Source organism: Peribacillus suis (genome assembly GCF_059384845.1).
Window position 1 is genome coordinate 576,715 of record NZ_CM182019.1, and the last position, 57,671, is coordinate 634,385.

Here is a 57,671-nt window from a genome sequence, read left to right on the forward strand (position 1 = left end):
ATCTTCTTATTCGACGGAATGGGCCTTTCCGAGGAATTTTTGTCGATTTGGAATAGCCTCCGTTGGGTGATCAGTACGATTGTATTATTCATTGTGTTCACCATGTTGTATTGGCTGGCCCCGAACAAGCGGTTGAAATGTTTGACGGTCCTTCCAGGTTCCATTTTCACCACGGCTGGCTGGGCACTCGTTTCGTTGCTGTTTTCTTACTATGTAGAAAACTTCGGTAACTATACAGCTACATATGGCAGCCTTGGAGGCATCATCGTCCTGATGATCTGGTTTTACTTATCCGGGCTCATCATCATCGTCGGCGGAGAAATCAATGCTTTCCTCAGTAAAAAGGATCCAGGTTGTGATTGAACGTCCTTGAACCATTTAGGCGGCGAATCCGACGTTCATCTGGATATTTCGACTTTGGACGGGATAATCCGACGGTGAGCATGAATAATTCGACATTCAGAAGAATAATCCGACATTCAACCACATACGGCAATAGTTACCGGACTAGCTCAATGACCTTCGACACACACTAATGATGAACACATCTTGTAAGTGGGGAGGGTTCATTCATGAGTAAGAAAGGGAAGCATAAAGGCAAAAAAGGGAACCACAAAACGTCAGGTTCCGCTAATGGAAAGAATGGCTATCACTAACTAGTTACAGGATACAAATCGAGTAGGAGGAGGCGCCTAGCCTCCGACCTCTCACACCACCGTACGTACCGTTCGGTATACGGCGGTTCAGTTTAAGTCTGACGTAGTTTTGTATATCGTTCATATAAACTTTCTAACCCTTGATTGTGCCAATAAGCATTGTCGAGGGTTTTATGTAGAATAGGACTTTGGGTAATTCGCCAGTAACCCTTTCTACTATTCCCCCATTCATATGCTTTTCTAGAAGGTACACCAAGCCCTTTGAGTTTTCGTACTCTCGTCTTTGGGAGTTTCCACTGTTTCCAGAGGCACATTCTGAGCCTTCTTCGAATCCATGAATCTAATTTTCGCAATATACTTGGAGTATCAATGAGAGAAAAATAACCTACCCATCCTCTAAGGTACTGTTTTAACCTACCTATTTTGAGTTCCATGGGTATCGGGGATTTCCTCGAGGTCATTTCTCTGATTCGGTTCTTCACTCTCTTCACCGTTTGTTGTGCCAATCGAACCTTCGGGTTCTTCTTTGACCTTGTGTAACTAAAACCGAGAAATGTTCGATTCCAAGGACGATCTACCTTTGATTTCTCATAATTAACCTTTAGTTTTAGTTTACGTTCTATGAAGGAGGAAAGGTTACTCATGGCTCGATTTGCCGCTTTTCTTGTCTTTACGAAGACATTACAGTCATCCGCATACCTCACAAATCGAAGATTTCGCTTCTCCAGTTCTTTATCTAACTCATCTAACATGATATTAGATAATAGAGGACTTAAGGGTCCCCCTTGCGGAGTTCCCTCATTACTCTTATGGAATAGTCCGCCAATCATAATCCCTGATTGTAAGAATTTACGAATCAGTTTTAGAACTCGTTTATCTTCAATTTTCAGCTCAAGCTTTCCCATGAGTTTATCATGATTCACTTTATCGAAAAATTTCTCTAAGTCCATATCTACTACCCATGTATACCCTTCGGCTATATACGATTTCGCCTTTCGAACAGCCTGGTGGCCCTGTTTATTAGGGCGAAATCCGTAGCTATTCTCTGAAAAGGTGGAATCGTATATCTTGTTCAATATCTGGGCAATCGCTTGTTGAATGAAACGGTCAAGAACGGTCGGGATTCCCAATAACCGAACTCCGCCGTTTGGTTTCGGGATTTCGATACGACGGACGGGTTGCGGTTGATAAGTACCCTCTAGTAAGGATGTTTTCATGTTATGCCACGCTGTTACGAGGTGCGGTCTCAGGTTTTGAACCGGCATTCCATCGACTCCATGGCTTCCCTTATTTCTCTCTACACGCTTTAATGCCTGTATTAAGTTGTCCCTTTCTAGTACCTGTTCCATTAACATCATTGATATCCTTTCTACGTGGATAAATGGTCTATTTGTGCCTTTATCTGCTCCGCCCTTTTGAAGTTCCCCGTGTATTCACCACTTCTTCCTTCAAATAAGTTCCGTTTGGAATTGTTTGCTTCTTTGCAAGATAACGAACGCCTAGTATTTATCCTCCTTAATCTGTTCGGTCCTTCCTTATCTTCTCGAGTAGATAAGTACTATGACCTCTGCTGACTTCTGATGATTCAGCTGTCCATCACTGGACAGGTTGCCAAGTTTACTTGGTTGTCACCAGACCTCCCCGGGTAAGAGTGCAATCTTTCCCTCCACCTATCTGCTTCATTTACTCTGTACCACCTTCGGCAGTATGGACTTTGTTTTGTGCAGCAAACTCATCCAATGATACCTAGCCTTATATGAAGTTCGTGTTCCTCAGACCGGAGGTTTGCCGCTTGCTTCCTTCAGATTCCACGTCACCGTGGACACCCTTGCATTAAGCTAACCATTACTACTGCCTTCATGGTTCGGGACTCACACCCTATAGATTGCACCCATGCCGGGCACACTACAAAAAAAAAGGAAGCCTTCGTCGGGCTTCCTTTTTTTTAGTTCCTTAGTAACCGTAAGCTGTTTAGGATGACGAGAATCGTACTTCCTTCATGACCGATGACGCCAAATGGTAGGTCAAGGAATTGCAGGAAGTTGGATAAAATCAGAATCATGATGACCGAAATCGAGAAAATCACGTTCTGTTTGATGATTCGATTCATTTTCTTCGATAACTTAACGGCTTCGGCAATACGCGGAAGGTCATTCTTCATTAGTACGACATCCGCCGTCTCCAAGGCAACGTCAGTTCCTTCACCCATGGCAATCCCGACAGAAGCGGTTGCCAGTGCAGGTGCGTCATTGATTCCATCTCCGACCATCGCAACTGTTCCGTATTGTTCTTTAAGTTTTTTCACTTCATTTACTTTCGTTTCAGGCAGGCATTCCGCAATGTAATCATCGATATGGCTTTCGGAGGCAATCGCTTTTGCCGTATTGTGACTATCGCCAGTCAGCATGATGGTATGGATGCCTTCTTCTTTCAAGGCTTCGATTGCTTTAATCGTTTCTTCACGGACCACGTCTTTCAATGTAAGGATGCCGGCAATCCCTTTATCATCTCGTGCATACACAACGGTCTTTCCTTGTTCAGCCAGTGTCAGCGCAATACCATTCTGGAATCGTTCAGCTTCATTACGGCCGACGAAATCGGCTTTTCCGACTTGCCAAAGGACCCCGTTGAAATAGGCTTGCACGCCGTTACCAGAGATATCTTCCATGTCCTCGGGTTTGATGATTTCTCTTTCAATCTTCGTTTTAGCATAGCGGACAATGGAAGTCGCCAATGGATGGTTCGAATAATTTTCAACCGATGCAATATGGAATAGGAAATCTTCTTCGTTCAAATCATCGCGGATGATGACATCCGTCACTTCAGGTTTTCCTTTAGTCAAGGTACCCGTTTTATCCAAGGCAATGGCCTTCAGGTTACCTAAGTTCTCCAGGTGAACGCCACCTTTAAACAAGATGCCATGACGTGCGCCATTCGAAATGGCGGAAAGTGTGGCCGGCATGATGGAGGCGACAAGGGCACAAGGTGATGCGACAACAAGTAAGATCATGGCCCGGTAAAAGGTTTCGGTCCAGCTCCACCCAAGGGCAAAATGCGGAACGAACATCATCAAGGCTACGATGGTTAAGACGATTTTTACATATTTCCCTTCAAATTGTTCGATGAATAGTTGAGAAGGGGACTTTTCGCTTTGGGCCGATTGAACAAGCGTGATGATTTTTTGAAAGAGCGTTTCGCTTGTTGGCTTCGTAATCTCCACGTTGATCGTTCCACGCAGGTTCACGGTTCCGGCGAATACCTCATCGTCGATGGATTTACTGACAGGAATGGATTCACCTGTGATGGCCGCTTCATCTAGATTCGTACGCCCATCCGTGATTTTTCCGTCTGATGGCACTCTTTCACCCGGTTTTACCAAAATGGTATCACCAACCGTCAAGTCAGAAATGGCCACGATTTCTTCATATCCATTCGTGATGCGAAGCGCTTCTTCCGGCTGCAGGTCCATGAGGGCCGAGATTTCCTTATGGCTTTTATTCATGGTGTAGGTTTCAAGCGCCCCGCTTAAGGCGAAGATGAAGATGAGAATCGCGCCTTCTGTCCAGTAGCCAATGATGGCGGAACCGATGGCTGCAAAGATCATCAACATTTCCACGTTCAGTTCTTTATCCGCGATGGTATCTTCAATGCCTTCCTTTGCTTTTGCATATCCACCGATCACAAAGGAGGCCAAATAGATGAGGATGGATGGTGTTTCCATTCCGTTCTTAGATAACAGCCAACCTACCAGGATCAATACACCGCTTAGTAGGGCGGCAATCAGTTCAAGATGTGGCTTTGTTTTCTCGAGCCAAGAGGTGTTGCATTCAGTTGGCTGGGTCAATTGTTTAGTGTCTGTTGTCATTACGTTCCTCCTGTAATCTTCTCTCTATTGTTCGTAACTGATATTAATTATCATTTATAGGATATCTAATTGAGAAAGATAATCAGCGTCATCTTTCGGGTCGATATTTAGGGTCAATCAATGAATTGATGATGAAATCAACGTTTTTAAGCGTTTTTTATCATCTATTTCGTATGGTAGTATTATCTTAACACATATATTAGGAAAAAATAAAGAAGAATGATTCTAATCTAGGAAAAAATATAAATAAACAGTAAAGCTAATTTTAGGATATGTAAAGAGAATGAACCTGAATAATATAAGAGGGAATCAAGATACTACAAAACAATTAGATACTGGTGGCAGACTGTTTTTCTTTGAAAAACATCAGCGCAAAGAAGATGAGCACTAGCATGATGCTGATTAGATAGAAAAAGCTTCCGCCTGGTAAGTGTTCGATGGCCAATCCACCGAAGTAAGGACCGGCGATGCTGCCCACGCTATAAAAAATGCTGCATAATAAATTTCCGGCTGGCATAAGATGGCGAGGCAGGATGTCAGCCATATAGCTGATGCCAAGAGAGAACGTCGATCCCACCATCATTCCTCCCAATAAAAAACAGATGAAGAGGCCACTGACCAAGGGAGTAAGTAACCCAGCCGCGGTAAAGATAAGGGACCCGGAAAAAATAATGATCAGCAAGATGTTCCTCCGACCGAAGCGATCACTCAGCATACCCAATGGAATCTGTGTGAGCAATGTACCAGCCGAAAAAGCAGGAATGATAATCGCTACGGCGGTCAGACTAATGCCGGAACGCAACGCAAAGACGGGAAAGTTGCTATTAAGAGATGCTTCAAGCACGCCAAAGGTGAATGGCAGTAAGAAGGCAACCCAGGCAATCCGGCTCACTTTCCAAAATCGCTTGAGCGTATCGAGGAAAGAAGTGCTCTCGGTATCATCGTGTTCGGGAATTTCGTTCTTAATCAGGAAAACGGTCAACCACGTAAGCAGGCTAAGAATGGAAGTGATGATGAAGGGCAAGGCTTGATTCACATCAAGCAACTTCGTCATAAGCGGTCCAATCATGAAGCCAAGGCTGAAAAATAATCCGTATATCGCGATATTCCTGCCCCTTTTCGCCAGGGGCGAAATGGCCGTGATCCATGTCTGCGTTGCAAAGTGTAACGTATGATCGCCGATTCCAATGAAAAATCGCAATATAAACCAAAACCAGAACGATTTCCAAAGCGGAAATAAGGCAAGCGAGAGAATGACCGTCAATCCACCAAACAAAATCAATGGTTTATAACCGAATCTACGGAGAGGCGCTTCCATAAAAGGTGAAATTAAAAGGATTCCAATATAGAGGGAAGCGGCATGCAGTCCATTTAAAGAGGAGCTGAGTCCATCATTTTCGAAAATGACGGCGATGATCGGAAGAAGCATACCTTGTGAGAAACCGGATATGCCGACCATGAAGATTAATACAGGAATAAGCAGTTTTTGATTCATATTTTTCGTCTCCTATTTTATGTATACTAGTTGATGTTACATGGAAAGAAGAGGATTAAGCAATAGAAAATCGGGTAAATATGGACATGAAGAGGATTTAGAAAAAATTTATCTTTTTCATTTAAATAAAGAAATGTATGATTACTTTTGTTACATAATAAAATGGACATGAGAAGTGAGGGGAAGTTTCTTGGATAAAATATTTTTGGGGCTCGTCGTATTAGGGGTGCCTCTATCGTTCATTGGGTCTTTTCTCCATTGGCCTAGCGTCGTGATGTTCATCGTCTATTGCTTAACGATCATCGCGCTTGCAGGATTCATGGGCCGGGCGACAGAAAGCCTGGCGATTGTGATGGGACCGAGGATTGGCGGTTTACTGAACGCAACCTTTGGTAACGCCGTCGAGTTGATCATTTCGATCTTCTCATTAAAGGCTGGGTTGATTGGCGTCGTATTAGCCTCTTTGACAGGATCGGTTTTAGGAAATTTATTGCTGGTCGCTGGACTATCTTTCTTTATCGGTGGGACGAAATACAAGCGTCAGAAATTCAATGTATTTGATGCGAGGCATAACGCAGGATTATTGATTTTTGCCGTCGTTGTCGCTTTTGTTATTCCTGAAGTGTTCTCTCAGAATATGAACGAAACAAGCACGATGTCGTTAAGTGTTGGAATTTCCGTTATTTTAATTTTATTATACTTAGCTGCCCTATTCTTTAAATTAGTGACACACCGCGGTGTATACCAACCGGCGGAAAAAAGAGAAGGGGAAGAACCGCATGAAGAAGAAGTTCCGGAATGGAGCAAGAAAAAGGCAATCATGGTTCTTGCCTTGGCCACCGTTGCAGTTGCTTTCGTATCGGAAAAACTGGTTCATACCTTCAGTGAAGTCGGGGAAACCTTCGGATGGACTGAATTATTCATCGGGGTCATTATCGTGGCCATCGTAGGAAATGCGGCTGAGCATGCATCCGCCGTCATCATGGCCTACAAAAACAAAATGGATGTTGCCGTCGAGATAGCCGTCGGCTCGACCTTGCAGGTAGCGATGTTCGTCGCACCGGTTCTTGTGTTGATCTCGTTAATGTTCTCAACGAATATGCCACTTGTCTTCACACTGCCAGAGTTGATTTCAATGGTGACCGCTGTTCTCTTGATGATCATGATATCGAATGATGGAGAGACGAACTGGTTTGAAGGGCTTACCCTATTGGCCGCTTATTTCATCATGGGAATTGGTTTTTATCTATTATAAACGTGGAAGGTCTTCCGTATCGGGAGGCCTTTTATTCATAAAAAGGCATACAAAAATGACTCTGCTGTGATTGAGACGTAGCAGAGTCATTTTTATAAAGGTATAGTACAATCCATAGATTCATCCAAAATCTTTCATCATGCTTCTGTTAAAGTAAAAAGATACTTCTGTTAAAGTTGTGAAATATTCTAGAGTGTTACACCGTCCTTTCGCATAGTGAATTTAAGTAGTGGCGAATACGTTTTCTGTCATCCTTTTAAAGGGCATCGTAGATTGAATCGATAAGCATACCTCCTGAATGGTATTAGGTATGAACGTTTTCGCCTCCTTTTTATAAGGTAGGTTAAGTATACTCCATCTTTAAAGAAAAGTAAATATTCAGAACTTTACAAATATGTTACAAAATAGACTTCCACCCAACATGTATAGAATGTTGAATAGAAACAAAATCTATAAACAAAAGATGGAACCCTTTAAAGGAGACGACAGCATGAGACGACTTATTCTTATCACATTGATTACAGTAGTGACTTTCATTCAGACGAATGCAGGTGTGGGAGCGGAAGACAAACAAACTCGGAACAAGGTGAATATCCCGCCTTCCGTTTTAAATGTCGCCAAGGAAAATACGTATCCGAACCCGACTCAAGATCTACCAATGCTTCAGGCAAGCAAATTTGCCCAACAATTGATTGATTCATCGGATATAAAAATTGAAAATCCAGAACTCATTCATATGCTGAATGAATCAGCGATTGCGAAAGCGCCACTTGCCTTTGGGTATAGAGCGACGATTTACCTTGGCCATTGGGCATTGAATTATGAATCATTGGAGACATCCCCTAATTGGGAGTATCAAAAGATCAACATGAACTACTATGATAATCGCGGCGGCGAGGTTCCATACCGGATCCGCTATGTCCAAGAAAGTCAAAAGGAAGTGACCGGGGGCTTGACCGCGAAAATTCCAAAGGCTGAAGATGTCCAGAAAATGATGCTGCTAAAAGCAACGGAAAAGACGAATTTGCCACTCGCTTTTAAAACCATCATCGGAGCCGGGACAAAAAAGGATGAAGTATACAATATTGCTTCCAACCGGATTGGTTATTTATCCAGCTATGCATCTGCCGTCAATGAAAAAGGGAAGGTCACCTATGGGGAAGTGTATCTGAACTTGAGGGGGAATAAGCGCACGATTGTGATTAAAAACATCACCTCGCAAGGCATCGGTGCATGGATACCCGTTCAGGACCACGTATCCTTCAGCTTTACGGTTACACAACAGCCAAGATAAAAAAAACTCGCCGTTGGCGAGTTTCTTTTATATAAGGGACTTTCTCGTTTTGAAGTCTTCTTTTGGATAGTAGGCATTTTTGACAAGGACGTTAGGTCCAAGGCATTTGACCGCCGGGCAGTGGCAATTCAATTCATTGGCCAGTTTTGAATTCATCCATGTTTCATACGATTCAGTCAGTGGCTGATCTTGGATGTTCCCCAATGTTGGAGCATCGCCGAAGTCGGTCACGATGACCTCCCCGGTGAAGATGTTGACGTTCAGGCGGGATCGTCCATCCGGGTCATTGCGAACTGTCACTTTTTTTGAGCTATAAAGGCGCTTTAAAAGTTCAAGGTCTTCTGGATGGGCATTACAAGGATAGAATGGTAGCGTTCCGAACAGCATCCAGACATTTTCGTCCCGGATATCAAGCAGATGATGAATGGCTTCGCGCATTTTTTCCAATGATAATGTTTCAAGGGCCGAAGCAAAATCACTAGGGTACATCGGATGGATTTCGTGGCGCTGACAGCCCATTTCCTCGACAATCTGTTTATGGATATGCGCAAGATGGGGCAGTGTGCTTTTATTCAGCATCGTTTCAGCCGAAACCAACACACCGGCCTTTGTAAGGGCACGGGAATTTTCAATCATTTTATCGAATAATTTCTTCCGCTGTTCACGGGTAGGTTTACGATCCATCATGGCAAAGCCGACATCAATGAATTCATCAATCGTTCCCCAGTTATGTGAAATGTGAAGGACATCCAAATACGGGATGATTTCTTCATATCTTTCCAAGTCAAGCGTCAAGTTGGAATTCATTTGGGTGCGAACGCCGCGGCTACGCGCATATTTCAATAGAGGCAAGACATAATTCTTCACTTGTTTTCTTGAAAGCATCGGTTCGCCGCCTGTTATGCTTAGCGAGCGGAGCGATGGGATTTCGTCAAGGCGCTGAATCAATAATTCCAAAGGAAGAGCATCGGGATCTTTCGGTTGCAGTGTGTAACCGACTGCACAATGTTCACAACGCATGTTGCAAAGGGTTGTGGTTGTGAATTCCACATTGGTAAGAGTGAGCTTTCCATATTGATCGACGTCCATATATGCTTCCCAAGGATCATACTTGGGTGTAATTGGTGTTAAGAGATCTTGCTTCAGTATAGACATGTTTAAAACTCCTTACGTAATAATGCACTAACCCATTATGAACAATGGGAACAAAAATTGTCAAATGGCTAACCCCGTACAATAGCTTACCATTGCACTTTGGAGCATTTTTCGTTACGATGGAAGGAAGAACAGAAGGAGAGTGCCTCATGGGAAAATCCATTACAGATAAAAACGACCAATTATCCTATCTTAAGGAACGCCTAACGATGTTCGTGGAGGTTCTGGACCATATCGAACCCGAGAGTACAGACCTGGAAGACATCGACCGTCTAATCGGCATGCTAGATGATCTTGAAGATAAAGTGCAACAATTCAAAACTCGTTCAGAAGAATAATACCTGTAGGATACTATGATTTTTTAAATATGAATATGCTCAAAAGGGATGACGGGATAAATCGTCGTCCCTTTTTATATGCCAATTTTTATGAAGGAAAATGAATTACTTGTTTTCGAAAGATTATGGAAGATGTATAATAAAACGGGTGTCAAGTCATGACTACTTTTGTCGTGATATATCTAGGGGATTAAGAGGGGGAAGAGAAATTTGGATATTCAGAAATTCCAAGAAAGCATGTACAGTCTTATCGTTGAAACTTCAACGAATCTTCCAAAGGATGTTCGTCGTGCGGTCAAGAGCGCGAAACAACGTGAAAATGCAGGTACGCGTTCAGCATTGAGCCTAGCGACCATCACGAACAATATTACAATGGCTGACGACAATGTATCTCCGATTTGCCAGGATACAGGTCTACCGACTTTTAAAATAAAAACTCCTGTTGGTGTGAACCAACTTGAAATAAAAGAAGCAATCCGCAATGCCCTTATTTTAGCGACAAAGGCCGGCAAGCTTCGTCCAAATGCTGTCGACTCTTTGACAGGCAAAAACAGCGGGGACAACCTTGGGGAAGGTCTACCTGTCATGAAATTCGATCAATGGGAAGAAGATTATATTGATGTGCGCCTGATCTTGAAAGGTGGCGGCTGCGAAAATAAAAATATCCAATATAGCCTACCAATGGAGCTTGAAGGATTAGGGAAAGCGGGCCGTGATTTGGACGGGATCCGTAAATGCATCCTTCATTCTGTCTATCAAGCACAAGGTCAAGGCTGCAGTGCCGGGTTCATCGGTGTCGGTATCGGGGGAGACCGTTCATCCGGATATGACTTGGCTAAAGCACAACTTTTCCGTAGCAATGAAGATGTGAACCCGAATGAAGATCTTCGTAAGCTAGAAGAGTATATTATGGAAAAAGCCAATGAACTTGGAATCGGAACAATGGGCTTCGGCGGCGAAACGACATTGCTTGGCTGTAAAATCGGCGTCATGCATCGCATTCCTGCAAGCTTCTTCGTATCTGTTGCATACAACTGTTGGGCTTTCCGCCGCTTAGGTGTGAAAGTGAACCCGGAAACAGGTGCAATCAACGAATGGTTGTATCAAGAAGGCGAGAAGATCGACTTTGCTCGTGAAGCTGAAAAAGCAGCACGTGAAGAAGTGGCCGTCTCTATCGAAACAGACGTGGAAGCACCACGTGAAATCACACTTCAAGCACCAATCACGGAAGAGCAGATCCGTGAGCTTCAAGTCGGTGACGTCGTCCACATTAACGGCAGAATGTACACAGGCCGTGACGCCATCCATAAGCACTTGTCTGAAAACCCTTCACCAATTGATCTTGATGGCCAGATCATCTACCATTGCGGACCGGTTATGCTGAAGGATGAAGAAGGCAAATGGCACGTGAAAGCAGCTGGCCCGACAACAAGTATCCGTGAAGAACCGTACCAAGGCGATATCATGAAACGTTTCGGTATCCGCGCGGTCATCGGGAAGGGCGGCATGGGACCAAAAACGTTGGAAGCCCTGAGTGAACATGGCGGCGTTTACCTTAACGCAATCGGCGGAGCGGCTCAATACTACGCAGACTGCATTAAATCGGTCGAAGGCGTGAACTTCACTGAATTCGGCATTCCTGAAGCCATGTGGCACCTGAACGTCGAAGGCTTCACCGCCGTCGTGACGATGGATTCACACGGAAACAGCCTACACAAAGATGTTCAACAATCATCATTGGACAAACTGTCTCAATTCAAAGAACCCGTATTCAAGTAACAGAAAAAAGACGCTCGCCGATTTGGCTGAGCGTCTTTTTAGTTACTCTTCCTTTTTGGGATTAGCATCAGACTTGAACTCTGGTTCTAGTTCAGTTGCAGACTCCAGCTCCGGTTCCGTTATAGAAGCAGATTCTTGAAAAGACTCAGATTCCGTTTCAGGTTCAAGAAAGGGATCGATTCGTGAAATGTCACTCGAATCAAACCCGCTTCTCACAAAATAGACGAACACTCCTGCACCAAGCGCGAGACAACCGATAAACCCCATCGTAATCAACCATTCCAGCATGACATACGCCCCCCTTTTCTTATGTATATGAAAAAAAGGGCGATTATTACCTGAAAGGAGTACAAACTAACGGAATTTACGGAACATATATTAGAAGAGAAAGGAGGGGATTTTATGCAGAACAATTACTTCCTATACTTCATCGCCTTGTTGACAGGTTTTGCGTTCATTCTTCTTCCTGTGGCAGGCACGATTTTCTCCGGTCTAGGAACATTTCTAGTCGTTATCGGAATCGTCATCGTCCTTGTTTTTGCCATCGCCATCATTTGGCAGGCAGCACAGGCATTATTTAAAGGATAAAAGACTTCGGGGGGCTGTCCCAATTTGGGACAGGCCCTTTTTTGCGAGGATTTTATACATACGGAGTGGGAATTCGACTGTTCCGACGATTAATTCGACGGTGGGCAAGCGGAATTCGACTTTCAGGGAGATAATTCGACCGTCAACCGAGATAAATTGACGTTTACCTCATTTGAAGCTGACCACCGGTGCAGGAATTCGACTTTCAGGGCAATAATTCGACCGTCAACCAGGATAAATCGACGTTTGAAGCTGGCAGCCGGTGCGGGAATTCGACCACGCGGGTAGATAATTCAACCACGGCGAGCCATAATTCGACCACGAGCAAGAATAATTCAACCACAAACGAGAATAATTCAGCCACACACAAAATCGTGCATATAAATCCTTCCGTTTCAAACACTAAGAAAAAGGAAAATGGGGGACGATTCAATGAAGAAGATGGCGATGGTGTCGGCTATTCTCTGTTTACTCTGGTCTTTGGCGGGCCCGGCTTTTGCAGAGTCCTATAATTGGGGCTTCAATAAAGGGAAAAATGGAACTCCGGCGGATGCGGGTAAAAATTTCAATGAGATGCTGCCTAAATATGAAGCGATTTATAAAGGAGATACCTCGAAAAAGGATATTTACCTGACATTCGATAATGGGTATGAAAATGGCTATACGGCGCAGATTTTAGATGTACTCAAGAAACATAAGGCACCGGGGGCTTTTTTCGTCACCGGCCATTATTTAAAGACGGCGCCTGAACTTGTCGTCCGGATGGCGAATGAAGGCCATATTGTCGGAAACCATTCATGGAACCACCCAGACATGACGAGCGTGACAGACGGAGTCATCCGCACCGAATTACTTCGGGTCAAGGATGCGACGGAAAAATTGACGGGGCAAAAAGGGATGAATTATTTGCGGCCACCGCGTGGGGTTTTTAACGAACGGACGATGAAAATTGCCCAACAAGAAGGCTACTACCATATTTTTTGGTCGCTTGCTTACAAGGACTGGGTCGTCGATGAACAGCGTGGAGCGGCTTTCGCCCATGATGAAGTCATGAAACAGATCCATCCGGGAGCGATTTTACTGTTGCATACGGTTTCAAAAGATAATGCTGAAGCACTCGATTCGATTCTGACGGATCTTGAGAAACAAGGGTACACATTCAAAAGCCTGGATGATTTAATGATTGAAAAACAGCTTCCGAACAGGATGTTGTATTAAAATGAAAGGCGGAACCTGACTAGGAAAATCAGGTTCCGCTTTTTGCCATTATCCTCAATAACAAGTAATATTTTCGAAAACATGCTATAATACCTGGAAAACTGCTAAAAGGATGGATCGCTTGTGTGGACGGAAAAAGTAGAGGTCCAAGGACCCTATAATTTTGATCTTGTACTCGAACGATTATCGTTAGACCCACTTCAAGTAGTTGATTTTATGAACAGGACGGTAAAAGTTCCATTATATATAGAAAAAGAACCAACCGTTATACACGTACAGGCAATCGGTGACACCGAAGACCCGGTCTTCGTCATCAAAGGCCAATCAGAGGAAAACAAACCAAAGGCGCTGCAACGCTTAAAAAAAGTTTTTCACTGGCATGAGCCATTGGCAGCCGTTTCCCAGCACTTCCAGGAGTCAGATTTACGGGACATTTTTGAAGAGCACCGTGGCACGGCCATTGTCCTTGACTTCGATTACTATAGTTGCCTCGTCAAATGCATCATTCACCAGCAATTGAACCTGGCTTTTGCTCATACATTAACGGAACGGTTCGTTAAAACTTTTGGCTACCAAATCGATGGTGCCTGGTTTTACCCGACACCGGAAACGACTGCGCAGCTTCAGGTCGAACAGCTGAGGGCGATTCAATTCAGCGGCCGAAAAGCGGAGTACGTCATCGGTTTATCTCAGCAAATCGCCCAGGGTCACCTTGATGTGGATCAGCTGGACAAGCTATCCGATCAAGAGATTATGGATACACTTATAAAAATACGCGGAATCGGCAGATGGACGGCGGAAAACTTCCTGCTATTTGGCTTAGGGCGACCGAACCTTTTCCCAAAAGCCGATATTGGCATCCAAAATGCCTTGAAACAATTATATGGCTTACCGCAAAAGCCGACCCAAGAAGAAATGGAGACCTACAGTGTGAAGTGGGCCCCATATCTAAGCTACGCTTCCCTCTACTTGTGGAGAAGCATCGAAAAACGGAGTGAAAAGAAATGACAAACTTTCAAGATACAACCCTAGAAGTAAACCAAACCTTACCCTTAACGATTAAACGCCTTGGCATCAACGGAGAGGGAGTCGGCTATTTCAAAAAGAAAGTCGTCTTCGTCCCAGGTGCCCTTCCTGGTGAAGAAATCGTTGCGATGATCACAAAAGTTCAGCCGAATTTTTCCGAAGCAAAAATCAAAACGATTCGGAAAGAATCACCACACCGCATTGCCGCACCATGTCCGGTCTACGAACAATGTGGTGGCTGCCAGCTGCAACATTTAAGCTATGACCAACAATTGGTCGAAAAACGCGATATGGTCATTCAAGCGATGGAACGCCATACGGATTTCCCAATCGATTCATTGGATATCCAAGAAACGATCGGCATGGAAGATCCTTGGAACTACCGCAACAAAAGCCAATACCAAGTCGGACAGAAAGATGGCAAGCTGATTGCCGGGCTTTACGGCTTGAATTCCCATACATTGATTGACATCCCGAACTGCCTTGTGCAGCATAAGGCAACGAATAAAATTACGCGTACGGTGAAAAAGATCCTGAAGAACCTGAATATCTCGATTTATAATGAGAGAAAAAGAAAAGGTGTCATCCGTACGATCATCACACGCGTTGGATTTGAAACGGGCGAAGTGCAAGTGGTCTTAGTAACGGGAGCGGAAGAGATTCCACAAAAAGATCAATTGCTTAAACAAATCCGCGACCAATTGCCAGAAGTGAAATCGGTCGTTCAAAACGTCAATAACCAAAACACATCGCTGATCTTCGGCGAAAAAACGATCCACCTTGCTGGCGAAAAAGTCATCAACGAAACATTGGGTGACCTATCGTATGAACTATCGGCGCGCACGTTCTTCCAATTGAACCCGGTTCAAACGGTTCGCATGTATGAAGAAGTGAAAAAAGCGGCAGCCCTAACCGGTACGGAAAAAGTCGTCGACGCTTATTGCGGCGTAGGGACGATCGGACTTTGGTTATCGGAAGATGCAAAAGAAGTACGCGGCATGGACGTCATCAAGGAATCGATCGAAGATGCCAAGAAAAACGCCATCAAACATAAACGCACCAACATGCACTACGAAACAGGTAAAGCCGAAAACATCCTGCCACGCTGGATCAGAGAAGGCTGGAAACCAGACGTATTGGTCGTCGATCCACCAAGAACTGGCCTTGACCAATCCTTATTGCAAACCATCCTGAAGGTCAAACCAAAAACCATTGTGTACGTATCATGCAACCCATCCACATTGGCAAAAGACCTACATGAATTGAGTGCTCTATATAACGTAGAAACCATGCAACCTGTGGATATGTTCCCGCAGACATCTCATGTTGAAGTTGTTACGAAACTTGTTTTAAAATAAGGCAGAAAGCCCTCTGAAAAGTGGGCTCTGTCTTTTATTTTTCTTCTTATGGAAGTACAAACAAAAAAATTCTTAAGAATATTGTTAATTTATAATCACAAGCAGTACGGGAATATAAAAAATCAGTTGTTGGTTAAAGGAGCTAATTGTATGACACAGATTACAGGAAATGCCGTCATTGTCCGTACACTTTTTAATAATCGTTATACTGTTCAGTATTATCAACGTGAGTACAATTGGGAGCGCAAGCAGATTGAAGAGTTAATGGATGATGTAACAAATGAGTTCTTGGAGTTTTATCAGCAAGGGGATGTCCAAAGGGATGTAATAAGATATGGTAGTTATTTTTTAGGGCCCATTATTCTGACTAATGAGAATGCCATAATAGATGGTCAACAGCGTCTTTCTTCTTTGACGTTGTTGCTTATTTATCTTAACAATTTACAGAAAAAATCGATTTATCCTAAAGTTAACATTGATAACTTGATTTATTCCGAGATGTACGGACAGAAAACTTTCTGTATCAATGTTGAGGAAAGAGAATCATGTTTGGCGGGGCTTTTCGATAATGGAACTTACGATATCAGGAATGAAACATCCGAAAGTGTAATGAATTTATATAATCGATATAAAGATATTGAAGGGCTATTTCCTGATGAAATTAAAGGAGAAGCTCTTCCAGTTTTTATAGAGTGGATAATTGATAAACTTGTTTTCATTGAAATACGAACTACATCTGAGCAAGATGCTCATAGAATATTTGTTACCATGAATGATAGAGGTCTAAGGCTCACTCCAACTGAAATGCTTAAAGGCTACCTTCTTTCTGAGATAAGTGATAATACCCTTAGAAATAAAGCAAATGATTTATGGAAAGAAAGAGTGCTTAAATTAAAAGATCTTGAAAAAGACGGAGATACAGATTTTATTAAAAATTGGCTAAGGGCACAGTATGCTGATTCGATAAGAGAAGGGAAAAAGGATTCCGAAAATAAGGACTTTGAGATTATTGGAACAACTTTTCATAAGTGGGTCAGAGAGAAAAAATCGGTAATAAAACTTGATAGAAGCGATGATTTTGAGCGGTTTATTCTAAACGATTTTAAATTATTTTCAGATATTTATATACAGTTGAAAAAATACTCCACTTCCTTCAATAAAGAGTATGAGTATGTTTACCATAATGCAGATAGAGGCTTTACCTTGCAATACCAAATTATCCTGGCATCAATTGATAAGGATGATACAAACGATATTATCAATAAAAAGATAAAATTAGTATCATGCTTTATTGACCAATTTATTGCGATTCGTGTCTTTAACTTTAGAACAGTGGACTATTCTTCTATAAGATATACAGTGTTTAATCTGACCAAAAAAATCAGAAGAAAAAGTATTGATGAACTTGTTGCTATATTTAAGGACTATATATTAAGCATGGAACAGTCCTTAGACGGTATTGATTACTTTTATCTGAATCAATTTACTAGGAGATATATGTTACATATCTTATCTAGGATGACTTACTATGTGGACCAAAGTTGCGGCATAAATAGTAGTTTTACTACATATGTCAATCGTAATCAGAAAAATCCTTACGATATCGAGCATGTCTGGGCAGATGACTACACACAAGGAAATCATCAGGGGGAGTTCTCAACAGAGGCAGAATTTAGGGACTTTAGAAATAGTTTTGGTGGGCTGTTAATTCTTCCAAAAGATAAAAATAGAAGTTATCAGGCTATGGAATACAGCAGGAAGGTTATGAAATATGATAGTGAAAATCTTTTGGCAAGGACTTTGAATGTCAATTGTTATAGCAATAACCCATCATTTCTACGATTTAAACAAGATACAAACTTATCTTTTCAATCCTATGCGCATCTTAATAAGGCAGACTTAATTGATAGACAACAGTTATATAAAGAGATATGCAAAAAAATATGGAATATTGACTTATTAGATGAAATTGCCAACTCATAATCTGAAATAGTAAATGGGAAGAATAACTTTCTAATTTCGAACGATTTTCAATTAATTTTCTTTTGGATTGTTAATTTAAATTTAAATATTCAAAATTTACTATTGTTTGATGAAAAGTGGAGAAACATGCTATAAGTGAAAAAGAATAATTTAAGAATAAGGGTTAGACCAGGTATCCCTAATGAGAGGACTTGAATCTGAAGATGAAAGATAATTTTTGGCGTGACTTACCGCGACCTTTTTTTGTACTGGCACCGATGGAAGAAGTGACGGATGTTGTGTTTCGCCATGTAGTGGCTGAAGCAGGCAGACCCGATGTATTTTTTACAGAGTTTACAAATTCGGAAAGTTATTGTCATCCTGAGGGGAGACAAAGTGTGCGTGGGCGATTGACCTTTACGGAAGATGAACAACCAATGGTTGCCCATATATGGGGAGATAGACCTGAAAACTTCAGGGAAATGAGCATTGGTATGGCAGAGCAAGGGTTTAAGGGGATCGATATCAATATGGGCTGTCCTGTTCCTAATGTAGCAGGGAATGGGAAAGGTAGTGGCCTGATTTGTCGTCCCGAAGTCGCAGCAGAATTAATCCAAGCAGCAAAAGCAGGCGGATTGCCCGTAAGCGTGAAGACAAGACTTGGTTACACGGAAGTGGACGAATGGCGCGATTGGTTAACACACATCTTGCAACAAGACATTGCGAACCTTTCCATCCATCTACGTACACGGAAAGAAATGAGCAAAGTGGACGCTCATTGGGAGCTAATCCCGGAGATCAAGAAACTTCGTGATGAAGTGGCACCCAATACACTTTTGACGATCAATGGAGATATCCCTGATCGCGAAACTGGCTTGGAACTCGCACGTAAATACGGTGTGGATGGAATCATGATCGGACGCGGCATTTTCCACAATCCATTTGCCTTTGAAAAAGAACCAAAAGAGCATACTAGTAGGGAGTTGCTTGGTCTCTTAAGATTGCATATGGACCTTCATGATAAATATTCAGAAATCGTACCACGTTCGTTCAAGCCCCTACCTCGCTTTTTCAAAATCTATGTCCGTGGATTCAGAGGGGCAAGTGAACTGAGAAATCAATTGATGAACACAAAATCAACTGATGAAGTGCGTGCCTTGCTTGATGCTTTTGAACATCCTGAACCTGAAGTGGTGGAGGAACAGTAGGAACTTTCCTATTCGAAGTAGCATAAACTTTTTTGAAGAATTTCAGAGAAGATTATACTAGCTGAGACATGCAAATTGGATAGATAAACAAAGCAGCGATCCGATAAGAATCGCTGCTTTGTTCTTTTTAGGTAAATCTTCTGAGGTATTTTTCCTGTTTTTTATACTTTTTCACATACATTATCAAGACCCCCATCTTCGATTAGCTATAGTGTTTTCTTCAGTCTAGCCTTGTATAAGGAGCGAATTATTATGATAGAATGAGCGTAATCCATAGGCTATTTTCAGTAAACTAAATGTTTTAAACGACTTTTATAAGAAACAGATGGGGGCTTTCAAATGATACATATCGTTTTCGGTGCATCCGCTTCAGGAAGCGTAAAGTTCTTTTTAAGGGAATTGGGTCTTGATAAAAGGGAGAAGGTTATTTCTTTTTGGGACATGTTTTCAATCGGGCCTGTGTGGCAGCTACATGAGGAAAAGGGGATTCAAGCTAGGTTTGAGTGGATGAAGACGTACATACATGACGAATTTGATGAATGTCCCGATTATGAAAAGAAATTTGAAAAGACGATCAAACAAATACATTCTATTCCTGAAGGAAGTCATCTAACCATTTGGACTTCTTCTAATGCACATGAACAGACAGGATTGAGGTTGATTGTTTATCTTTTAAAAGAAAAAAATCTGGATATTCGTCTTATTAACACGACAGAAGCGTACGAAGAACTGTTTCAAGGGAGAAAAGTGAAATATACACCACTTCATACAGGTGAAATTCCCTCTGAAAAGCTTCAATCCATATATGAACAGGGTAAAAGAACGTTATGTACTGACCATGATCGAGAGGATTTAGAAAAAGAGTGGCAATCCCTTTCAGATAATCAAGAAACGTTAAGAATATGGAGAAATGGAAGAATTCAGAGCGTTCCTGAAGATTACTATGATGAGTTTATTATGAAGAAAGCTAAAAACCTACATGGCCAACAAAAGACTAAGGATTTTATGATATCCGCAAGGCTCATTGGTGAGGTGTTGGGGCATTTAGATCAGTATGTTGGGGATTCGTTTCTTGAATCTCGGCTGAAAAAGCTGGTTGAACAAGGGGTATTTGAAACGGAAGGTCATCTTGAAGGTATGAGATTTTATAAGATTAGATTAAAACAGGATAGCTGAGAAAGAGAATAGGAATGGATCTCTTTTATTGAATTCAGGGGGGGAAAAGAATGAAGCGAATGAAATGGCTCGCGATTCCTTTAATGGGATTGATCCTTGCAGGATGTGTGGATTCCACAGCGCGGGTTGAAATAAATAAAGATAAAAGTGCGGATCTCTCGCTTGAAGCAGCCATGGACGGTGATATGTATGCGCTGGCTGGTCCCTATATTGAAAAGGCACTGAAAGGGACGGATTATAAGCTGGAACAAGGCGAGAATGCCATCAAGGTGTATAAACATTACCCTTCTCTTGAAGCGTTGAGCTCTACTCAGGACGGATCAGGTGAGAGTAAGATTTCCGTGGATGAGAAGGACTCTTTCTTTTATACAGCCTATGATGTGAAGGCATCCGTTGATTTACAAAGCCAGCTTAACCGGTACATAGGGGAGGTAACCAGCAACACCTTCATACAATCCATCATTCTTCAAAAGTTGGACCAATCGGATCTTAAACTGGAAGTAGCCCTTCCGTATAAGCTCTTTGAATCAAATAATGCCGATGAGGAGAATGGCAATACCCTATCCTGGGACATCTCGACAGCTACTGAAACGCCTGTCGAGTTTGAAGTGATTGTTCCGAAGGTTAAAACGATCGCCACTACGGCGGGAATTGTGGTTGTCTTCATTATCGGGGCCGTCATCTTGATTGTGAAAGGCAAGAGAAAGAAGAAATAATTAAGGGGAGACATTCATGTAGCATGTTATAAATGAGGGGAGTGGAAAGAAATGAAATTTAAAACAAAGTTTTATCTAAGTGCAGCAGCTTTAGTTGTTTTGTTGAGTATCTTTTTAGTTGCGACTAAGTCCTATTTTAATAATAAAGAAATTAATGTAGCCAGTGATCAGTGTTATGAAAAAGGGGGGCAACCGAATGTTAGTATGACTGCCCTTACTCTTAATTATTCTTTTTCTTGTGAAAGTGAACAATAATTACCTTAATAAAAATGAAACTTATATGACATCTATCAACCTGACAAGCTTTTTTTTGTCGGGTTTTCTTTAGTGTATTGGTCGTCTCTATTTACTGGATAACTCCTTCACCATTAAAATATGTGGGATTCCGTCTTCCATAAATAGATCGGATGAAGTCAGATACCCGAGGTTCTCATAAAAGCCTTCTGCCTGTTTTTGTCCGTGTAATTTCACTTTGGACACTTCATTTTTTTCTGCTATTTCTTCGAGTGCTTTAATGATTATTTTTCCATACCCCAATTTACGGTAAGCTTTTAAGATGCAAATCCTTTCTAATTTACCAAAGCCATCAACGGTTCTTATTCTTCCTGTCCCAACTGGTTGTTCGTTGTGATAAGCCAAAATGTGTTCACATTGACCATCAAGTGTATCGAATTCATCAAATTCATCTTCTAATGGAACGCCCTGTTCTTCTACAAATACCTTGCTTCTGATATGGAATGCCTTTTTTAGCTCTTTCTCTTCGATTATCTTTTTTACTTTCACTTATCTTCGTCCCTTTCTCAACTGTTTCAAGTTATATCGTACAATATTTTTTGTTGCAAATGCAACAAAATTCTATTACTATTTGTATTAGCAAATACGAGTGATTGGTGGTGTTGAACATATGAAGGAAGTGCTTCGTGAGATTGGAATGGTAGCAAGGGCCTTGGATTCTATTAGCAATATAGAGTTTAAAGAATATGACCTTACAAAAGGGCAGTATTTGTACCTTGTGCGCATATGCGAGAATCCAGGAATCATTCAAGAACGGTTAGCAGAAATGATAAAAGTAGATCGAACCACGGCAGCTCGTGCAATAAAGAAATTGGAGATACAAGGTTTCATTGATAAGAGAGAGGATACGCATAACCAAAAGATCAAAAAGCTTTTCCCAACTGTAAAAGGCGAAAGTGTGTATCCTTTCATAAAAAGAGAACATGATCATTCCAATAGAGTCGCATTAGCTGGATTATCCGAAGAAGAAGTGGAAACTCTTTTTTCTCTTCTTCAAAAAGTGAGAACAAATATAGAGGTAGACTGGGATTTTGTGAAAAAGGGAAACAAGAGAAATTATTAATAGGTAGAGGAGCGGAATATAACAATGACGATACATATACGAAAGTGTACCCTTGAAGATTTGCCACTACTCCAAGAGGTTGGCCGCGAAACATTTTATGAGACATTTAAGGATCAGAATTCCCCCGAAAATATGAAGGTTTATTTGGAAGATGCGTTTAATTTAAAGCAATTAGGAACGGAATTATCCAATCCCTCTTCGGAATTCTTTTTTATCTATGTTCATGATGAAGTCGCCGGGTATTTAAAGGTGAATGTCGATGAAGCCCAGACAGAAAAGGAGGGTGATGAGTCACTTGAAATTGAGAGGATTTATATAAGAAAGGAATTTCAAGGGCAGGGACTGGGTCATCATCTTATAAGTAAAGGAATAGAATTGGCGAAAGACCAGAGTAAGAAGAAAATCTGGTTAGGCGTTTGGGAAAAAAATGAGGGGGCTATCAAATTTTATGGAAAAATGGGCTTTACTCAGACTGGAAAGCATTCCTTTCACATGGGAGATGAAAAACAAACCGATCTTGTTATGACTAAAATACTTATGAATTAGAGGTTATTTTTATAAAGAAGAGGATGAAATATTCTGGACAAAACAAGAGTAATGGCTTATTTTAGTGCGTTCGGTGAGGATTTCCCTGTGGATATAGTAACGGATGTTCTTGATATTGAACCCACTAAAACCTTTAATAAGGGAGATATCATCAATCACCCTAATCTAACATCAACTACTAGTAAAAGAAGAAAATATACCGATTGGATTTTAAGCACTGGATACCAGGAGTCGTACGATATTAATGATCAGTTGGACCTTATTCTAAAGTCCCTTGAAGGGAAAACGGAAGAATTAAAACAACTCAAAAAGAAATATGATGTTGAGTTTCTTTTTATGATTGTCATAGAAATAGTTAATGATGAACAACCGGCAATGTATTTAGAGAAAAACATGATAGATTTTTCAAGCCGTATTCAAGCAGAAATCCAATTCGATTTATACATAGTTAGTTAAGGAAATCTAAATAGTCATCTTCACTCAACCTGACAAGTATTTTTGTCAGGTTTTTTTTAAGATAGAGATAAAGAAGCCATTTTCTTCAAGGGTTTCCTTACACTTCTCCTCATAATTTCCGATTATCACTGTTTCCATAGAATCTCCCCTTCCAGAAATTAATCGTTTTAAATCATACTCACGGGGTAAAGTATAAGAGAGTTAGGGTATTTTATCCTAAGAGAAAATATACGAGAATAGTGCCGGTTACCCGGTTCTTATTCATTACAACGGAGGTTTTTTCATGACAACTAAGAATAAAGTAGCGATTATCACAGGAGCAGGAAGCGGATTAGGACAAGCTACAGCGGTTCGAATGGCTGAAGAAGGAGTCAATATCGTTGTAGTGGACGTTAATGAAAAGGGTGGGAACGAAACGGTTGAAATGGTGAAAAATTTAGGAGTGGATTCTTTTTTCATCAAAACGGATGTTTCCAAAGCAGAAGAAGTGAAGAACTATGTGGATAAAACAGTAGAGAAATATGGCCAAATCGATTATTTCTTTAACAATGCAGGGATTTCTGGTAGCGGTAAGTATTTCTTGGATACGGACGTGGAAGAAATTGAAAAGATTGTCCAAATCAATTTAATGGGTGCTTTATATGGCGTTCGTTATGTAACTGAGGTCATGCTGAAAAATGGCAGTGGATCGATTGTTAATACAGCTTCAAGCGCGGGTGTGATTGGACAAGATTCAGTAGTGACATATTCCGCTACGAAACATGCTATTGCAGGGTTAACGAAGTCCATGGTGGCTGAATACGCAAAAGAAGGTCTGCGTGTGAATGCAATTGCACCAGGACCTACTGAGACACCGATGGTCAAGGCTTTCTACGAAGCTAATCCAGCCATGAAAGAGAACGCAACGAAGGGAATCCCTCAAAAAAGGTTGGGAACTCCGGAAGAGGTTGCGGAACTTGTAACCTTCCTATTAACGTCTAAAGCAGAATATATCAATGGAGAAGTTATTCGCATAGATGGTGGATTTACTAATACAAAATAATCATAGATCAGCAAAAAGCCTGTTTCGATTGGAACAGGCTTTTTGTATGCTCACTTAAGTCACCCCCTCAAATAAAGGCTGCTGCTAATTGATTATTTAAACTGGAAAACTCAACGGAGCGTTTGTTGCCGAATCGGACCTTACCTTTTATGATGTAATGAGTAGGGGGTGAATCAATGGATAGTAGCAAAGTGGGCCATTTGATTTTACGATTGCGGAGGGAAAAAGGGTTCACGCAAAAGGAATTGGCTAATAGGATGAACCTTTCTGACCGGACCATTTCAAAATGGGAGCGTGGCCAAGGGTGTCCGGATATCTCCCTGTTACCGGAATTGTCCTCCCTCCTAGGTGTAAACATTGAACATATTCTGGAGGGCGAACTCGCTTCCAATGATTTTGTAGGAGGAAATATGAAACGGTCAAACTATTTTGTGTGTCCATCTTGTGGGAATATTACCTTAAGCACGGGTAACGCATTAGTTTCCTGTTGTGGAAGAAAGTTGGAGGCACTTGTGCCGAAGAAAGCGACGGAAGAAGAGAAGCTGGAAGTTACACAGGTTGAAGAGGATTGGTTCATTTCAAGCGATCATCCTATGACCAAAGAGCATTATATTTCATTTATTGCCTTTGCTACAGGCGATCAGGTGCAACTAATCAAACAGTATCCGGAATGGGGGCTGCAAACCCGCATTCCGAAGCGGAAACACGGCATGTTGCTTTGGTACTGCACGCAGCACGGATTGTTTTATCAGTTGATTTAAGGAGAATAAAAGCCACCAATCTATAAAATAGTTCTACCAACAGGCAGTCAGCCCTTTAATAGGGGCCCTGCCTTTTACTGTGGATAAGTGAATTGGAAATTTGAGAAGTATTCACATGATATTGTATGATGAATGATAGGATCTTTTTAAATGATAGGAACGGTAATATGGTATGTAAACCATACATAGAGGGGGAAGGGCAATGGAAATTGGGTTGACTACATTTGTTGAAACGACGCCGGATGTAGAAACGGGTAAGGTACTTAGCCATGCTGAACGTATACGTGAGGTAGTTGAGGAGATTGTATTAGCGGATGAGGTGGGGCTGGATGTCTATGGAGTGGGCGAGCATCATCGGAGGGATTATGCGGCTTCCTCACCAGCTGTCGTATTGGCTGCGGCTGCTTCTCGGACCAAAAGGATTCGTCTTACCAGTGCGGTGACGGTGTTGTCTTCCGATGACCCGGTACGAGTGTTTCAGCAATTTTCGACACTTGACGCGATTTCGAATGGACGTGCTGAAATCATGGCGGGCCGGGGTTCTTTCATCGAGTCCTTTCCGTTATTCGGGTATGATTTGGACGATTACAATGAATTATTCGATGAGAAGTTGGATTTGCTGTTGAAAATTCAGCATTCCGAAAAGGTGACATGGAGTGGCAAGCATCGTCCATCCATTCAAAACCGTGGGGTTTACCCGATTCCTGTTCAGGATCCTCTACCTGTTTGGATTGCGAGCGGCGGAACTCCCCAATCTGTTGTCCGCGCTGGCATGCTTGGACTGCCACTTGTTCTCGCGATTATCGGTGGAAGCCCGAGGCAATTTGCAGGGCTTGTCCAATTGTATAAAAGGGCGGCCAAAGAGGCGGGGCATGATGTAAGCAAGTTGCCGATTGCTTCCCATTCACACGGATTCATTGCCGAAAGTACCAATATTGCAGCAGAGAAATTTTTCCCTTCTACTCAGAAAGCGATGAACGTGTTAGGAAGAGAGCGTGGGTGGGGAGAATACACCCGTGAAACCTTCGATTCGGCACGTAGTTTAGAAGGTGCCCTATATGTCGGTGATGCGGAGACCGTGGCAAAAAAAATCATTCACCTTCGTAAAAACGTGGGAATCACGCGCTTCATGCTGCACGTTCCTGTCGGATCGATGCCACATGGTGATGTGATGAAAGCCATCGAACTACTAGGTAAAGAGGTGGCCCCAATAGTACGGGAGGAAATTGCGAGATGGGAAGCAGAGGGCGGCGAGGAATCGTAAGCCTTTGAGGCGATTCACCCAAACTTAATGTCGGATCCATCTTTTTTAGGTATAATAAAACATACAGTACACTTACAGCATCCGGGAATCTGTAAACGATTCTCGGATTTTCAGTTGCCTTCGTTTTTAGTATTGGAAGAATTTACTCGGGCAATGATAAAGAGGAAGCTACTGAAAAGGGTGCGAATATAGGAGGTTTATGGATGCATAATCATGATATTTTAATCAGGGTGCGATATGCTCTCGATATAAAAAATAAAGATATGGTAGAGATTTTCAAACTTGGCGGCGTGAACGTGACACAAGAAGAAGTGATGGAGATGCTGACAAAGCCAAAAGAAGAAGACTATGATGAGTACGAAGACGATGATGTCGATTTTTACGAATATGAAGACGAAGAAGATACAATCAAATGCAATAACAAGATGATGGAGTCCTTCTTGAATGGCCTGATCATTTTCAAAAGAGGCAAACAAGAGCCAAAACCGGGACAACCAGAGAGCCCGGCACCAACTGGCAAGGAAAGTGTGAACAACGTCCTTCTGAAGAAATTGAAAATCGCGCTGAGCCTAACAAGCGAGGATATGATTGAAATCCTGGGAGACGCAGGAGTCAATATAACCAAAGGGGAACTAGGCGCCATTTTAAGAAAAGAAGGCCACCGGAATTATAAACAATGCGGAGACCGTTACGCTCGTAACTTCTTAAAAGGGTTAACTTTGAAATATCGGGGTTAAGCAAAACAAGACTTGAGTGATGAGGAGGGATTCTTATTGCTTGGGTCTTTTTTTTTATTTCCATATAAGTTCTGCATTGGAACCTTAGTGTACAATAATATAAAGTAGACAAAAGATTGTAGAACTACAATGGAAAAGGTGAGCCAGGGATGATTATATATGAGGCGATTAAAAGTGAATTCCTTCAAGATGTTTTTGAAGATAAATTAATAGATAATATCGTAAATAATTACGCGGAGAAAGTTGGCCGGATTAATAAAAGTGAATTAAGATCTTGGGATAATTCGATGAAATACATGCATCTTGTTCTGTTAGATAAGGAAATACCTGATGACGCTGGTGTCGCTATAGAGTTCAAGATTCCTTATACATCAAAGCGAGTCGACTTCTTGATATCTGGCAGTAATGATACGAATCAATCTATTGTAATTGTTGAGCTTAAGCAATGGCAGGATATTGAGAAAGTGGATGGAAAAGAAGCGATTGTTAAGACATTCCTTGGTGGTGGAGTGAGGGAAACCACTCACCCATCTTATCAGGCATGGTCGTACGCGGCGCTAATTGAGGACTACAATGAAAATGTCCAGGATAATCAGATGGAGTTGTATCCATGTGCTTATTTGCATAACTATATCAAAGTGGATGACGATCCTATTATTGATGAAGGCTATCAATATTATGTGGAGAAGGCTCCCGTTTTTCGAAAAGGTGATGCGGCTAAGCTTCGAGAATTCATCAAGACTCATATTAAATTTGGGGACAATAAGGAAAACTTGTACAAAATCGAGAATGGAAGAATCCGTCCCTCTAAGTCTTTGCAGGATTCCCTCCTTAATATGTTGAAGGGAAATCAAGAATTCGTCATGATTGATGACCAGAAGGTTGTGTACGAAGCAGCAAAGATGCTGGCAAAAGAAGCGCAGAGATCGAATAAAAAGCAAGTGTTGATCGTCAAAGGCGGACCGGGCACCGGAAAATCCGTGTTGGCCATCAACCTGTTAGTGGAGTTGACGGCTCAAAATATGGTTTGCCAATATGTGACCAAGAATGCCGCACCGCGGGCCATCTATGCTAAAAAGCTAAAGAAGGATTTCCGTAAGGGCCATATTGATAACCTCTTTAAAGGGTCTGGGAGTTATATTGATGTTCCGGAAAACACATTCGATGTCTTGATTGTGGACGAGGCGCATCGTTTAAATGAAAAGTCCGGGATGTTTAATCATCTTGGTGAGAACCAGATGAAGGAAATCATTGCTGCTTCTAATTTTTCCATCTTTTTTATTGACGAGCGCCAGCGTGTGACGTTAAAGGATGCTGGGAGCATTGAGACGATTCAACAATTTGCAGACCAATATAATGCCAGTGTATCGACTGCCTTATTGGATTCACAGTTCCGGTGCAACGGCTCGGATGGATATCTTGCATGGATTGATGATGTTCTTCAAATACGGAAAACAGCAAATGAAAGCTATATTGGAAGCAACTATGATTTTCGTGTATATAGTGATCCAGTCGAGATGAGGGATGAAATTTTCAGGCTGAATAAGGTGAATAACAAAGCCCGATTGTTAGCCGGTTATTGCTGGGATTGGAAGAAGGAAGGCAAGAACAACTCACAGATCCATGATATTGAACTGTCAGATCAATTCAGCATGAGCTGGAATCTCGGTAATTCTGACAGCTGGGCAATTGATGAAAACTCGGTTCAAGAAGTGGGCTGTATCCATACATCTCAAGGGCTGGAATTCGATTATGTGGGCGTGATTATTGGAGATGACATGTACTTCAGTGAAGAAAGAATTCAAACGGATTTTATAAAAAGGGCCAAAACCGACAGTTCTTTAAAAGGCATCAAGAAGCTATCAAAAGAAGAACCGGAGAAAGCGATGCAACTGGCTGATGAGATTATCCGGAATACCTACAGGACACTTCTAACTAGAGGGCAAAAAGGGTGTTTTGTCTACTGTACAGATAAGGATTTGGAAAACTATTTACTGAAGCGGCTTAGAGAAATCCAAGTACAGTACCAACCTAATGAGTTTTTCAAAAGGAAGACGACTGTAGCTGAGGAACCGGAGTCTTATGAGTGATAGGGGGTTTTATATTCATAAGAGGAACCTTCAAAAGTAAGTGCGGTTTATAAAAAGAATCACCTAGAACGTCAAAGTAAAGCATTTCAGGTGGTTCTGTTATGTAATCCCCCCAAATTATCCACTTTTTAAGATAAGGAAAACCCGACCATTGTGTAAAATTTGCCACAACGTGTGGATGAAGGCTTGAGTGATGAGGAGGGATTCTTGTTGCTTGAGCCTTTTTGTGTATAACTTTTTACATACGTCAATAATATAAATGGAAGAATTACATCAAAGGACAATCTCCCGTTCATACTAATGTTGGGAGGTATACCTACTTATGATACATATATGGATAACTGGTCTGTTATTATTTGCTCAACCTGTTGAGCTTTCTGACAGCTTAACGGTGACCCAACAAGGGCAACCCATAGCTAGTGTTAACCGTGAAAGTTTCACACTGTCCCTTCCTGGTACGCCGATGATTGATGACGAAAAAATTGGTGCATTCCTCGATAAGCTTGATCAACAAATCTACAGGGCCCCTATAGATGCCAGAATAAACAATCAGGGACAAATCGTCCCAGGACAGGTAGGGTATAAACTATATCGACAGGCATTTAAGGAACAGTTTTATGCCTATTTCTTTGGTAAAGGTCCTTCCAAAATAGAGGTACCCAAAATGGATGTTTATCCAAAGGTGGATAGTGAGCTACTTGCTAACATACGGATACAAAAGATTGGTCAGTACGTGACTTATTTTAATTCTAACAATAAAAGTCGTTCGCAAAATATTTCACTTGCCGCAAAAGCAATTGACAATCACGTTGTTTTTCCTAATGAGACGTTCTCCTTTAACCAAGTTGTAGGGAAGAGGTCTAAAGGCAAGGGGTACATGAGTGCTCCCATTATCGTTAGAGGTGAATTGTCTGAAGGGGTTGGTGGAGGGATTTGTCAGGTGTCATCAACCTTGTATAATGCTGTCGACCGTGCAGGGCTACGAATTGTCGAGCGGTATTCCCATAGCAGGCATGTACCATATGTTCCATCCGGCCGGGATGCTACGGTAAGCTGGTATGGACCTGACTTTCGCTTTCAAAACAAGTATAACCAACCGGTTTTGATTCGCGCTAAACGATATGGAGGAAGTATGATCGTTACACTTTACTCCTCTGACGTGATTAATAACGAACAAAAAGAAGTTCCCAAGGCTCCAGTTAAGTTACCGAAAGAAATCAAAATCAAACCATAATAAAGACAATGTGGGAGCGATTGCTGAACGAGAGCAGTCGCTTTTTTACTAGTCGGATCCGAGAGTTCTATTTCAGGTTGCTTTTAATTGTATTATGAAAAGGAGTGGTATCATTAGCAACGAATTATTATAAGAAGACAAATGTTATTGGAGGACAACAGAGATGAATTGGATTGAATTGAAAGAGGAATCGGATAGCAAGGATTTGCTAGAGCGATTCGGTTATTTTCATGATGGATGCTTGAGGGAAATGCATATGTGGACAGGAACTTATGTAGATGAAGATTTTTCCATGACTGTTCCTGGAGAATTAGATACGAATGTAAAAATGTTATTTCAACGTCAAGATAGCGATCCATCTGCAATTGAATTGCTTTTTGAAGGTGTAACGGGTATTCATATTATCCCGACGCCAGAAAATTATGATTCAATTATCAGAGATGCCATTATTTTAAAAAATAACGGTAATTTTTATTGGGCAGATGACACTGATTTTCACCCTGCAAAAGAAATGGATAATAGCGTGAATTGGGTTGCAGCAAAAAAGCTTAAGTGGAGAGAAGCAAACGATTGGATGGGCAAGCAAAATCGATATGGGGACAATGAATGAGAAAATTGATTTTTAGAAAGTTACGGAGAACTGTATCATAAATTGATGCAGTTTTTTTATTTGCATTATATTGTCTGTGTAATAATAAAATTAACCTTTTCATTAAAGAAATGGTTTCACTGTAAAAGATAGTATTTTATGAGTATTTATTCTTTTATAGATTGCAAAGTATACTAAATTAGAGTTTAATAAACAAAGTGGTTAAATCCTACTGCGTATTTTGTACTATCATTACAGTGTTAATAAAGAAAAGGGGTTTGTTTTTTAGTGTTTACTGTGTTCCTGAAAGAAGCTAACCAAGAATCGCTACTGGAAGTTGGGTCTAAAGCATTGCACTTGGCGAACATCATAAATGAGGGTGTTCATATCCCCAATGGATTTGTTCTCAAAGCAGGTGCTTTAAAAAGATTTATGAAAGAGAATGCTTTACATAATCAAGTACATAAAGAGGAATTCATTGATGTATTCATGAAGGCTCCTCTTCCGAAAGATATAGAAAAGGGAGTATTATCTTCCTATGAAAAGTTGAAGGAACTAACAGGATCCAAAGAATTGGCAGTGGCTGTTAGGTCATCATCTTCTGCGGAAGATTTAAAGGACGCTTCCTTCGCAGGTCAATATGAGACGATTTTGAACGTTTGTGAGGAGGAGCAATTGCTTTATGCAGTCAAACAATGCTGGGCATCCCTGTTCTCCGATCGTGTTCGTGAGTATGCTGCACAAAAAGATATTTCTTTAGATGCTTTTCCTATGGGAATTTTAATTCAGCAAATGGTGTATCCCGATGTGTCCGGCGTGATCTTTAGTCTGAACCCCATTACTCAAGATACGAATGAAATCATTATTAATGCGAGTTATGGCTTGGGTGAAGCCATTGTTTCAGGAATTGTGACCCCCGACACTTTCATCGTGAATAAAGAAACGAAGTCTATTATGAAAGATTTAGGTCTTAAAGAAGTGAAGATATTGCCTATAAATAATCAAATCATTGAAGTGGAAACTACGTCGGAAGAAAGTAACGCCTACTGTCTTAATGAAGAAAGCATCTTATCTTTAGAGTCTGTAACAAGTAAACTAGAGGCATTTTATGAATTTCCTGTTGATATAGAGTTTGCCATTAAAGATGACATGATTTTCGTACTTCAATCTAGACCCATTACATCTTAGAAATAAGGAGAGTGCGAAAAATATGTTGAATATTGAAAATTTCCGAAGTGAATTAATGCTTAACGAAGAGGATAAACAAAATGGATTTTGGTTTCTAGATGAATTGCATCTACCCGGTTCTTTAACCCCCCTGTTTGCGTCTTACATGGCACCAGCCGTTACAGAAGGGACAAAAAAGGCTTATGAAACATTGAAACTTCCAATCCATCAATTCCAAATCAAGATTTCTGATTCTCACTATTATCAGAATACCGTTTCATATCAAGGGGATATTGCAAAACGGTTGGAAGAAAATGCAACGGCTATAGAAGCATTGTTGCCAAACTTAAGTGATATATTCTGGAATTATATGAATCAAGAGTTAATCCCGTACTTTAACACACTGGACCAATACCGTAAAAATGGCTTTACTTTGGCAGAAGCAAAGGGAATCCTTATAGAATTATTTGAATTTTTCAAACATGCCTGGGAGATTCACTTCGAGGTCGTTATGCCTAGAGGCTCTGTTGGTTTACTTTTAGAAGATGCCTATAAGAATTTAACGGGTGACACGAATACGACCTATGTGTATGACCTCCTTGAAGGTGTGATGAACAAATCATTAGAAACGGATCGAGTTTTATGGAACCTTGCGAAGGTGGCTATGGCGTTACCTGAAATATCGAGCTGTTTTGCTTCCGTTCCTAATGAAGATTTAGTGACGGAGCTTAAAGCATCTCCTGAAGGCCAAACTTTCCTGGACCAAGTCCAAGATACGTTAGAAATTTACGGGTGGCGCATCGCGAATTCCCATGAGTTTTCTGATGAAACATGGGTGGAGAATCCTGAATATGCCTTAGCTGTCATTTCGGAATATATGAAGAAAGACTTCGATTTTGATGAAGAATTTGCACGTGTTGTAGCGGAACGCGAACATAAAGTATCCGCTCTGTTAGAGAAGTACCCGGAGAGTGAAGCAAAAGTAAGGTTCAAACAGATCCATGACTGGGCGTTAGCCTATTGGGGTGTTGATGAAGATCATCACTTCTACATTGATGCCATGCTTCCGGCTAAAGCTCGAATGGTTTTATTGGAAGTGGGTGCACTCTTAGTTGAAGCAAAGGCAATCGAAGAGAAAGAGGATATTTTCTTTTTATACCTGGATGAGTTAGTGGAGTTAGTGAATAACCCAAGAGATATAACCACCAAAATTGTTGAGCGCAAGGCTGAACATGAACAAAATTCGAAGAAAGAGATTCCTCAGACATACGGTGTGCCCCCACAAGAGGAAGCGGCGCCTGTTATCGAAAGAATCTTTGGAACAAGAGCGGCGGAAGTGGATGAACAAGAACAAAGCTTTAAAGGATATGCGGCCTCAAAAGGAGTCCATACGGGTACGGTGAAAATCGTTCGGGATCAGAATGATTTTTCTAAAGTTCAAAAGGGGGATGTACTCGTTTGTAAAACAACACTCCCGCCATGGACCGTGCTATTTTCTATATCCGGAGCTGTTATCACGGATGCAGGAGGAATCCTGTCTCACGCCGGAACGGTTGCCCGTGAATACAAGCTTCCAGCTGTTTTAGGTACAAAAGTGGCAACGCAAATGTTAGAAGACGGTGATATCGTACGTGTGGATGGAACAAACGGAGTCGTGTACATTGTTAAAGAAAAGTAACCATATTCCTTTGCTTGCGATTTTAACGGGGGCTTTTCTAGTCCCGTTGAATTCTACAATGATAACGATTGGTTTATCTACTATCATGGACTACTATCAGACGAATGTAGCCAATGTCTCCTGGATTGTGACGGTGTATCTCATTATCATGATCGTAGCCCAACCAATAGCAGGAAAACTCGGGGATATGTACGGAACCCGAAAGATGTTTCTAATCGGTTTGCTATTATTTTTGGGGGCTTCTTTAGTATGTGGCTATGCACCTAGTTTACCAGTTTTAATCACGGGTAGAGCGATTCAAGCTTTAGGAGGGGCTTTGATTACGCCTAATGGAACGGCAATCATTCGTTTCATTACACCTAAATCAAAGTTAACCAAGGCATTCGGTGTGTTTGGTTTTGCGATGTCCATTGGGGCGGCACTCGGCCCACTCATTGGGGCCATGCTAATTAGTGGATGGGGTTGGCATGCCACCTTTTGGATAAACATTCCCTTTACGATTTTGTCCTTCCTTATTGCCTATAAATACCTACCGAATATCGAACCGAAAATCCATACTCGATTAGATATTCAAGGATCCATTCTATTAGGTACATTCTTAACGGTTCTTGTCCTGATCGTGACAAATGAATGGTATAGAAATGGGTGGCTATGGTTGGTCTTCATATTATCTTTCGTTCTATTTGTATATAGAGAGAAGCGATATGGCAATCCAATCATCGATTTTTCACTCTTTAAAGACGCTAGTTTTACAAGTGCAAATCTATTGATCCTACTGAACAATGCCATCATGTATTGCACCATTTTAATAATGCCGATGATGCTAGAAAGAGATGTCGGATACTCTATCGGTTCGATAGGACTTCTTTTGTTTGTATTCTCGTTAGCTATCTCGATCGCATCATGGCTAGGTGGATATGTAGAAGGCAAGATTGGAAAGGGTAGGACCGTTGGAATATCTTTTGGCCTATTAATTCTGGCATTAGGATTATATGTTATCCTTCCAACGGTTGATACATTAGTCTTTGCTGGTTTGATTTTATTTCTAGGTGGAATTGGCTCGGGATTGGGCGTTCCTTCCATGCAAGCGGCGTCTCTTGAATCCGTTGCCAAGGAATTAACAGGGGTAGCTTCCGGTATTTATTCCATGTTTCGCTACTTCGGTTCAATAGCCGCATCTGTCATCATCAGTTTACAAATTCATTACTCAGTGACTATGTATATTTTGATTGCATTTTCGATATTAGGCTTGGTTGTATCGAAAGGCATGTTCATCCGTGTGAAAAAAGAAGAAAAGAATGCAAACACACACATTTTATAGCTTATGCAGAAAGTAGACAAACTTGAAAATCGGTTTGTCTACTTTTTTTGGTTTGTACCATATGGACGTTGATTTCCACTCCAGGCACTCGCTTTCCGCGGGCGGTCCGTGAGCCTCCTCGGCTTACGCCTGCGGTGTCTCACGTAGACACGCGTTTCCCGCAGGAGTCTCGTGCCTTCCATTCCAATCAACTATGTTTTATCTCGTAGATCGAACCTTTTTCCTAAAGTCATGAATGTTGAATATGAGGACGTTGATTTCCACTCCAGGCACTCGCTTTCCGCGGGCGGTCCGCGAGCCTCCTCGGCTTACGCCTGCGGTGTCTCTCGTAGACGCGCTTTGCCCGCAGGAGTCTCGTGCCTTCCATTCCAATCAACTATGTTTTATCTCGTAGATCGAACCTTTTTCCTAAAGTCATGGATGTTGAATATGAGGACGTTGATTTTCACTACAGGCACTCGCTTTCCGCGGGCGGTCCGCGAGCCTCCTCGGCTAACGCCTGCGGGGTCTCCCGTAGACACGCTTTCCCCGCAGGAGTCTCGTACCTTCCGTTCCAATCAACTATGTTTTAACTCATAGATCGAACCCTGTTTTCCTAAGTCGTGAATGAATAGGAGGACGTTGATTTCCACTCCAGGCACTCGCTTTCCGCGGGCGGTCCGTGAGCCTCCTCGGCTAACGCCTGCGGGGTCTCCCATAGACACGCTTTGCCCGCAGGAGTCTCGTGCCTTCCGTTCCAATCAACTATGTTCTACCTTGTAGCGAACCCTTCTCCCTGAACTGTTTTAAAGGAACGCTCCTTATTTAGGAACAAAAACTAAATTTGTATATTGTTGACAGTTATATCGAGTGCTGATACAATCAATATATCAACAGTCGATATAACGTTAGACGATAGGTGGGGGAATGATGGAAGATAAGGCTCCTTTGACAGAGGGTGTTTATTACATCCTTTTATCTTTATATGAACCAAGGCATGGCTATGGGATTATGCAATTTGTTTCCGAACTTAGCGATGGTCGTGTTGAGCTTGGTCCTGGAACGATTTATGGTGCGATTAAGACATTGGTTAAGCGAAAATGGATTGTTGCTTTAGGTGAGGATGGACGAAAAAAGGAATATGTTATTACGGATGCTGGGAAGCTGATGGTGGAAAATGAAATGAAGCGTCTCCATGAGTTGTATCATAACGGTTTGCTCATTACGAAAGGGGAGAACTAGCTGTGAAGAAAGTTAGGTATCGCTTTTACTTGGATTATGAAAAAGAAGAAAAGTGGATCAATGAGATGGCTGCGCACGGTTGGCACCTAAAGAAGTTTTCTTTGGGTCGGTTCACCTTTACAAAGGGAGAGCCTGGTGCATTCCTTTACCGCAATGAATTTATCATGGGAAAGTCAAAAAGTGAGATGAAGGATTATTTTGACTTGCTTAAAGACAGTGGGATTACCATTATTCATGAATTTGGTGGCTGGGTGTACATGAAAAAGGTAGCATCTGAAGGTCCGTTTGAACTATATACAGATACACAATCAAGGATCGATTATTATACCCGCATATTGAATATTTTCCTTTTACTCTTTTTTATTAATGTATGGTCGGGTATTGTGAACGTAGGTGTTTTAGGGGATCAATCACTGCCGGAATTTTTTAACTCAGCTGTTGGTATTCTTAACATTGCCGTAGCATTGCTTATCGCCATTCCCATTATAAAAATCATTCAGCGAAAAAGAGCATTGAAGAAAAGTCAGCAGTTTTTTGAATGAGTTCAAGGAGAAAATAAAAAGGTCTGAGTCCGATGAAATATCGAACTCAGACCTAACCATTAATCAAGGGATTACTTCACATGTTCTTGCTTTAGTCGTTTTGTTTAGGTGCTGGTTTGAAAATGGACAGCAGGTAAATCACTAAACCGACAATACCGATTCCTGCAATCGTGATGAACGATCCACCAGTGTAGAAGCCACTACCGAAGTAGAAGATTTCACGTAATCCTTCGGACGCAAAGCGGATCGGAACCCAAGGGCGAATGAAGTTCACGAAGAAATCGGGCAGCATTTCTAGTGGTGTCATTAATACACCCATACCTAGAAGCATGACAACCATGAATAACGTGATGGCTGGTTTGCCGATCCATGCCGTAATCGCTGATACTAATAGGAAGAAACAGAATGCTGCAAACGATACGAAGAATGCAACCAGTAAGTAACTTGGCATGTTAATACCGGCGATGGACGCTAATGTCGATACTGTAAAGCCAGAGAATAGGGCGATGATCACGCCAAATAATACTTGACTACCCATTAAGCGTAAGGTCTGTTTGCGTGTTAAGTTTTCTTTCTTAGTGATGTTCGATATCGCTAAGAATAGGATGAAACCACCGATTAAGGCACCTACCCAAGCAGGTACGGCCATTAATGTTGGTGCACTACCGTTTGCCGTTGAGGCTGTAATTTCATTAAACACTTTTTCTTCGGAAACGATTGGGTTCACTATAACAGCTGCTTGGGCTGCATCAATTTGTTGACCATCCATTTGCTTGATGAAATTTGTAGAATATTGATTATTTAATTGGGTAACTAAGCCGTTTAATGCAGTTTTCGCAAAGTTAGCACCCGTCATGTTATATCCTTGGTTAATATAGATTTTCAATTGTGCGGATTTGTTATTCTTCACGGCATTTTGTAAGCTATCGTTATAGCCTTCAGGAATGACCAATGCGGCATAGTACTGTTTATCATCGAATAGATCTTCAATATTTTCTTCTTTTTCCTTTGTAAAAGCTAACATCGGTTCTTCGCCATCCGTGACTTTACTCATTTGTTCAACGGCTGATTGGACAGCGTCTACATGTGTTCCTTCATCATTGACAATAAGGGCAACCGGTAAATTTCTAACTTTCGGGTTTCCTTGGGCGAATAAGTTTACCGAAAATAGAGCGATAATTAATATAACCGCGATGGGAGCGGCCCATGCTAGTTTATTTTTAAATAGTCTCAATGCATATCATCCTTTCTCAATTTCCAACATGTTGTTCAGTGGTATGTATATATCTTATAGTTTTTAGGACCATATAAGCAATGAACAAAAGTGAACAGATTGTTCAATTTTAAGGCGGAGGTGATGATGATGAGCACGTATGCAGAGAAAAATCGAAAAACTAAACAGCTCATTCAAACGTCGTTTATACATATCTTAGAAGAAAAGTCCTTTGATTCAATTACGGTAGGGGACATTACGAAATCGGCACAAATTAACCGTGGAACATTTTATTTGCACTATCAAGATAAGTTCGATTTGCTAGATCGAATCGAACAGCAGTTGTTTGAGGACTTAGGCAATCATATTGATGAATTGCAATCGCGCTATTCATCGACCCATACGTTTGAAAAAGGACAGGAGCAATTAGCGGCTGCCTTATTTAGCTCCATTAAAATGCATGCGCCCTTATTAAAGATATTTTTAAGCAATCATGGGAGAACAGGTTTCCACCTTCGATTTAGAGATGCCTTTTCCGAAAAAGTGCGTGTTAATTTAGAGAAAAATGAAAGCTTCCATGCATCCAATTTAAAAGTGCCCATGGACTACTTTCTATCCTTCATTACGTCTGCTTTTTTAGGATTGATCGAGCAATGGGTACAAAATGATTTAGATAAAACTCCTCAAGAAATGACCGAATTATATATTGATATCATTTCCTATATTCAAAAGAAATAACCAGATACGAAAGGACAGTTAATTAATAGTAGAAAAAATAAAAAACGACATGAGCTCTGAAATTTCATAGAGCTCAAGCCGTTTAGTCATTATCTGAATCCCGCTGTGAATTAATTATGGGAAGGTCCAGTAATAAGAGAAGTAATAGCAAGTACGATATGAATAGGACGCGTTATTCAGGGATATGAACGGTTAGGCTACCTATCACCCCATGTCATCCAACTCGATGTCCAACTAACTTTGATGTAGGGAGCATCCCTGCTTTTGCTTCACCAATCATTTTGTTTCCATCTACGTAAACGCTGAAATTCAAATTAAGACGCATGGGCTTAGACACTTTCATGGACCACTTTAATTGATTCGATTCTAGTACGGGATCGTCCATTGTGACAATATCATCTCCTTGCTTTGCTGTACCTACTAGTTTCCCATTTTGATAGGTTACAAGTAATAAAATCGGGATTTTTCCAATAGGAGTGGAGATTGTGGTATCCCAATTGCCTTGGAAGTCATCTCTTGAATCAGTTGGGATAACGGACTCATCACTTGTCACTCCAATATCATTTTCCTGTCGGATTTCTTTCGGTACATTTCCTTCATTTCTCCAAACCGTACCTCTACGTTCGTACTCAAACAGCTGTTCCACCGCGTGGGCTATAAGTGGGCCTAATTCTCGCTCAACCAGGTAAAGGGCAACATCGAGTCCAGAAGTAACGCCACCGCCAGTAACAATATCCCCATCATCTACAATTCGAGCATGAACAGGAATTGCATTCGTAGCACTTAAAAGCCCCATTCCCATGTGATGGGTAACGGCATGCCGACCTTCTAATAAGCCGCTCATGGCCAATATAAGGGAACCACCGCAAACTGTGGATAGCAATATATCTGGATTTCCGATGGCTTGTTTTAATAATTGTCTCAAGTTAGTTTCAGATGCTTGCTGGAGCCTAACCGGTATCGATTCGGCTCCAGTATCATGAACAGAACCAGAGCTACCCGGAATAAGAATGATTCCTTTACGAGTTACGTCAAGTTTCCCACTTGCTTGAATTTGTAAACCATTCACTCCACTTGTCACCATTCGTTCCCCTTCTGCAGAAACGAGTGTTACGGTTAAGTCATCTTTAAAGTACATCCCAGCAGCAGTAAACACTTCATAAGGTGCAATAGCGTCTAATAAATCAAATCCATCAAACAATACAATTTGGATATGCATAATTTTTCCTCCATAACTGAATTTCCTATGTTCCTATTTAGTAAGAAGTTCTTTAAATCTTTGGTATTCGGCCTCTGTCATTTCCCCTTTGCTTACCAGCTTTTTTAGATGGGTAAGTTGATTGGAATCCTTATAACGAGATCGTATGGCGAATATACGAACGGCTACAAAACAAAATAGTGTAAGACAGAACAATGCACCAAATGGAAAAAATGAATAACTTTGATCTTCAACACCCATTATTAAATCCCCCTCGAAGTTATTAGAATTGTGGAACGAAACATTACAATAGTTGAAGTTTGTTTCACAGTTAAAGAATAACCGTTAAATATCTCAAAAAATGGTATGAAACAATCACAAAATAATCACAATCCATCCTAAAACGTTTCCTTTTTCAAAAAAGTGATAAAATTGAATCAAATTGTAAGGATGGTATATAGGGGAGCCAATTAGAGAGGGGAATTAGATTTGTGAAGGATGTACATACTGTTTTAGTTGTGGACGATGACCATAGCATTGTTGAATTATTGAGGGATTTCTTAATAAATGAGGGATTTCAGGTGAAACTTGCTTATGATACTACTCAGGCGCTTGATGTGGTAAAGCAATGTAGAATTGATTGCCTTGTCCTTGATATCATGATGCCGGGACAAAATGGTTTTGAGTTATGTCGGCAGATTCGTATGAAAAGCAACGTCCCGATTCTTTTTTTGAGTGCGCTTAGTGATGATGTAGACAAGATACGAGGCCTTGCAATTGGAGGAGATGATTATATAGTCAAAACCGCTTCGCCTGGTGAGATTGTTGCAAGAGTGAAGGCGGTATTACGTCGCTCCAGTTCTCAGCAAGAGTTAAAGGGGAAGGTCTTGGATTATGGACGCCTCTCGTTGGATTTATCCACAAGAGAGGTATCTATAGAAGGGCAGCCCATCTCGCTTACACCGAAAGAGTATGATTTACTGCAATTATTCGCGGAACATCCGAAATATGTTTTTACATACGAGCAATTACTCGAAAAGTTTTGGGAAGGGATTGGGGACAAACATACTATTCGTGTCCATCTAAGTCGACTTCGGGAGAAAATTGAAGCGGACCCTAACGAACCGAAATTTATAGTCAATGTATGGGGTATAGGCTATCGTTTCAAAGGAGAATAAAATGAAAACCATTCGAATTCGTCATTTCACCATCCTCTGCCTACTCATTATCCTTACTTTCCCGTGGGTGTTTTATGTAGGTGGGCATATTCTTGAAACAAAGTCATTCAATCTCGGCATGGATGAACCACAACAGGAGAATATAGAAGCGATAACTCACTTGATTGAAACGAATACTGATAAATGGAAAAGTCCTGCTTGGCAAGACCAATTAAGCGGGCTTTTAGAGAAAGCAGACATGGGCGTGTCGATACTATCCAGATCTAATCAGGCGATTTTTCAATCGGACTCTGACCGAGGGCCGTCCTCTGCGAGCGTGGAACAGTTTTCAATCATACAGGATGGGCAGGTGCTTGGAAGGGTTGTCATCTATCAAGATCATTCAAAAATGACTCAAATAATGGCAGTCATTTCTGGCCTAATCGTGGCGATTTTGGTCATTACCTATGCAATGCGAAGATATATTCTCATTCCTTTGGAGAAAACGGGTCTATGTGCTCGACAGATTGCAGAGGGAGACCTGGATATCCAGTTACCTTCATCAAGGATTTCAGAAATTGATGAGGTACATGACGGGTTTACTATTATGGTAGATAGTCTGAAAAAATCTTTTCAGAAACAGGATGAATTGGAAGCTGAAAGGAGATTTGTCATTACTGCTGTTGCACATGATTTACGAACGCCTTTGTTTGCTTTGCGTGGTTACCTAGATGGTTTAGAGCAAGGCATTGCTGATACACCTGAAAAGAAAGCAAAGTATTTGGCGGTATGTAAGGAGAAGTCGGCGCAGTTGGATCGATTAGTAGAGGATCTTTTCACGTTTGCTAAGACGGAATACCAAGAAGTGAATCTGCCTGAAAACAGGATTGATCTGTGTCTTGTTCTCAAGAACTCCATAGAAAGCCTGCGCCTGCAGGCTCAGCAAAAGGGGATTTCCATCATGACAGATCATTTAAAAACGGGTTGCTACATCAAGGGTGATTCGCACTTATTGGAACGAGCCCTGAATAACTTGCTAGATAATGCGGTAAGGCATACACCTAGGAATGGAGAAATATTCATTACTTGCAATAGAGAGGATAACCAAGTGATCTTTACGGTACAAGATACAGGAAAGGGGTTCTCTATGGAAGACCTTTCGCGAGTATTTGAACCACTATATCGTGGGGAAGCATCGAGAAATCGCTCAACCGGAGGAGCAGGATTAGGTTTAACGATTTCTCAGCGAATCATTAGACAGCATGGTGGGGAGTTGGTAGTAGGAAATAACCCAGAAGGTGGTGCAATCTTAAAGGGGTGGTTACCTTTGGGAAATTCTTAGTGTAGCATGCTTTCCGCAAACAGCTGGAAGGTATATCGAAACAAATCATCCATGAAAAAGCAGAAGGTGCCTAAGCGCCTTCTGCTTTTTCCTTCATGTTCATTAACCTTTTAAGAAATCAGCTTTAGCGAAAGCAGGGTTCGGGTACTTGTAGAAGCCTTCTCCTGCTGCTCTGCCTGTTTTTCCTTTGTCGATGTATTCCGTTTTCAAGAGGTTAGCCAATTTCACGAAATGTGGATCACCTGCTTGAGCCTTGGCATTGGCAATGTTATAGGCGGTGGTGATTCCCACTACGTCCAAGATGGCGAAAGGTCCGAGTGGAGCGCCTGTTGCAATCATCCATGTCTTGTCGATGGTTGCAGGGTCGGCGACTTCATTCAATAGGAGTCCTTGGCCTGCTTCCAAGAACGGAACCAATAAAGAGTTCAAGATATAGCCGGGTTGCTCTTTATGTAATGGGAGGGCGACCATTCCGATCGCTTTTGCGAAATCAATCACTTCATCGAAGAACTGTTCATTTGTTCCTGGGTGCTTCATGACTTCGGCGGTATTGTTTTTCCAGATTTCATTCGCAAAGTGTAAGGCAAGGAATTTCTCGGGACGGCCTGTCGCTTCTGCAAATTGACTTGGCAATAATGTCGAAGAGTTCGTTGCAAAAACGGTTTTTTCAGGCGCAACTTTTCCTAATTCCGTATAAAAATCAGTTTTAATCTGAACGACTTCTGGAATCGCTTCAATCACAAGATCCGCATCCGCTACAGCTTTTGCAAGATCGGAATGGAAAGTAAGACGGTCATAAGCCGCATTCAACTCTTCGTCCGTTGCCCCTAAATCTTCTTTATAATACGGCTTCAAGTTCGTGATTCTTTCTTTGGCACGTTCTAAAGCTTCGTCGTTAATGTCATATATCGTTACATTGAATTTTCCTACGTAAGCGGTTTGGAAGGCTATCTGACTTCCTAAAACGCCGCTTCCGGCAACTGTGATGTTTTTGTAATTCATCATCGTAAAAACCCCTTTTTCGTTAGTTATCCTCGGTTGTTTAAGCTTTCATGAATGAAATGCAGGGATAGACTTGATGTTTTTAAGTATTCCCGTAAACGACCTTAATAAACGCAAAGACAAATTCGGATGCATGTCTAAAGTTCTATTTAATTTTAACAAAAAAGGGGAATAAAGTCCTTTTGAAAACCTTGTTATCCCTTTTTTAGACCCTGACTTATTTGTCTTTTGCCCTTGGGAAAAGCGTTATTTTGTTTAGGTCTATAGCAACGGGGAAGAAGAAATAATAGAGAATATCGATAGGAGGAATAGTAGATGACTAAAACGATTTTCATCACGGGAGCAGGCAGTGGGCTTGGAAGAGGAACAGCATTAGGATTAGCGAAGAGAGGGCACCACGTGATTGCGACGACCGAAATCACGTCCCAGAAAACGGATCTAATGCGAGAAGCACAGGAGCAAGGCCTGAATATGGACGTGCTCAAATTGGATATCACGAATGAACGGGACAGGGCTCTGATTGATGTGTATGATTTTGACGTGTTTGTGGCCAATGCTGCTATCAACGAAGGCGGTGCACTAGGGGAAGTGCCGATGGATCGGTTCCGGGCGATTTTCGAAGTGAATGTATTTGCGACACTTGAATCCGTCCAACATGCAGCAAGGAAGCTGGTCAAAAAAGGAAGCGGGAAAATCGTGTTCTTGAGTTCGATGGCCGGAATTATCACGACCCCATTCGGAGGTCCATATGCGACAACCAAACATGCCATCGAGGGTATGGCGTTAACCTTGAAGGATGAGCTTGAGCCATTTGGGGTGCAGGTGGCGACCATAAATCCGGGTGCCTATAATACGGGCTTCAACGACAGGGCTGCAGAGGAGAAATGGAAGTGGTTCGATGAGGAACGCAACTTTACACGGAAGGAAGATATGGAGAAACAGGATGCGGGATTAAAGAACCAACTTGATCCGGAAGACATGATCGAGAAGATGATTGAAATCATCCCGGCCGACCACCATAAATTCCGTACAGCCTATCCGGAAAAAACGGAAAAACAGATGAAGCAAACCGAGCAGGATCGTTGGGACATGGAGATTTGATGAAACGACTAAAAAGCACTCATTTTGAGCCATTCAAAATGAGTGCTTTTTTTATGTGGTCTTTAGGCACGCATGTACCGCCACATAGAAGAGACCTACTACCTACAAAAAAACCAAAGGTATTCAAATGTGGGTTTCATGCCCTATTACTTATTGCTTTTTTCAAAATACTCTGTTTAGAGTAAGCTGAACATACGTGCAAATGTAGAAGGCAGAGAATCTTTAGATGTTTTGAAGGAGGAATATGACTTAATGAACAAAGAAGTGATTCCTATTAAAGAAATTACGAATTTTCAATCACGTGCTGATGAGTTTTTCCCGATTGAATGGTACAAAGAAATGCTTCACGATCATCCTGTCTATTTCCATGAGGGAACGAATACGTGGAATGTGTTTAAATATGAACATGTTAAACAGGTGTTAAGTAACTATAAGGTTTTTTCAAGTGAAGGACCTAGAAGTGCTATTTTCGTTGGAGCGGGTAAGAAGGCAGAAAAACCTTCTTCCATAACGAATCTTACATTGGTGGATCCACCTGCACATCGGAAGAGCCGCTCCTTGTTAGCAGCCGCTTTCACCCCGCGCAGTTTGAAAGAATGGGAACCTCGTATTCACCAAATTATTAGCGACCTTGTAGATGACATTCCAGCTGACTCAACGGTCGATATTATAAAAGCATTCTCTGGCCCTTTACCTGCTATGGTTATCGCGGATTTATTCGGGGTGCCGATTCAAGATCAACACCAGTTCAAAGAATGGGTGGATATCCTGTTCCAACCTTATGACGAAGCAAGGTTGGAAGATATCATGCGTAAAAAGGAACAGGCGGCAAAGGAATATTTCCAATACCTATATCCGATTGTCGTTCAGAAACGTTCGAATCTGTCAGATGATATTATCTGTGACTTAATCCGGGCAGAAGTGGATGGGGAAAGGTTTACGGATGAAGAGATCGTGCAGGCGACGATGCTCCTATTAGGCGCGGGTGTAGAAACGACTAGCCATGCGATCGCGAATTCTTTCTATTCATTACTTTATGATGATCCGTCAATCTATGGAGAACTCCGGAATGAGCCTGAATTGATTCCGAATGCAGTCGAGGAAATGCTACGGTATCGGTTCCACAGCTCCAGACGAGATCGCACGGTTAAAGAAGATAATGATTTATTAGGGGTTCCGTTAAAAAAAGGGGATACCGTCATCGCTTGGATGAGCGGCTGCAATCTGGATGGAGATATGTTTGAAGATCCTTTCAAAATAGACATCCGCCGTCCAAATAATAAGAAGCATTTGACCTTCGGAAGCGGGCCACATTTCTGCTTAGGTGCACCGCTTGCACGATTGGAAATGAAATTGGCTTTGGAGCTTTTCGTCAAGAAATTCTCTCGTATCGAACCTGTCGAAGGGTTTGATTTAGAACAAAACTTAACCGAATCCGCTACTGGACAGTCCTTAACATATTTACCGGTCAAGGTCTATAAGTAAGAGGGGAAATTGCAATACTTTAGGAACATCAGAAAACTCTGATGTCAGAGTTTAGACAAAAGGGGGTCGGAAATATTAAGTTCCGATCCCCTTTTGAAATTCCTTTCGAATCTTCGCCTAAACTTGCCGTGTCCAATTTTCCATCATCTTTACATTCAGGGCAGGCTCCATTTTAAGAACTAATAATTCTATTGTGAAACAATCATGACTTAGGAAATAGGGTATTATCTATGAGTTAAAACAAAGTTGATAGGAACGGAAGGTACGAGACTCCTGCGGGAAAAGCGTGTCTACGGGAGACCCCGCAGGCGAAAGCCGAGGAGGCTCGCGGACCGCCCGCGGAAAGCGAGTGCCTGGAGTGGAAATCAACGTCCACATTGTACAAGCCATACAAACACGATTTTTATAGAGTTTGTCTACAGTCTGGCATCAGAATACTTCTGATGTTCTTTTTGCCATTATTTTCAGCTGGAGAATCAACAATCAGAAAACTTTCTTAATGCTGTGGTGTGCTCGAAATAGTCATGAATGAAACTGGGGGAAAATCGTAATCGCTAGGTTTATTATTTTGGATCGATTTTTTCTTCTTTGTTCTTTTTTGAAAAAGTTATATCTCCCCATAACCATAAAAAACCTGTAATGAATAATGGTAATCCGATAGATTGGAGAAGTACATGTTCCCAATCAATCGCCTTTTTATCAATGTATACGGCATTCAATGAATATAATATTGTTGAAAGAATCATTAATGTAATAGTGATTTTCATCCATTTTTTAAATGTTAGTTGTACCATTGGAAAGTGACCAAATCCTTATATTACCATTTTGACCTATCCTTTAAATGATTTGCATAGCAAGAGAAATATAAGAATATAAAACAAAATTTACGAAAACCTAATCAAGAAAATACTTATAAATGGTTTCTGCAAAAGGCCAAGCAGGCTTTTAGGAATATCCAATCCAAAATAGTATAATAGAACGTATATGAAAGTTGATTTAGAAAGGGGCTAACTATTATGGCACAATCATTAAAAAATAAAGTAGCAATTGTTACCGGTGGGGCAAGAGGAATCGGGAAAGCAACGGCTATCGCACTAGCTAAAGAAGGAGTAAACGTCGGTTTACTTGCAAGAACAGAGGCAACTCTAAAAGAGGCGGCTACCGAAATTGAAGGGTTAGGCGTTAAAGTGGCCTATGCAGCAGCTGATGTTTCATCAAAGGAACAAGTGGAAGCAGCGATTGAATCTTTAACAAAAGAGTTAGGGAATGCAGATATTCTAATTAATAGCGCGGGTATCGGAACATTCGGTACGGTTATGGAAATGGATCCAGAAGAATGGAAACAAATCATTGATACAAACTTAATGGGCACCTATTATGTAACACATGCTGTACTGCCTCAATTAATCGAGAAAAATGGTGGGGACATCATTAATGTGTCTTCCACAAATGGATTGAGTGGAGCCGCTACATCAAGTGCATACAGTGCATCCAAGTTTGCCGTAATTGGTTTTACAGAATCCTTAGCACAAGAAGTTCGCCGCAACAATATTCGCGTGTCTGCTTTGACACCAAGTACGGTGGCAACAGATCTTGCGCTTGACCTAAGCTTAATTAAGGAAAATAACGATACAAAATTCATCCAACCTGAAGATATTGCAGAATTCATCGTGGACCAATTAAAGATCAATCCACGTATGTATGTCAAAACAGCAAGCTTCATCGCAACGAACCCATTTTAATGCCGTTTATTTTCAATAAATTAAGAACTAAAAGAGTTAGTTATCCAAAAGGATAATTGACTCTTTTTTTGTTATGAAGGCATCTAAGTTAATGAGAATAATTTCTGGTTTTCTGGAGAAATTTATCAATTATAGGTTTTCTTTTTTCAAAACGAAGGTATAGAAGAAGTATTGTCTAATTAGTTAGTAAACGACTTTAAGAAATTAAGGGACGGCCCCTAATAGATAGATGAGTGGTTATCTAGTAATCCTCACTACTGAGAATATACGATATTTATTGAGAAAGAAAAATGTAATTCATTTTACGTGCATTCTTTACGTGCATACCCTATAATGGTTTTGTGTTGATTATAATAATTATCATTTAATATTTAATATAAATGATAATTCCCCTTATAAACTGGAATACTAGTGAAGTAAGGGCCACTATTTTTAAGGAGGTTTTCATTTTGGCAGAGAACAAAGATATGAATGCTCCAAAAGGACAGGATCAAGAAAAAGATGTGAAACGCGATACGTTGACCACGCGTCAAGGTCACCCTGTGACGGATAACCAGAATATCCGAACAGTAGGTAATCGCGGTCCCGCTACACTTGAGAATTATCATTTCATCGAAAAGATTTCCCACTTTGACCGGGAGGAAGTGCCGGAGCGTGTGGTTCACGCACGTGGTGCTGGAGCATTTGGCTATTTTGAAGCATATGGAAAAGTCGGAGATGAACCTCCAGAAAAATATACTCGGGCGAAAGTATTTTCGGGTGCTGGGAAGCGAACACCACTCATGGTCCGTTTCTCTACCGTGGCAGGATCGAAGGATTCGCCAGAAACAGCACGGGATCCACGCGGTTTTGCCGTGAAAATGTATACGGAAGATGGTAACTGGGATCTAGTCGGCAACAACCTGAAAATTTTCTTTATCCGTGATGCGATGAAGTTCCCTGATATGATTCATGCATTCAAGGTGGATCCAGCATCGAACGTGGCGAATCCTGAGCAGATGTTCGACTTTGTTTCCCGTTCACCTGAAGCTACGCATATGATTACATTCCTATTTTCTCCATGGGGCATTCCAGCTACATACCGCCATATGCAGGGTTCTGGAGTGAATACTTATAAATGGGTGAATGACAAAGGCGAAGCTGTGCTTGTAAAGTATCATTGGGAGCCTAAGCAAGGCATCCGCAACTTAACCCAAGAAGAAGCAGACGCTATTCAAGCGAAGACCGTCGCCCATGCGACACAGGATTTATATGAATCCATCGAGCGTGGAGAATATCCGGAATGGGAACTCTATGTGCAAATCATGGAGGATGACTACCATCCAGAACTTGATTTCGATCCGCTAGATGATACAAAACTCTGGCCGGAAGATAAATTCCCATGGTTGCCAGTCGGTCGTATGGTTCTTGATCGGAATCCGGTGGACTACCATGCGGAAATCGAGCAGGCCGCCTTCGGTACAGGGGTTCTTGTCGACGGAATGGATTTCTCCGATGATAAAATGCTCCAAGGCCGTACGTTCTCCTACTCTGATACGCAACGCTATCGTGTAGGTCCGAACTATCTGAAATTGCCTGTGAATGCTCCGAAAGTGCCTGTCCGCACGAATCAGCATCGTGGTCAAATGGATATTCGTGACCCGAAAGAGAATGGTGAAAATCCATCGATTAACTATGAACCTTCGATGATCGGCGGGTACAAGGAAGCAAGCAAAGAAGAGCGTCCACAGCACCGTCCGAGCTATAATGCGGCGGTAATGAGCGAGCCGATTGACCGTCCTAATAACTATGGTCAAGCGGGCGAAACATATCGCAGCTTTGAGGACTGGGAACGTGATGAATTAATCAACAACCTATCCAATGCACTTGCAATATGTGACAAACGTATTCAAGATGCCATGGTTGAGCACTTTACACAAGCCGATGAAGAATATGGCCGCCGTGTGAAGGAAGGCATCGAAATGAAAATGAAAGAAATCAAGGAAAAACAGGAAGAAGGCAAGATTCCAGGCCGTGAATCAGGTAAGTCGAAATATGGCCAAGGTACATTAGCGGCAAATGAAGCGACTAAAGATGCCGTGAAGAAAAGCCACGAAGCCGACCCTTATTAAGAGGCAATAAAACAAAGCAGCTGTCCCAAAGTCGGTGAAAACTGACGGGCGGGCAGCTTTTTTTTAGTCTTTGGTTAAAGAGTTCTTGTTATTTCGGTGTCCCCTTTATTGGTACCAATAAATGTCGGAAATTGGATAAAATATGTTAAAATATAAGGGGATTATAATCTCCTGATCAATATGTAAAAGAAATAACGAATAGGGAAATGGGGAATGAAAATGGATGTGAGATTTCCAATTGGGGAATTACAAGTACCTGAACAAGTAACACTAGAAAACATTCAAGAATGGTTAAAGGATATCGAAACATACACCATTCAATTAAGAGAAACTGTTGACTCATTAAGTGATGAGGAATTAAAGAAAACATATCGTGAGGGTGGCTGGAATGTTCGTCAGCTTGTTCATCACATTGCAGATTCCCAGTTGAACATGTATCAACGTTTGAAGCTGGCTTTGACAGATGAGAACCCAACGGTACCAGGTTTTGACCAGGAAAGATGGGCGATTCAACCGGACACTGAACTTCCAATAGAAAGTTCCGTTAAAATGCTAGAAGGGATAAATGAGCGTATCGTTGCTTTAGGGCATAGTTTAACCGAAGAGCAAGTACGTCGAACTTTCACTCATCAGGAAAATGGTGAAATAACAGTGGCAAAAAAAATCGCAAAATTGGCTTGGCACGAAAATCACCACTTAGCCCATATAAAAATCGCCTTATCGAAATAACAATTGGATGGGATCGGCTTATCGAAAGTCGATAAGCCATTTTTTTAAACGGGTATCCTCGAAAGGTTGTAGCAAATCAGCTAAATGTCTTCAATTTCTTGATTGAAAAATTGTCCTCTAATAAAGCCCAGTTTTGGGGGTAAGGGAAACCTAGTGCCCAGTAGCTGATGCCGCGGAGCTTATATTGCTTTGCGAGTTCAAACTTGGCTTGGGCGCTCCGTGCATCTTCAAACCATACTTCATGCGTTTTCCCTTTTTCGTCTGTATAGCGGAAAAAGGGTGATTGGGCGACCGGATCATATTGAATGGGTGCTCCGTGCTTAACGGCCCTCCTTACGGCTTCTTGTGGGCTGAATGTCTCCGCTTCCTGGCCTTTAACATGTGGGAGGAGCCAATCCCGTGCATATATTTGGAACCCTAAAAAGATCTTTTCTGCAGGAATCACCGTCAAGGCATACTCCACGACTTTCCTCATTTGGTCAAGGGGAGAGATGGCTTGAGGGGGACCCATCCGATATCCCCATTCATACGTCATGAGCACGACGAAATCGACAATCCGTCCATGCGCTTCATAATCATGTGCTTCATATAACACACCAGCTTGCTCTTCGCTCGTCTTGGGCGCAAGGGCAGTGGAAACCAAATAGCCTCTAGCATGAAGACGCTCAACCGCCAGTTGCAGGAATCGGTTGTAATCCTCGCGATTCTCGGGCAATACATTTTCAAAATCGATGTTTAGTGCGGTATAGCCTTTGTCATCCATCACTTCAAGCACATTCCGAATGACCTTTTCCCTTAATGAAGAATTGGACAAAATGACTTGGGCTAGGTTGGATCCAGCTTCCGTTGAAGTGAAGTTCGTAATCGACATCATGGGGACGATACCTTTTGAAATCGCGGCATCGACCATATCTTCATCGTTCAGTCCTTCTAATGTGCCATCTTCCTTGATTTTATACGCAAAGGGGCTGAGGTAAGTAAGTAGTTGGCCGATATCTTGGATGGATTGGACGGCTGCATCACTTGATTGATAGGTATAAGCATTCACTTCTATCGCTCGTTTCGACCTTGGGATGATGAGGTTCATTCCTACATAAATCGTGTTTGGGTCTTCGATTTGATTGACACTCAAGATGGCCTGAACGGTCGTGCCATACCAAACGGAAATGTCCCATAACGTTTGTCCCGACTGAACGACGTGTGTAATGGGCGGGATATATAGAACACTGCCTTGGTAAAGTACGTTTGGGTCGGTAAGTTGATTGGCTTGCATGAGTGCTTGAATGGTCAGTCCGTATTGCTGGGCAATCGACCATAAGGTTTCTCCGGCTTCAACGATGTGAGAGGTCCCGATGTGAGGAATAACCAATGACTGGCCAAGCGTTAATTGGCTTGGGTCGGATAATGCATTTAATTTAACAATTGAATCGATTGTTACTCCATAGCGGTTTGCAATTTTCCATAACGAATCGCCACTGCTTACTACATAGATAATCAACAGAACTCCCCCTTAAGTCATTTCATTCATGCATTCTATGTAATAGCCGTTTAAATGTGTATTTACCTATGGAGTTTTTCAAACGCGATTGCTTAAAAAGGGTCATCTTGATGTGGAAACGGTATAATAAATGGGCATATGCAGACATTAAAAACGTGCATAAGGACCATGCAAATGACTATTTTTGTTTTAAATATGAGGAAAAACCAGTACAAACATGACTAAAGAAAAGGGGATTCTATGACAAAAAATAATGAATCAGGATGGAACTTCGAAAATAGCTATGCTGGACTTCCAAAAGCTCTTTTCACCCTTACCGACCCGATTCCAGTAAGTGCACCTGAATTGATCATTCTCAATGAAAAGCTGGCTGCTACTTTAGGGCTGTCCGCGGAAGAATTAGAAAGCGATGAGGGTGTGGAAGTACTTGCTGGTAACAAGATTCCTGAAGGAGCCTTGCCTCTTTCCCAAGCATACGCGGGTCACCAATTCGGTCATTTCACAATGCTAGGTGACGGGCGAGCGGTGCTCTTGGGTGAGCAGATTACGCCAGAGGGGGAAAGGATGGACATCCAGCTTAAAGGTCCAGGAAGAACACCCTATTCACGCGGGGGGGATGGACGCGCGGCACTGGGTCCGATGTTACGTGAATATATCATCAGTGAAGCCATGCATGCGCTGGGAATTCCCACATCGCGTAGTTTGGCTGTAGTGAAGACAGGCGACCCGGTCTATCGGGAAACTGTGCTACCCGGTGCGGTTTTAACGCGAGTGGCTGCCAGCCATCTTCGTGTCGGAACTTTTCAATATGTTGCTAAGTGGAGGACAATCGAGGAACTGCAGGCCCTTGTAGACTATACTATCAAGCGTCATTTTCCAGAGGTGGAAGCTGCTGAAAACCGAGCTCAATCGATGCTAAGGGAGGTCATCAAACGACAGGCCAAGCTTATTTCAAAATGGCAGTTGGTTGGCTTCTTACATGGGGTGATGAACACTGACAACATGACCATCAGCGGTGAAAGCATCGATTACGGTCCATGTGCCTTCATGGATACCTATGATCCGGAAACGGTATTCAGCTCCATTGACGTTCAAGGCCGTTATGCCTATGGAAATCAGCCTTACATTGCCGCTTGGAACCTAGCCCGATTGGCGGAAAGCCTACTGCCACTGTTGCATGATGATCAGGAACAGGCCATTCAACTGGCGCAGGATGAGATCTCGGAATTCAATAAGTTATATCATACACATTGGTTCAAGGGCATGAGGGCGAAGTTGGGCATCTTTAATGAAGAGGCAGAAGATGAAGCGCTGATCGAAGGACTCCTCGACATGATGAAGAAGCATCGGGCAGACTATACGAACACCTTCCGTGCCTTAACGTTTGAAACAAAAGGGGACGCAGCCCTTTTCGATTCTCCGGAGTTTGAAGAGTGGCATAAGTTGTGGCAGGAGCGAGTAGGGCGTCAACAGGAATCGGAAGACTCTTCGAAGAAACTGATGCAAGAAAGTAATCCTGCGGTGATTCCACGAAACCACCGGGTGGAAGAAGCATTGGATGCTGCGGTGAAAAAAGGCGATTACAGTGTGATGGAACGACTTCTGGAAGTACTCTCACACCCATACGCGCATACGAGCGATCAGGAAGCATACGCAACAGTGCCCGAATCATGCGGCCCGTACCAGACTTTTTGTGGTACTTAATGAAAAAAATAACTCGAAAAGATGATTCCTATTGGAGTCATCTTTTTTGTATGGGTAATTGGATTGAAGAAAAATCGCACTCCATTAATAGTTTTTTAGATGCATTTTCCTATCGTTTTAGAAAAAAATTATCTTGCACTGTTACTTTTGGTATACGGGTGACGAATAAAACTTTAGAAAATTAATAGATTTATAAGGCAAAGGATTTATTAAAGTGATAGATTTAACTTTGGATATAATTTATCGAATAATCTAATCAAGATAATTTCGTAGTGTGAAATTCTTTCGATGAAATAGAGCACTTTTATTTTATAATTTTGTGTTAAGAAAGTTGTTTGATGATGATTAGTCGTGAATTATGAAAAATTGAAAGAAGGTTTTATATTTGAAAAGAAATATTTGGGTAAAAGTTATTTTCATGCTGATGTTAGCGTTATCGGTATCATTAGGCAGTACAGCTCAAGCGGAAAACACAGATTCATTAGTTGAGGAGATTGTGGCTCCTCAAAGCATTACACTAAACAAATCAACAGTATCAATCAAGTTAAATAAAACGGCTCAGTTAACAGCGACTGTAAAACCTGCTGCTGCTACTGATCAAAATATAAACTGGACGAGTGCAAACCCTAAAATTGCAGTAGTAGATGTAAATGGAAAAATTAAACCGGTTAATGCAGGTACTACAACTATTACTGCTACTGCAAATGGCAATCCATCTATTAAGAAAAGTATTACAGTAACTGTAATAAAAGTGCCAACAAGTTTGAAGTTGAGCAAAGCATCTTTAAATATCACAAAGAAACAAACAGTAAAAGTAACGGCGACCGTTGCTCCATCGGATGCTACAAATAAAACAGTTGTATGGAAAAGCTCCAACACTAAGGTGGCAAAAGTAGATTCAAAAGGTAATATCAAAGGAATCGCGAACGGTTCTGCTACCATTACGGCGACCGCAAAAGATAATAGTGACGTTGTGAAACAAGTAAAGGTGAAGGTCTCTACAAAAACTATAAAAGTAAATAAAACAAGCTTAACTGTAACAGCAGGTAAAGCAGGACAGCTTACCGCAACTGTTTCCCCATCCGATAGTATGGATAAAACAGTGAAATGGACAACCTCGAATAAAAAAATCGCAACGGTTAGCAGCAAAGGGAAGGTTACGGGCAAAGCGAAAGGAACCGCAACCATTACAGCAAATGTTAAAGATGCTAAAGCGGTTAAGGTGAAAGTAATGGTTAAATCACCAATTGTGGCAAAGTCTGTAAAGGTAAATAAGACTTCAGCTACCATCGTTCAAGGAAAGACATTAACCTTATCTGCAACAGTGAGCCCAAGTAATGCGGTAAATAAAACAGTGAAATGGTCGACTTCCAATAAAAAAATCGCGACTGTCAGTAGCAAAGGGATAGTTAAAGCCGTTGGTGTAGGGACAGCAAAAATTACCGCTACCACTACAAATGGCAAAACGACATCGGCAACGATCAAAGTGAAAGCAAAACCCTACGTGAAAAACTTAAGTGCCGGTACTTGGAAAGCAGGCAAGGATATTAAAGCAGGGCGATACAAGATCACGACAAATTCAGGAAGTGGAAACTTAGTTATTGGTATGGGCACAGATCGCTTTATAAATGAGGTCTTAACTAGTGAATATGATGATTTTGGAGTAAGAGTAGTTACAACGGATATAAAAGCTGGAGATAAAATTAAAATAAGTGGTTTGGACAGTGTAAAGTTTACACGTGTATCGAACGTTAAATCCAATACACTACATGCGGGATATTGGACAGTAGGTAAGGATATAAATGCCGGAAAATATAAAATGGTTACATCAGACGGAACAGGGAATTTAATCATTAAAAGAGGTAATAGCCTACTTGTAAACGAAATTCTCACAAGTGAATCTGATGGTTTTGGAGTTAAAAGTGTAACCAATACACTTAAATCTGGAGATCGTATTTATATTTCTGGTTTGAAAAAGGTTGTTTTTAAGAAAAAATAAATAAAATTGAACGAGATTTTCTAAGAAATAATCCAGTTGTTGATTGCAACTGGATTATTTTATACATGTATATCACTTTCAAACCTGTCAAAGAAACGAAGTAAATAATAATGAAAAGAGCATTCCCAATAGCCAAATTAGACTTTTGGGAATGCTCTTTAACATGCTATAAAACTTTTTTCACTTCTTGGTATTCTTCCTCTGAAAAAACCCGCGAGCGTGTGATGAAATGTTGGTCTTCCACGCTATCAAGTGAGAAATCCGGGCCTCGTCCTTCAGTTGCATCGATGATCAGTTGCGTGTGCTTCCAATAATCGTATTGGCTTTTATGCATGTAGAAGGGTACATCGCCAATCGCACCGAGATGGATGTCTGCATCCCCCAGTTGAAAATCTCCTTCTCTATAGCACATCGGAGAAGATCCATCACAACAGCCGCCGGATTGATAAAACATGATAGAGCCATGTATTTTTTTAATAGAGTCTATTAATGTAAGTGCTTCGTTCGTTGCAATAACACGTTCTACCATGTTTGATCGTATCCTTTCGATTTAGAAGAATCCTTGAGCGTCTTTAGCGTAGCTTACTAATAGACATTTTGTTTGTTGATAGTGATCAAGCATCATTAGGTGATTTTCACGGCCGATACCTGATAATTTGTATCCACCGAATGCTGCGCCAGCAGGATATTGGTGGTATGTGTTTGTCCAAACACGACCAGCTTCGATACCACGACCAGCACGGTAAGCGATATCTCCACTACGAGACCATACTCCAGCTCCTAAGCCGTAAAGAGTATCGTTTGCGATTTCCATTGCTTCATCGAAGTCTTTGAAAGTAGTAACAGCAAGTACTGGTCCAAAGATTTCTTCTTGGAAGATACGCATTTTATTGTTTCCTTTGAAAACAGTCGGTTTGATGTAGTTACCAGTTTCAAGTTCTCCATCAAATTTGTTTTCTTCTCCACCGATAAGTAATTCAGCGCCTTCTTCTTGTCCAAGCTTGATGTAAGAAAGGATTTTTTCTTTTTGTTGATTAGAAGCTTGAGCACCCATCATTACCTCAGTATCAAGTGGGTTACCAACTTTAATTTGTTTAACGCGTTCTAGTGCACGTTCCATGAATTTGTCATAGATTGATTCTTGGATAAGAGCACGTGAAGGACATGTACAGATTTCGCCTGAGTTCAATGCGAACATAACCATGCCTTCGATTGCTTTATCTAGGTAAGCATCGTCTTTATCCATTACATCTTCAAAGAATACGTTAGGTGATTTACCACCAAGTTCAAGTGTTACAGGGATGATGTTTTCAGTTGCATATTGCATGATTTGGCGACCAACTGCAGTTGAACCAGTGAAAGCAATTTTAGCAATACGTGGGTTTGTAGCAAGTGGTTTACCAACTTCGATACCGAAACCATTAACGATGTTAAGAACACCAGCAGGGATGATATCTTGAATTAATTCAACCAACACCATGATAGAAGCTGGAGTTTGTTCAGCTGGTTTCATGACGATACAGTTACCTGCAGCTAGAGCTGGAGCGATTTTCCAAAC

53 protein-coding genes (2 of these 53 only partly in view) are annotated in these 57,671 nt (G+C 41.5%); 39 read left to right on the forward strand and 14 right to left on the reverse strand.

Translation table 11 applies throughout. The annotated features are described in order from the left end of the window. A protein-coding gene (locus AC503W_RS02800; protein ID WP_402871780.1) for a YihY/virulence factor BrkB family protein crosses the window boundary here: on the forward strand, window positions 1-363 show its final stretch. Its footprint begins 474 nt before the window's first position; only the last 363 of its 837 coding nucleotides appear in the window; its start codon lies off the left edge, out of view; it ends in the stop codon at window positions 361-363. Window positions 364-748: 385 nt separating this feature from the next. Here the strand turns inward: AC503W_RS02800 and ltrA are convergent, their stop codons facing one another. From ltrA to AC503W_RS02815, 3 genes are all read right to left on the reverse strand, one after another. Continuing rightward, window positions 749-2,011: a group II intron reverse transcriptase/maturase gene (ltrA, locus tag AC503W_RS02805; RefSeq protein WP_494917251.1), complete on the reverse strand. Its 1,263-nt coding sequence runs from the start codon at window positions 2,009-2,011 to the stop codon at window positions 749-751. A 590-nt stretch (window positions 2,012-2,601) separates the two neighbouring features. Continuing rightward, window positions 2,602-4,521 carry a heavy metal translocating P-type ATPase gene (locus tag AC503W_RS02810; RefSeq protein ID WP_494915939.1) on the reverse strand — a complete coding sequence of 640 codons (1,920 nt, stop codon included), beginning with the start codon at window positions 4,519-4,521 and terminating at the stop codon, window positions 2,602-2,604. A gap of 328 nt (window positions 4,522-4,849) precedes the next feature. After that, window positions 4,850-6,016 (reverse strand): MFS transporter, encoded by a 1,167-nt coding sequence (locus tag AC503W_RS02815; RefSeq protein ID WP_494915941.1) that lies wholly within the window; start codon window positions 6,014-6,016, stop codon window positions 4,850-4,852. A 190-nt stretch (window positions 6,017-6,206) separates the two neighbouring features. On the opposite strand from AC503W_RS02815, the gene cax reads away from it, so the two are divergent. Together cax and AC503W_RS02825 are read left to right on the forward strand one after the other, a co-directional pair. After that, window positions 6,207-7,271 carry a calcium/proton exchanger gene (gene cax / locus AC503W_RS02820; protein ID WP_402871770.1) on the forward strand — a complete coding sequence of 355 codons (1,065 nt, stop codon included), beginning with the start codon at window positions 6,207-6,209 and terminating at the stop codon, window positions 7,269-7,271. A 490-nt stretch (window positions 7,272-7,761) separates the two neighbouring features. After that, on the forward strand, window positions 7,762-8,565 hold the full coding sequence (locus tag AC503W_RS02825; protein WP_494915942.1) for a YfkD family protein: 804 nt from the start codon (window positions 7,762-7,764) through the stop codon (window positions 8,563-8,565). Between the two features lie 27 nt (window positions 8,566-8,592). On the opposite strand, the gene yfkAB is transcribed toward AC503W_RS02825, so the two are convergent. After that, complete coding sequence (yfkAB, locus tag AC503W_RS02830; protein ID WP_402872303.1) at window positions 8,593-9,714, reverse strand: radical SAM/CxCxxxxC motif protein YfkAB; 1,122 nt, start codon at window positions 9,712-9,714, stop codon at window positions 8,593-8,595. Window positions 9,715-9,869: 155 nt separating this feature from the next. Here yfkAB and AC503W_RS02835 point away from each other — a divergent pair, with 155 nt between their 5' ends. Next, window positions 9,870-10,058: an SE1561 family protein gene (locus AC503W_RS02835; protein WP_402871764.1), complete on the forward strand. Its 189-nt coding sequence runs from the start codon at window positions 9,870-9,872 to the stop codon at window positions 10,056-10,058. A 210-nt stretch (window positions 10,059-10,268) separates the two neighbouring features. Further along, the gene (locus AC503W_RS02840) at window positions 10,269-11,837 is read left to right on the forward strand and encodes a fumarate hydratase (protein ID WP_402871761.1); all 1,569 of its coding nucleotides are present in this window, start codon (window positions 10,269-10,271) and stop codon (window positions 11,835-11,837) included. 42 nt (window positions 11,838-11,879) lie between these two features. Here the strand turns inward: AC503W_RS02840 and AC503W_RS02845 are convergent, their stop codons facing one another. Next, window positions 11,880-12,125: a hypothetical protein gene (locus tag AC503W_RS02845; RefSeq protein WP_494915943.1), complete on the reverse strand. Its 246-nt coding sequence runs from the start codon at window positions 12,123-12,125 to the stop codon at window positions 11,880-11,882. A gap of 114 nt (window positions 12,126-12,239) precedes the next feature. Between AC503W_RS02845 and AC503W_RS02850 the strand changes: the two genes are divergently transcribed. The 9 genes from AC503W_RS02850 (at window position 12,240) to AC503W_RS02890 (ending at window position 21,344) form a co-directional block, all read left to right on the forward strand. Then, window positions 12,240-12,425 (forward strand): hypothetical protein, encoded by a 186-nt coding sequence (locus tag AC503W_RS02850; protein ID WP_402871756.1) that lies wholly within the window; start codon window positions 12,240-12,242, stop codon window positions 12,423-12,425. Between the two features lie 432 nt (window positions 12,426-12,857). Beyond that, the gene (gene pdaA, locus AC503W_RS02855) at window positions 12,858-13,643 is read left to right on the forward strand and encodes a delta-lactam-biosynthetic de-N-acetylase (protein ID WP_494915944.1); all 786 of its coding nucleotides are present in this window, start codon (window positions 12,858-12,860) and stop codon (window positions 13,641-13,643) included. 123 nt (window positions 13,644-13,766) lie between these two features. After that, entirely contained in the window at window positions 13,767-14,651 is an 885-nt protein-coding gene (locus AC503W_RS02860; protein WP_494915946.1) for a DNA-3-methyladenine glycosylase family protein, read from the forward strand. Continuing rightward, window positions 14,648-16,027, forward strand: coding sequence for a 23S rRNA (uracil(1939)-C(5))-methyltransferase RlmD (gene rlmD, locus AC503W_RS02865; RefSeq protein ID WP_494915948.1), 1,380 nt, complete (start codon window positions 14,648-14,650; stop codon window positions 16,025-16,027). Before AC503W_RS02860 ends, rlmD begins: the two co-directional genes overlap by 4 nt. Window positions 16,028-16,177: 150 nt before the next feature. Then, entirely contained in the window at window positions 16,178-18,010 is a 1,833-nt protein-coding gene (locus AC503W_RS02870; protein ID WP_494915950.1) for a DUF262 domain-containing protein, read from the forward strand. A gap of 203 nt (window positions 18,011-18,213) precedes the next feature. Next, window positions 18,214-19,197 carry a tRNA dihydrouridine synthase gene (locus AC503W_RS02875; protein WP_494915952.1) on the forward strand — a complete coding sequence of 328 codons (984 nt, stop codon included), beginning with the start codon at window positions 18,214-18,216 and terminating at the stop codon, window positions 19,195-19,197. A gap of 339 nt (window positions 19,198-19,536) precedes the next feature. Beyond that, a complete protein-coding gene (locus AC503W_RS02880) occupies window positions 19,537-20,373 on the forward strand; it encodes a DUF1835 domain-containing protein (protein WP_494915953.1) in 837 nt (278 codons plus the stop codon). Window positions 20,374-20,423: 50 nt separating this feature from the next. Further along, window positions 20,424-21,089: a hypothetical protein gene (locus tag AC503W_RS02885; RefSeq protein WP_494915954.1), complete on the forward strand. Its 666-nt coding sequence runs from the start codon at window positions 20,424-20,426 to the stop codon at window positions 21,087-21,089. A gap of 51 nt (window positions 21,090-21,140) precedes the next feature. Continuing rightward, the gene (locus tag AC503W_RS02890; protein WP_494915956.1) at window positions 21,141-21,344 is read left to right on the forward strand and encodes a hypothetical protein; all 204 of its coding nucleotides are present in this window, start codon (window positions 21,141-21,143) and stop codon (window positions 21,342-21,344) included. 87 nt (window positions 21,345-21,431) lie between these two features. Here the strand turns inward: AC503W_RS02890 and AC503W_RS02895 are convergent, their stop codons facing one another. Beyond that, on the reverse strand, window positions 21,432-21,872 hold the full coding sequence (locus AC503W_RS02895; protein WP_494915957.1) for a GNAT family N-acetyltransferase: 441 nt from the start codon (window positions 21,870-21,872) through the stop codon (window positions 21,432-21,434). A 121-nt stretch (window positions 21,873-21,993) separates the two neighbouring features. On the opposite strand from AC503W_RS02895, the gene AC503W_RS02900 reads away from it, so the two are divergent. The 15 genes from AC503W_RS02900 (at window position 21,994) to AC503W_RS02970 (ending at window position 37,094) form a co-directional block, all read left to right on the forward strand. Beyond that, window positions 21,994-22,446: a MarR family winged helix-turn-helix transcriptional regulator gene (locus AC503W_RS02900; RefSeq protein ID WP_494915959.1), complete on the forward strand. Its 453-nt coding sequence runs from the start codon at window positions 21,994-21,996 to the stop codon at window positions 22,444-22,446. Window positions 22,447-22,470: 24 nt separating this feature from the next. After that, window positions 22,471-22,992, forward strand: a complete 522-nt coding sequence (paiA, locus tag AC503W_RS02905) for a spermidine/spermine N(1)-acetyltransferase (RefSeq protein WP_494915960.1) — start codon at window positions 22,471-22,473, stop codon at window positions 22,990-22,992. Between the two features lie 51 nt (window positions 22,993-23,043). Then, window positions 23,044-23,448: a DUF4279 domain-containing protein gene (locus AC503W_RS02910; protein ID WP_494915962.1), complete on the forward strand. Its 405-nt coding sequence runs from the start codon at window positions 23,044-23,046 to the stop codon at window positions 23,446-23,448. A gap of 283 nt (window positions 23,449-23,731) precedes the next feature. Further along, the gene (locus AC503W_RS02915) at window positions 23,732-24,490 is read left to right on the forward strand and encodes an SDR family NAD(P)-dependent oxidoreductase (protein WP_494915964.1); all 759 of its coding nucleotides are present in this window, start codon (window positions 23,732-23,734) and stop codon (window positions 24,488-24,490) included. A 176-nt stretch (window positions 24,491-24,666) separates the two neighbouring features. After that, window positions 24,667-25,251, forward strand: a complete 585-nt coding sequence (locus AC503W_RS02920; protein ID WP_494915966.1) for a helix-turn-helix domain-containing protein — start codon at window positions 24,667-24,669, stop codon at window positions 25,249-25,251. Between the two features lie 202 nt (window positions 25,252-25,453). Further along, on the forward strand, window positions 25,454-26,515 hold the full coding sequence (locus AC503W_RS02925; protein ID WP_494915968.1) for an LLM class flavin-dependent oxidoreductase: 1,062 nt from the start codon (window positions 25,454-25,456) through the stop codon (window positions 26,513-26,515). 203 nt (window positions 26,516-26,718) lie between these two features. Continuing rightward, window positions 26,719-27,252 carry a YehS family protein gene (locus tag AC503W_RS02930; protein ID WP_494915970.1) on the forward strand — a complete coding sequence of 178 codons (534 nt, stop codon included), beginning with the start codon at window positions 26,719-26,721 and terminating at the stop codon, window positions 27,250-27,252. Between the two features lie 149 nt (window positions 27,253-27,401). After that, window positions 27,402-29,342: a DNA/RNA helicase domain-containing protein gene (locus AC503W_RS02935; RefSeq protein ID WP_494915973.1), complete on the forward strand. Its 1,941-nt coding sequence runs from the start codon at window positions 27,402-27,404 to the stop codon at window positions 29,340-29,342. Window positions 29,343-29,664: 322 nt separating this feature from the next. Beyond that, window positions 29,665-30,576, forward strand: coding sequence for a VanW family protein (locus tag AC503W_RS02940; protein ID WP_494915977.1), 912 nt, complete (start codon window positions 29,665-29,667; stop codon window positions 30,574-30,576). A gap of 163 nt (window positions 30,577-30,739) precedes the next feature. Continuing rightward, entirely contained in the window at window positions 30,740-31,186 is a 447-nt protein-coding gene (locus AC503W_RS02945) for a hypothetical protein (RefSeq protein ID WP_494915979.1), read from the forward strand. Window positions 31,187-31,453: 267 nt separating this feature from the next. Beyond that, window positions 31,454-32,353: a PEP/pyruvate-binding domain-containing protein gene (locus AC503W_RS02950; protein ID WP_494915980.1), complete on the forward strand. Its 900-nt coding sequence runs from the start codon at window positions 31,454-31,456 to the stop codon at window positions 32,351-32,353. A 22-nt stretch (window positions 32,354-32,375) separates the two neighbouring features. Then, window positions 32,376-34,010, forward strand: a complete 1,635-nt coding sequence (locus tag AC503W_RS02955) for a PEP-utilizing enzyme (protein WP_494915982.1) — start codon at window positions 32,376-32,378, stop codon at window positions 34,008-34,010. Then, a complete protein-coding gene (locus tag AC503W_RS02960; RefSeq protein WP_494915983.1) occupies window positions 33,994-35,331 on the forward strand; it encodes an MFS transporter in 1,338 nt (445 codons plus the stop codon). Before AC503W_RS02955 ends, AC503W_RS02960 begins: the two co-directional genes overlap by 17 nt. A 906-nt stretch (window positions 35,332-36,237) precedes the next feature. Continuing rightward, window positions 36,238-36,552: a PadR family transcriptional regulator gene (locus AC503W_RS02965; protein WP_494915985.1), complete on the forward strand. Its 315-nt coding sequence runs from the start codon at window positions 36,238-36,240 to the stop codon at window positions 36,550-36,552. Window positions 36,553-36,554: 2 nt separating this feature from the next. Then, the gene (locus tag AC503W_RS02970; RefSeq protein WP_494915986.1) at window positions 36,555-37,094 is read left to right on the forward strand and encodes a DUF2812 domain-containing protein; all 540 of its coding nucleotides are present in this window, start codon (window positions 36,555-36,557) and stop codon (window positions 37,092-37,094) included. A 91-nt stretch (window positions 37,095-37,185) separates the two neighbouring features. On the opposite strand, the gene AC503W_RS02975 is transcribed toward AC503W_RS02970, so the two are convergent. Then, the gene (locus tag AC503W_RS02975) at window positions 37,186-38,328 is read right to left on the reverse strand and encodes a YhgE/Pip domain-containing protein (RefSeq protein ID WP_494915987.1); all 1,143 of its coding nucleotides are present in this window, start codon (window positions 38,326-38,328) and stop codon (window positions 37,186-37,188) included. A gap of 123 nt (window positions 38,329-38,451) precedes the next feature. Here AC503W_RS02975 and AC503W_RS02980 point away from each other — a divergent pair, with 123 nt between their 5' ends. Then, window positions 38,452-39,045, forward strand: coding sequence for a TetR/AcrR family transcriptional regulator (locus AC503W_RS02980; RefSeq protein WP_494915989.1), 594 nt, complete (start codon window positions 38,452-38,454; stop codon window positions 39,043-39,045). A 214-nt stretch (window positions 39,046-39,259) separates the two neighbouring features. Here AC503W_RS02980 and AC503W_RS02985 read toward each other — a convergent pair whose 3' ends face one another. Continuing rightward, window positions 39,260-40,264, reverse strand: a complete 1,005-nt coding sequence (locus tag AC503W_RS02985) for a DJ-1/PfpI family protein (protein ID WP_494915990.1) — start codon at window positions 40,262-40,264, stop codon at window positions 39,260-39,262. Window positions 40,265-40,297: 33 nt separating this feature from the next. After that, a complete protein-coding gene (locus AC503W_RS02990; protein WP_402959006.1) occupies window positions 40,298-40,504 on the reverse strand; it encodes a hypothetical protein in 207 nt (68 codons plus the stop codon). Between the two features lie 230 nt (window positions 40,505-40,734). Between AC503W_RS02990 and AC503W_RS02995 the strand changes: the two genes are divergently transcribed. Then, window positions 40,735-41,421, forward strand: coding sequence for a response regulator transcription factor (locus AC503W_RS02995; protein ID WP_402959008.1), 687 nt, complete (start codon window positions 40,735-40,737; stop codon window positions 41,419-41,421). A gap of 1 nt (window position 41,422) precedes the next feature. Further along, window positions 41,423-42,742 carry a sensor histidine kinase gene (locus AC503W_RS03000; protein WP_494915993.1) on the forward strand — a complete coding sequence of 440 codons (1,320 nt, stop codon included), beginning with the start codon at window positions 41,423-41,425 and terminating at the stop codon, window positions 42,740-42,742. Between the two features lie 102 nt (window positions 42,743-42,844). Here the strand turns inward: AC503W_RS03000 and AC503W_RS03005 are convergent, their stop codons facing one another. Beyond that, entirely contained in the window at window positions 42,845-43,744 is a 900-nt protein-coding gene (locus AC503W_RS03005; RefSeq protein ID WP_494917253.1) for a 3-hydroxyacyl-CoA dehydrogenase, read from the reverse strand. 315 nt (window positions 43,745-44,059) lie between these two features. Between AC503W_RS03005 and AC503W_RS03010 the strand changes: the two genes are divergently transcribed. Continuing rightward, entirely contained in the window at window positions 44,060-44,845 is a 786-nt protein-coding gene (locus AC503W_RS03010; protein WP_402989013.1) for an SDR family oxidoreductase, read from the forward strand. Between the two features lie 252 nt (window positions 44,846-45,097). Beyond that, a complete protein-coding gene (locus tag AC503W_RS03015; protein ID WP_402989010.1) occupies window positions 45,098-46,330 on the forward strand; it encodes a cytochrome P450 in 1,233 nt (410 codons plus the stop codon). A gap of 563 nt (window positions 46,331-46,893) precedes the next feature. Here the strand turns inward: AC503W_RS03015 and AC503W_RS03020 are convergent. Beyond that, complete coding sequence (locus AC503W_RS03020) at window positions 46,894-47,124, reverse strand: hypothetical protein (RefSeq protein WP_403124953.1); 231 nt, start codon at window positions 47,122-47,124, stop codon at window positions 46,894-46,896. A 222-nt stretch (window positions 47,125-47,346) separates the two neighbouring features. On the opposite strand from AC503W_RS03020, the gene AC503W_RS03025 reads away from it, so the two are divergent. The 3 genes from AC503W_RS03025 to AC503W_RS03035 all read left to right on the forward strand — a co-directional run bounded on the left by AC503W_RS03025 (window position 47,347) and on the right by AC503W_RS03035 (window position 50,912). After that, the gene (locus tag AC503W_RS03025; protein ID WP_402871658.1) at window positions 47,347-48,072 is read left to right on the forward strand and encodes a 3-ketoacyl-ACP reductase; all 726 of its coding nucleotides are present in this window, start codon (window positions 47,347-47,349) and stop codon (window positions 48,070-48,072) included. 449 nt (window positions 48,073-48,521) lie between these two features. After that, the gene (locus AC503W_RS03030; RefSeq protein WP_402871656.1) at window positions 48,522-50,183 is read left to right on the forward strand and encodes a catalase; all 1,662 of its coding nucleotides are present in this window, start codon (window positions 48,522-48,524) and stop codon (window positions 50,181-50,183) included. 219 nt (window positions 50,184-50,402) lie between these two features. Continuing rightward, a complete protein-coding gene (locus AC503W_RS03035) occupies window positions 50,403-50,912 on the forward strand; it encodes a YfiT family bacillithiol transferase (RefSeq protein WP_494915996.1) in 510 nt (169 codons plus the stop codon). Window positions 50,913-50,988: 76 nt separating this feature from the next. On the opposite strand, the gene AC503W_RS03040 is transcribed toward AC503W_RS03035, so the two are convergent. After that, complete coding sequence (locus AC503W_RS03040) at window positions 50,989-52,410, reverse strand: glycoside hydrolase family 18 protein (protein WP_494915998.1); 1,422 nt, start codon at window positions 52,408-52,410, stop codon at window positions 50,989-50,991. A 240-nt stretch (window positions 52,411-52,650) separates the two neighbouring features. On the opposite strand from AC503W_RS03040, the gene AC503W_RS03045 reads away from it, so the two are divergent. Further along, window positions 52,651-54,114 (forward strand): protein adenylyltransferase SelO, encoded by a 1,464-nt coding sequence (locus AC503W_RS03045; protein WP_494916000.1) that lies wholly within the window; start codon window positions 52,651-52,653, stop codon window positions 54,112-54,114. Between the two features lie 385 nt (window positions 54,115-54,499). Beyond that, window positions 54,500-56,113: an Ig-like domain-containing protein gene (locus tag AC503W_RS03050; RefSeq protein ID WP_494916002.1), complete on the forward strand. Its 1,614-nt coding sequence runs from the start codon at window positions 54,500-54,502 to the stop codon at window positions 56,111-56,113. Between the two features lie 166 nt (window positions 56,114-56,279). Here AC503W_RS03050 and AC503W_RS03055 read toward each other — a convergent pair whose 3' ends face one another. Both AC503W_RS03055 and exaC read right to left on the reverse strand, forming a co-directional pair. Continuing rightward, complete coding sequence (locus AC503W_RS03055) at window positions 56,280-56,642, reverse strand: DUF779 domain-containing protein (RefSeq protein WP_402871643.1); 363 nt, start codon at window positions 56,640-56,642, stop codon at window positions 56,280-56,282. Window positions 56,643-56,663: 21 nt separating this feature from the next. After that, on the reverse strand, window positions 56,664-57,671 hold the 3' portion of the coding sequence (gene exaC, locus AC503W_RS03060; RefSeq protein ID WP_402871640.1) for an acetaldehyde dehydrogenase ExaC. The gene runs 513 nt beyond the window's last position; 1,008 of the gene's 1,521 nt are visible here — the last part of the coding sequence; the start codon falls outside the window, past its right edge; the stop codon is at window positions 56,664-56,666.

What these genes read in the sequence shown, in the direction of transcription:
- ltrA (WP_494917251.1), bottom strand. Translation starts at nt 2,011, where the DNA reads ATGTTAATGGAACAGGTACTAGAAAGGGACAACTTAATACAGGCATTA.
- AC503W_RS02810 (WP_494915939.1), bottom strand. Translation starts at nt 4,521, where the DNA reads ATGACAACAGACACTAAACAATTGACCCAGCCAACTGAATGCAACACC.
- AC503W_RS02815 (WP_494915941.1), bottom strand. Translation starts at nt 6,016, where the DNA reads ATGAATCAAAAACTGCTTATTCCTGTATTAATCTTCATGGTCGGCATA.
- AC503W_RS02825 (WP_494915942.1), top strand. Translation starts at nt 7,762, where the DNA reads ATGAGACGACTTATTCTTATCACATTGATTACAGTAGTGACTTTCATT.
- AC503W_RS02835 (WP_402871764.1), top strand. Translation starts at nt 9,870, where the DNA reads ATGGGAAAATCCATTACAGATAAAAACGACCAATTATCCTATCTTAAG.
- AC503W_RS02845 (WP_494915943.1), bottom strand. Translation starts at nt 12,125, where the DNA reads ATGCTGGAATGGTTGATTACGATGGGGTTTATCGGTTGTCTCGCGCTT.
- AC503W_RS02850 (WP_402871756.1), top strand. Translation starts at nt 12,240, where the DNA reads ATGCAGAACAATTACTTCCTATACTTCATCGCCTTGTTGACAGGTTTT.
- pdaA (WP_494915944.1), top strand. Translation starts at nt 12,858, where the DNA reads ATGAAGAAGATGGCGATGGTGTCGGCTATTCTCTGTTTACTCTGGTCT.
- rlmD (WP_494915948.1), top strand. Translation starts at nt 14,648, where the DNA reads ATGACAAACTTTCAAGATACAACCCTAGAAGTAAACCAAACCTTACCC.
- AC503W_RS02870 (WP_494915950.1), top strand. Translation starts at nt 16,178, where the DNA reads ATGACACAGATTACAGGAAATGCCGTCATTGTCCGTACACTTTTTAAT.
- AC503W_RS02875 (WP_494915952.1), top strand. Translation starts at nt 18,214, where the DNA reads ATGAAAGATAATTTTTGGCGTGACTTACCGCGACCTTTTTTTGTACTG.
- AC503W_RS02880 (WP_494915953.1), top strand. Translation starts at nt 19,537, where the DNA reads ATGATACATATCGTTTTCGGTGCATCCGCTTCAGGAAGCGTAAAGTTC.
- AC503W_RS02885 (WP_494915954.1), top strand. Translation starts at nt 20,424, where the DNA reads ATGAAGCGAATGAAATGGCTCGCGATTCCTTTAATGGGATTGATCCTT.
- AC503W_RS02890 (WP_494915956.1), top strand. Translation starts at nt 21,141, where the DNA reads ATGAAATTTAAAACAAAGTTTTATCTAAGTGCAGCAGCTTTAGTTGTT.
- AC503W_RS02900 (WP_494915959.1), top strand. Translation starts at nt 21,994, where the DNA reads ATGAAGGAAGTGCTTCGTGAGATTGGAATGGTAGCAAGGGCCTTGGAT.
- paiA (WP_494915960.1), top strand. Translation starts at nt 22,471, where the DNA reads ATGACGATACATATACGAAAGTGTACCCTTGAAGATTTGCCACTACTC.
- AC503W_RS02910 (WP_494915962.1), top strand. Translation starts at nt 23,044, where the DNA reads ATGGCTTATTTTAGTGCGTTCGGTGAGGATTTCCCTGTGGATATAGTA.
- AC503W_RS02915 (WP_494915964.1), top strand. Translation starts at nt 23,732, where the DNA reads ATGACAACTAAGAATAAAGTAGCGATTATCACAGGAGCAGGAAGCGGA.
- AC503W_RS02920 (WP_494915966.1), top strand. Translation starts at nt 24,667, where the DNA reads ATGGATAGTAGCAAAGTGGGCCATTTGATTTTACGATTGCGGAGGGAA.
- AC503W_RS02925 (WP_494915968.1), top strand. Translation starts at nt 25,454, where the DNA reads ATGGAAATTGGGTTGACTACATTTGTTGAAACGACGCCGGATGTAGAA.
- AC503W_RS02930 (WP_494915970.1), top strand. Translation starts at nt 26,719, where the DNA reads ATGCATAATCATGATATTTTAATCAGGGTGCGATATGCTCTCGATATA.
- AC503W_RS02935 (WP_494915973.1), top strand. Translation starts at nt 27,402, where the DNA reads ATGATTATATATGAGGCGATTAAAAGTGAATTCCTTCAAGATGTTTTT.
- AC503W_RS02940 (WP_494915977.1), top strand. Translation starts at nt 29,665, where the DNA reads ATGATACATATATGGATAACTGGTCTGTTATTATTTGCTCAACCTGTT.
- AC503W_RS02945 (WP_494915979.1), top strand. Translation starts at nt 30,740, where the DNA reads ATGAATTGGATTGAATTGAAAGAGGAATCGGATAGCAAGGATTTGCTA.
- AC503W_RS02955 (WP_494915982.1), top strand. Translation starts at nt 32,376, where the DNA reads ATGTTGAATATTGAAAATTTCCGAAGTGAATTAATGCTTAACGAAGAG.
- AC503W_RS02965 (WP_494915985.1), top strand. Translation starts at nt 36,238, where the DNA reads ATGATGGAAGATAAGGCTCCTTTGACAGAGGGTGTTTATTACATCCTT.
- AC503W_RS02980 (WP_494915989.1), top strand. Translation starts at nt 38,452, where the DNA reads ATGATGATGAGCACGTATGCAGAGAAAAATCGAAAAACTAAACAGCTC.
- AC503W_RS02985 (WP_494915990.1), bottom strand. Translation starts at nt 40,264, where the DNA reads ATGCATATCCAAATTGTATTGTTTGATGGATTTGATTTATTAGACGCT.
- AC503W_RS02990 (WP_402959006.1), bottom strand. Translation starts at nt 40,504, where the DNA reads ATGGGTGTTGAAGATCAAAGTTATTCATTTTTTCCATTTGGTGCATTG.
- AC503W_RS03000 (WP_494915993.1), top strand. Translation starts at nt 41,423, where the DNA reads ATGAAAACCATTCGAATTCGTCATTTCACCATCCTCTGCCTACTCATT.
- AC503W_RS03005 (WP_494917253.1), bottom strand. Translation starts at nt 43,744, where the DNA reads ATGAATTACAAAAACATCACAGTTGCCGGAAGCGGCGTTTTAGGAAGT.
- AC503W_RS03010 (WP_402989013.1), top strand. Translation starts at nt 44,060, where the DNA reads ATGACTAAAACGATTTTCATCACGGGAGCAGGCAGTGGGCTTGGAAGA.
- AC503W_RS03015 (WP_402989010.1), top strand. Translation starts at nt 45,098, where the DNA reads ATGAACAAAGAAGTGATTCCTATTAAAGAAATTACGAATTTTCAATCA.
- AC503W_RS03020 (WP_403124953.1), bottom strand. Translation starts at nt 47,124, where the DNA reads ATGGTACAACTAACATTTAAAAAATGGATGAAAATCACTATTACATTA.
- AC503W_RS03025 (WP_402871658.1), top strand. Translation starts at nt 47,347, where the DNA reads ATGGCACAATCATTAAAAAATAAAGTAGCAATTGTTACCGGTGGGGCA.
- AC503W_RS03035 (WP_494915996.1), top strand. Translation starts at nt 50,403, where the DNA reads ATGGATGTGAGATTTCCAATTGGGGAATTACAAGTACCTGAACAAGTA.
- AC503W_RS03045 (WP_494916000.1), top strand. Translation starts at nt 52,651, where the DNA reads ATGACAAAAAATAATGAATCAGGATGGAACTTCGAAAATAGCTATGCT.
- AC503W_RS03055 (WP_402871643.1), bottom strand. Translation starts at nt 56,642, where the DNA reads ATGGTAGAACGTGTTATTGCAACGAACGAAGCACTTACATTAATAGAC.